Below are 57,671 nucleotides of genomic sequence, written 5' to 3' on the forward strand. Positions count from 1 at the left end.
ATCCTGCATTATTTCTTGGGGATTTTACAGGTGATGGCAGCTCTGATATTTTAATAAGCATTGCAACAGGCGGCAGTGGAGGGATAATGTACCACTATATTTATTCTTTTATTAACAATACTGCAAAGCTTATTTTTGACTTTAATGTATATAATGAAAAGTACACATATGATGTTACTTATAAAGACTTCTACAAGGTTCAGCTGCTTAGTAAGGAAAACAGGCAAAGCTACATTATAGATATATCACAAAGAGATTCCCAGTATTTAAATGAAATATATGATGAAAACGGAAAGCTGAAAAGCCCAATAAGTGGTTTTGTTAATCCTTTAAGTGGTTTATATCCAGTGGATTTTGACTACAATGGAGTGTATGAGCTTTTGGCGTATCAAAAAATAGCTGGAAGGTATGATGCTGATGGCCTTGGCTATGTTTTAAATACTTTAAAATGGAAAAATGATATGTTTGTACTGGATAATCAGAACGTGGCTATTTGGGGTTCTACAGTTAAGAGTTCAGAGTTAAAAGTTTTAAGTTAATGTGGTTTTGCCGGGGGCAAAACTTTAAACTTGGCCATGTTTTGCTAAAGCAAAACATGGCTAATTTATATGAAAGAATAATGTTGTAACGAAATAGGATTTTGATAGTCTTATATATGAAAGGTGGTGAGAAAGTGACGGAATTTGAAGAAATATACTCCGAATATTTTAAGGATGTATATAAATATGTGTTATGTCTTTCTAAAAATGAAAGTATTGCAGAGGATATAACACAAGAAACATTTTTTAAAGCGTTAAAAAATATTGACAGCTTTAAAGGAAATTGTAAGATGAGTGTGTGGCTATGTCAAATTGCTAAAAATTTATATTTTTCATATTTAAAGAAAGAACAAAATAATTTCGAAAGAGTCGAAGATATAGTCGATGTTTTTGACATTGGTTTTGAACAAATATTAATTGATGATGAAAGTGCATTTGAAATTCATAAATTACTCCATAATTTAGAAGAACCCTATAAAGAAGTATTTACATTGCGTTTTTTTGGAGATTTATCATTTTTAAAAATAGCTGAATTGTTTGGAAAGACAGAAAGCTGGGCAAGAGTCACTTATCATCGTGCAAGAATAAAATTAAAGGAGAGGTTGATATGAGATTATCATGTGAAGTTATTAGAGATTTGTTACCATTGTATTACGATAAAGTTTGCAGCAAAGAAAGTTCTTCATTAATTGAAGAGCATTTAGCAGAATGTCCAAAGTGCGCGAATGAATTGCAAAAACTTAAAATGAATCTAGAAAATCCAACTATTTCAGATGGGGAGATAAAAGTAATGAAAAATATTTCATCAAGATGGAAAAGGGATAAGAAGGTTTCATTTACAAAAGGTTCAATGTTAGTTTCGGCTTTAGCAGCTGTGATTTGTTTTATTGCCTATAATGTTATAGGTGCGAAAGTTTTGCCAGATGGAACATTGGTTGAGCCATTTGCACTTATACCAATGGGATATTTATTTGTTTTGGTGTTTATCATTTCATTAATATGCAACTTGGTATTTTCAAGGAAGTACAAAATTAAGACAAAATAAAAATTATTTATAAAAGAGATTTATTTTACTGTATGTATTTTGTTATAATTATGGTAAAAACAAAGGTAGGTGTAGCAGTATGTATGCTAAGAATATACATTATACAGAAGATGATTTTGAAAATATTCAGGCAAATTATAATGGTAAAGCTGAATATAGTAACGGATATGTTGTATTATCATCTAATACATCCATTAAACATAATAAAATAATATCAAGATTAAATTTTAAATTAATGACCTTTCTTGATAAAAGCAACTGTGATGTATATACAGAATCCATTGAAGTGATTTTTAGAAATAATGAAGAAGTGTATAAGTATAAACCAGATGTATTTGTAATGTGTGAAAAATCTACAAGGCAAGGTGAAAGCTTTACATCAGCTCCAAAAATTGTATTTGAGGTTATTTCTAAAAGCACCGCAGCTCATGATTATATAACAAAGTTAGATGTTTACCAAAGATTTGGTGTTCTTGAATATAATATAGTTGAACAAGAAGGATACATAGTACAATATTCATTAATAGATAATCAGTATAAAATAACAAATGTTTTTAAGAATAATGATAACTATATAAGCACGGCTTTTCCAGATATGTCTATAAATCTAGAAGATATATTTAAGTTCTAGGATTGATTCTTTGCTTCAAAATAGTAATTTGTAAAGGAAAACAATATGCATAAAAGTGTAATTCACATATACGGAGCATCAGGTTCAGGAACGTCTACATTAGGTATATTTATATCAGAACAACTTGGATATACTTTTATGGATACAGATGATTATTTCTGGTTGCCAACGAATCCAAAATACACAAAAAAAAGAGAAAGAACAGAGCGGCTTCAAATGATGAAGAAAGATATTTTACATTCAGATAAAGTTGTTATTTCTGGTTCACTTGTGGATTGGGGAGATGATTTAAAATATAATTTAGAACTTATAAAAAATGCCCTTATGTCAAAGTAATAAGATTTCAATTTAAGGTTGAGTATAATAAATGGTAATTTGAAAGGGATACATTATGGATAAAAATCAGCAATGATTACAGTGGGCCATAGAATTACAAAGTCTTGCACAGGCAGGTCTTACATATTCTGTAATGAAAGCGGATACCAGACACCGAAACTTGATACTCGTGCATCTATTTTTGAAAATGGAAAGATTCTTCTTGTTCGAGAGAATAATGGAAAATGGTCACTTCCAGGTGGTTGGTGTGATGTAAATGTGTCAGTTGGCGAAAATACAGTAAAAGAGGTAAAGGAAGAATCGGGTTTGGATGTGGTTGCAGACAGAATATTGAAACAACAGAATATGGTTATTTCGAAGAGGATAATCTACCAGAGCTTGCAACAGAGAAGAATAATGAGGAACAAATTAAAATGTGTTTTGATGCATACCATACAGATGAATGGAAAACGTTATTTGATTAACAAATTGAAATTTGAAATGGAGAATAGTTTAAAGGAATTAAAGGACAACTTTAATTCACTGATGCAAAAGGCTTTTAAAGAAGAATTATTTAATTAAGGATGGTGATTTTATGAAATGGGAAGAGGTTAGAAAAATATATCCTAATAAATTTGTAAAACTTCAAATATTAAAGTTTCATTTAAAAGGTAATATTAAAATTATAGATGATATGGCTGTAATTAAGGTTATTGATGATAATAAAAGTGCAACAAAGGAACTTGTAAATTCTAAGGAAGGTACAATTGTCTATCATACAGCAAATGAAAATATAAGCATTGAAGTTAAAAATATAAGGGCATATAGAGGTAGAATATAATGAAACTGGAGTATAAAGAGGGATTATTATTTACATCAATAGGAATTTCATATAAAGGAAGATCTAAAATAATTAATAATGTAGTTGTTGATACAGGTGCATCAGGATCTATTATTTCGCCTGATGCGGTAGATGACATTGGAATATATGCTGAATTAAATGACAAAATTATGGAGTATTATGGTGTTGGAGGTAGTACACATAATGCATTCGTTAAAAACATAGAAGAAATAAAAATTGGAAATGAAAGTATAAATGGTATACAAATAGATTTTGGATTAATAGATCAAAGTGGAAAGATAAATGGATTAATAGGATTAGATGTGCTTATTGAGATTGGAGCTGTCATTGATTTGGGTAATTTCTCTTAAGCCCCTTAATTGATTTGGACAATCTACGAACCTTTAGCTAAAATAATATTAGAAGCTTAAGGAGGAAGAATTAATGAAAGGTAGCTGTTATTCAAAAGAGATTAAGGAGCAGGTGTTAAAAGAAGTAGGCGAAACGGGTAACATGACGTTGGTTGCAAGAAATCATAATATACCATCTACAACCATTAATACATGGGTAAAAAAGAAAAAGGATGCTGCTAAAGCTGGCTTTGCCAGGGGCCCAAAATCAAGTAACTTTAATTCAATTAATTCTAATAAAGAAATGGAAAAAGAAAATGATTTATTGAAAAAAACGCTTGGTGAAAAAGACCTTGAAATAGCAATTTTAAAGGACTTATTAAAAAAAAAGAGCTTTCTATAGATGATAGATTTCAGGTAGCCAGGCATTATATAAGGCAAGGTTATAAAATAACGTTAGTGCTGAAATACGCTGGTTTAAGCCGATCTACATATTACTATCATGTCTCAAGTGAAAATAAAGTTAAGGTGAAGCCAGAGAATGTTGGAAGACCTATTGTAGGATATTCTATTACAACAAGTGGTAAAAAGATATGTGATGAAGAGATTAAAGACAACATTATGGAGCTAATCCAAGGTGATGCTTTCTTCTATGGCTATCATAAAATTACCCACGATTTGATGAAAGAATACAACCTGATTATTAATCACAAGAAGGTGTACAGGCTGTGTAAAGAACTCAATATACTCAAGAAACAAAGAGTTATCAAGCCTCATGTTAAAAGCTCAATATCAGTCAATAGGATAGTTAAAAAGTCAAACGAACTCTGGGAGGCAGACATCAAATATGGTTATATTATTGGTGAAGATAAGTTTTTCTTTGTATTGTCAGTAATAGATGTTTTTGATAGATCCATAATCGATTATTACATGGGCTATAGATGTACAGGCTCAGATGCAGCAAGCTTAATAAGACGCTGCCTGATTAGGAGAGATCTGCTTGACAGTGAAGGCAAGCCAGTCATTAGGACTGATAATGGCCCACAGTTTATCAGTAATATATTTGAAGAAAGCTGTAAAGATATAAACATTTATCATGAAAGGATTCCGAGCAGAACTCCCAATAAAAATGCTCATATTGAGTCTTTCCACAGGATCTTTGAAGATGAATGCATAGGTATATATGAATTTGATAGTTACAAGGATGCATATGCAGAAGTAGCAAGGTTTATGAAAAGATACAACACTAGGAGGCTTCACTCAAGCCTTAAATACAAAACTCCAAATGAGTTTTATATACAGAATATGGGGAAAGAAATTGAAAGTATGGCAATTCATTTATAGTCGGATGGAAGTTTTGATAAATAATTTTAAAATATTAAGATATTCGTAGCTTTGGTAAGATTTTGTCCAAAATAAAGGGGCCAATCCGGATTTGGGTAATTTAACTATAGAAATTAATAATATAAAATAAATAAACATTTTACCCACGGGGGCGATGTCATTTAATAACAAGTTTGACATGAAGCTAAAGCCATGTGAATTGAAGAGGTGAAAATGGATATAAAATGATAAGAAAAGCAGAAATAAAAGATTGCATTTACAGTTAGATGGTATAAGTGGTAAAGGTAGTAATTTGTTAGAGGAATTATATATAATGTAAGGAGAAAGAAAATGACTGAAATACAAATGTGGAATGAATATATTAAAATTAATAAGAATGCTAAAAATTACGAAGCATGGTCATTTGGTGGAAATACACCTGACATGCCAGATTTATTGGCTGAATTAGTATTAAGGGGGATTAAAACTGCAACAGCTAGTGCGTATCCTTGTTATGTTGCGGAAAATGCTCCATTACCACCAGTTGGAGGATATAATTTGATATTAAATACAAAAGGTGAAGCTGTTTGTATAACGGAAACGATAAAAGTATATACAATACCTTTCAACCAAGTGAAGGAGGAACATGCATATAAAGAAGGTGAGTTTGATCGCACGCTTACATCTTGGAGAAAATGTCATTCTGAAATTTTTACTATGGAACTAAAAGAGATTGGTCAAGAGTTTACAGAAGATATGCTTGTGGTTTGTGAAGAATTTAAGGTTGTATATCCAATAATATGAGTATAACTAGTAGTTTTTAGTTTCAATTTATCGGGGGGATAGATCTGATTAGACTTACAGAACCAAGTAAAAAATACTTGAAATCATATATTGAAGCATATGATGAATATAAGGATAACCACGTCACAACATATGCATTTGATGATGCAAGGGCCTATGATATATTTGTGAAATATGTTAATTACAAAAATGAGCGTAATCTGCGACCCAATAGGGTTGGTGCGGATTATTTTTGGTTAGTTGATGATAACAAAGACTTCTTTATAGGCGAAATCAGCATTAGACATAATCTCACAGATGCACTGCTGCGATATGGTGGTCATATATGATACGGTATTCGCTATTCTGAATGGAATAAAGGCTATGGAGCTTTTATGCTTAAACTAGCATTAGAAAAAGCAAGGGAAATGGGTATTTCAAAAGTTCTAATCACTTGTGATGATGATAACCTTGCTTCTGCTAAAGTAATGGAAAAGAATGATATGGTACTCCAAGATAAAGTAGAAAACATTATAGATGGACAAAAAATAATAACAAGAAGATATTGGAAGACCTTGTAGGCAGCACAAATAGGGAATTTTAGCGCTGAGGTAACATAATTTTATCTCCAGTCATGTGGTATCTTTCTCATACTGCGCCATAGCGGTAGAAAAAATACGAAATAATGATTAGTTATATTATAAGAATTAAGGAGGGTATTATGGACTATAATGACAAGAAGCAATGCAAACATAAGTACATCGTAGGTTATTCATTCAGATTACCTCAACCATTTTTTCGCAGCCTGCCTTGTGATAACTGCGGCTGCAGTATAAGGCTAAGTCTGCTTTGGCGGATTGTTTATTGGTGTGTAGATATTATTGGTTATATATTTGCTTTTGGAATATCAACATCCATTCATATAAAATTTCTTGGAAATACATTTTTTATTTCGCTCTTTGTCTTTTTATTACTCATTTGGATTGTTCACCTTATGATTAGACTCATTTTCAAGTATGGCAGATGGGTTGAAGTGTACAAAAAATAACCTTTAATTATAAACATAAGCGAGGGAAAGTTTTAAATTGGGACATAAAGCAATTTATTCATCAGATCAATTTAACTGCTGTTGAATGGTACTTTAAATGTGAATATGACGGAGAAATTAGCGAATTTGATGGGGTATCATTAATTGAATTTAATAACGATAACTACATTATAAATTTAAAAGAATTTCAATCCAAAATACCACATTACTGCCCATACAAATAAAATAAGATATTATAATTAATTCGTTGAAAGGGGAACATTATGGATAAAAATGAGCAATGGTTACAGTGGGCGATAGAATTACAAAGTCTTGCACAAGCAGGTCTTACATATGGGAAGGATGTTTATGATAAGGAACGGTATGAGCGTATTAGAGAAATATCAGCAGAAATTGTATCTCATATGTCGGATATTCCTTTAAGAACGGTAAAAGACATTTTCTGTAATGAAAGTGGATACCAGACACCGAAACTTGATACTCGTGCATCTATTTTTGAAAATGGAAAGATTCTTCTTGTTCGAGAGAATAATGGAAAATGGTCACTTCCAGGTGGTTGGTGTGATGTAAATGTGTCAGTTGGCGAAAATACAGTAAAAGAGGTAAGAGAAGAATCGGGTTTGGATGTGGTTGCAGACAGAATTATTGCAGTTCAGGATAGAGCAAAGCACAATCTTCCTGTCTATGCATATGGTATTTGCAAAGTATTTGTGCAATGTTCTGTAATTGGCGGACAGTTTGAACAGAATATTGAAACAACAGAATATGGTTATTTCGAAGAGGATAATCTACCAGAGCTTGCAACAGAGAAGAATAATGAGGAACAAATTAAAATGTGTTTTGATGCATACCATACAGATGAATGGAAAACGCTATTTGATTAACAAACTTCCAATTTTTAGAGCTGAGGTAACATAATTTATCTTCAGTCATGTGGTATCTTTCTCATACTGCACCACAGTGGTAGGATTTTACGAACATTATTTAATCAAATAAGAGGAATTGCAATGAATAAACCCTAATATATATTGGGAATTTTAAGGTGGAAGAAGAATGAGAATATTTCAAACATGTTTTTTTATAATTGAAATAATATTCTATTTAATATTAGGACTTATAATCGCATTGGATTTTAATTTATTTTTTAATACTAAAAAAAGAACTACGAAAGGAAAGCTTGAATATATTCATTTAGAAAATATCTCTGAAAGAAAAAGATTGAAAGTAAGAAATGTTAGTCCATGGAAAGTTATCTGGTTTGTAATTGTTATGGGTATAACAATTTATTTTATTAAACCGTATTTTCTTGATATTCCACAATTAGTAACTGGAAAATTAAATTATGTAACTGGGAAAGTACAAGAAACAAAACATTATAGCAAAGACCCAATAGAGTATGTTTTTCTATCTACTGGAGAAGAAGTTGAATTTTTCTTTTCATCAGGAGTTAGCAAAAATAATTTTTATAAAATTGGATACCTAACTCATACTAAGAGAGCGATTTATTGCGGGCAATTCAGTATAACCAGTAGTAATAATAAGGTTGTAGGTTTTCCTTTTAAAGATATATTAGGATTCTTGGCTATACTTGGTGCAATATTCTTTTTAATATTTATTTCACCATATGTGAAATGGAAATTGTTCATACCAGTAAATATAATTTCCATTCCGACATTTATATATTACTTTATAAAATATAGGGTTGATAATGGTATTTGGTTTTCAGTTAAAAATAATGGATTTTTGGGCTTGATGTTTTGTTTAGTATTTATATTATTAACATTTTTTATGCATTTTATTGAAAAGAGGAGATCTGATGATTTCTATAGAACTTATGTCTTTGCCCAATTATTTTCAATTTGCGAGTTAGGCTTTCTTATATGTTTAGTATTTAATTTGGATTAAATTTTAATTGTTTTGAACTATTCTTATTTTGCGTTACAATCGTAATTCAGTACGGCATATGAAGGATGTAAAACAACTCAATAATAGTAATTTATGGAGGAGACTTACAAAGAGAATATCTATAAATAACAGATGGTCCTTTTAAAAGTTAGGAGGGTTTATGAAAACTGTAGTTTATTTTGTTAGACATGCTGAACCAGATTATTCTATTCACGATGATGCTATTAGACCTTTAACAGATAGGGGTAAAAAGGATGCATTAAAAGTTGCAGCTTATTTTAAGGATAAAGGCATAGAAGCTGCATTGTCAAGTCCATACAAAAGAGCAATAGATACAATAAAACCATTTATTGACACAAATAATATGAATGTTGAATTAGTTGAGGATTTTAGAGAAAGAAAAGTTGATAGCTGCTGGATAGACGATTTTCATGAATTTTCTCAAAAGCAGTGGGAGGACTTTAATTACAAACTATCAGATGGAGAATGCTTACATGAGGTGCAAGAACGAAATGTAAAAGCATTGGAAAAGGTTTTAAGGAAGTTTTATGGGAAAAATATAGTTATAGGAACACATGGAACTGCACTGAGTACAATTATAAATTATTATGAATCCTCCTATGGATATAAAGATTTTGATGAAATAAGGTCACTTATGCCATGGATAGTAAAGCTTACCTTTGATGAAATGATATGTGTTAAAATTGAGAAGATAAATATATTACAAATATAATAATATAGTTGTACAAGCCCCAAATTAAGGTTAAGTATTATATTTCACAGAAACTAAATGGAGGGTTGATTATGTACCATGAACATGCTAGAAACTTTATTTATAAGAATGCTAGACCACTTGATATAGGAAGATGGAAATACCTGTTTGAAAATGGGAGCAAGGAAGATATTCTGACAGCATTAATTGCATACCAAAATGAGGATGGAGGCTTTGGAAATGCACTTGAGCCAGATTGTTGGAATCCTAATTCATCTCCAGTGCAAACGTGGGTTGCCACGGAAATCATTAAAGAGATAAATCTGAAGGATAAAAACCATCCAATTATACAAGGAATACTGAATTACTTGTCTTCGGGAAAGGATTTTGATGGACATACATGGTTAAATACAGTGACTGCTAATAATGATTATCCTCATGCACCATGGTGGAATTTCGAGCCTTCTCAGGAAACATCATATAATCCTACAGCATGCCTTATTGGTTTTATATTGAAATTTGAAGATAAAAATAGCAAATTTTTTGAATTGGCCTGTGTCCTTGCTAAAGAAGCATACAGTTATTTTAAGTTGCATTTTCCTATGGAATCTATGCACACTGTTTCTTGCTTTGTTGAATTGTATGAGTATATAAAAGAAAGCTCAATGAATGATCTTTTGGATATAAAGGAATTCAGTGCTTTACTACACGAGCAGATTAAACATGTTATTACATACGACACATCAAAGTGGACAATTGATTACGTATGTAAACCATCTTTATTCATAGGCACTAAAACAAGTGATTTCTATATGGATAATAAAGAAATCTGTGATTATGAATGTGAGTTTATTTTAAATACTCAAGAATCAGATGGTACATGGGGCATTACATGGTCATGGACAGATTATCCTGAACAATGGAACATTAGCAAGAATTGGTGGAAATCAGATTTGATTATAAAAAATCTACGATATATTAAAGCAATCAACAGCTAAATTACAATTTTTAGAGCTGAGGTAACATAATTTTATCTTCAATCATGTCATATCTTTCTCAATTTGCGACGGATTGGTTAGAAGTGGCAAATTAAAGATTATTATATTTTAAATGGGTGATACAATGGAAATTCAAGAATTATTAGATAAAATGGTTGGGTATAGTTGTCATATTTTTGAGAATAATCTTGTAGGGATATATCTACATGGGTCAATGGCTATGAGATGTTTTAATCCTACAAAAAGTGATATAGATATCTTAGTTGTAGTAGAAAATGAAATTACGAACCTACAAAAGAAAATGTTTATGGATGTTATTGTGGCTTTGAATGATAATGCACCATCCAAAGGAATAGAAATGAGTGTAGTCAGAAGTAAGCATTGTAAAAACTTTGTTTATCCAACACCGTTTGATTTACATTTTTCAAATATGCACTTAACTTGGTATAAGAGCAATCCTATTGAATATGTTAAAAAAATGAATGGAATTGACCGTGATTTAGCAGCTCATTTTGTTATTATTAAGAATCGGGGCATTGTATTATATGGAAAAGAAATTAGTAATGTTTTTGGAGATATACCATCAGAAACATATTTGGATAGCATTAAGAATGATATTATAAACTCAGAAGATGAAGTAATAGATAGTAACTATTCAGCTATTAAAATAATTTAAATTTACTGTTATTATTAATTTATTGAAAAAAAGCCTTCCATTTATCATTATTTTTTGGTATCATAAAGCCTGTCTTGCAAAAACTAATGATAAGGTGGTGACACATCGTGAGTGAAGGCCAAATCATCGAGATTTACAATCAAGGTGTATCTCAGGTTATAGGTGTTATTAAAGAATTATCAAATCAAATTAAAGAACTACAATCTCAAGTAGAAACACTTTCTAAAGAGAATAAGGCTCTAAACGAGCGTGTAAAATCATTAGAAAGCCAAGTCAACAAAAACAGTAGTAATAGCAGTAAACCTCCATCGTCAGATGGCTTTAAAAAGAAGACTAAAAGTTTAAGAACAAAATCAGGTAAAAAACCTGGCGGTCAAAGGGGTCATGAGGGAACAACATTGTGTTTACATGATACTCCTGATGAAATTGAAATTCACAATGTTGAATTCTGTACTGAATGCGGAGCATCCCTAAAGGATGTACCTCCTGAAAGATATATTGTTCGTCAAATTATAGATATACCAGATGTAAAAGTTAAAATTGTAGAGCATAGAGCAGAAGTTAAAATATGTCCTCATTGTAAAAGTAAAAATACAGCTGCTTTCCCAGAAGAAATAAAGAATACAGTTCAATATGGAGAACGCCTAAAAGCGATAGCTGTTTACTTAACTCAATATCAGTTGATTCCGTATAAACGTGCTGTTGAACTCATTGAGGATTTATTTAACCATCATTTAAGTCAAGGTAGTATGGTAACCTTCAATCAAGACTGTCATGATAATTTACAAGCTATAACAAATAGGATTAGAAATAGCCTTACCTCATCTACAGGAGCAGTTCATTTTGATGAAACTGGTATTTATATAGATAAAAAACGCCAGTGGCTTCATGTTGCTTCTAATAAAAATCTTACATATTATGAATGCCATGAAAAGCGTGGTAAAAAGGCTATTGATGATATTACAATACTTCCAAACTTTACTGGGACGGCAGTCCATGATGGTTTTAAAACTTATTTTAAGTATACTAACTGCAATCATGCTCTATGTAATGCTCATATATTAAGAGAACTTAATGGTATAACTGAATTACAAGGTCAAAACTGGGCAAAGCCAATGAAAAATCTATTGTTAGATATAAAAAAAGAAGTAGATTTAGCTAATAACAAACAAAATGCTTTACCTTTAGATAAAATTCAGGATTTTGAATCTAAGTATGATAAAATACTTAAAGCTGGCATTGACGAAGACTATGCTAAAAACATTGAATTATATTCTAAAAAGAAGGTAAAGAAAAGTGCCAGTCTTAATTTACTCAATAGATTAAATGGCTATAAGGAACAAATACTTGCTTTCATGTATGACTTTGATATACCTTTTGATAATAACTTAGCAGAACGTGATTTACGTATGGCTAAAGTTAAGCAAAAGATTTCAGGCACCTTTAGAAGTTCTGCTGGAGCTAACGCTTTTACTAGAATCCGTGGATATGTATCTACTGTAAGAAAACAAGGCAAAAATGCCTTGGATTGCATAAAATCAACATTTACAGTGAATCAATTTGATCCAACTTTGACGTAAAAGCTCCGCTTAAAAAGGAACGAAGTACCTCTTTTTGGTGAACCTAAAATTAATATTAACACCTTACTGTCAGATGCATAAGAATTTGAAAGTAAGGTGCTTTTTTATATACTTTTTAGGGTAACTGAATAGTTACAATAGATAATGCTACTTATATTATTTTGAACTTATGTAGAGTTTTGGCATATGTGCAAGATGGACTGGTACTTTCTAAAAAGGAAGGTGGAGAATGGGGTCTAAAAAATATTCATAGGAAATATCAGGGGTTAATAAAAGAAGCACTTGTGTGCTATACCTCGGACCAAAATATGATACCGAATGCTTCACTTGCAGTGGAATACTGTAAATATATGAAAAACAACATAGGATTATAAGAATAATTACAAGGATAATTTATTTCGCAATCTTCAAATAAAGCGTTGCATCAGTATGAAATTGTGAACTAAAACTGTATGAAGGTGAGAATATGAAAGAAGAAATAAAGGAAATAATTAAACCATATAAAGAAAGCTATATACGGGAGATGAGAAAGAATATAGGACATGATCCTCTGATGACTACTGCTTGTGGGGTTATAATTGAAAATTCAAAGGGTGAAATTTTATTGCAACAAAGGAAAGATAATGGGAAGTGGGGCCTTCCTGGGGGTGCTATGGAGATAGGAGAGAAATACATTGATGCTGCTAAAAGGGAAGTATTTGAAGAAGTAGGTATTGAAGTAGAAAATTTATACCTTTTTGGGATATATTCTGGCGAAGATAGAATAATTGTTTATCCCAATAATGATATTTGCTGTGTTACAAGCATCATATTTAAAACAACTGAATATAAGGGTAAGATTCTACAAGAAACAGATGAAACCTTAAGGCATATTTTCTTTAATCGGGATACTTTACCTGATGAAATTAATGAATTTGATAAGAGGTATATTAAAGATTGGAAAAGAAACATTGCAGAAATAATTATAGGCTAATGTGAAGTCAAGTTAATTCGCATCATTCTTATTGTGACATATGAAATGTGTTAAAAAATTTTCTAAACTGCAGAAATTAAGATTTCCAGGGAAATGGGATTAATTTTAGCCTTCTTATCCTGCAAAACTGAGTAATAACGTTAATTTTATCTTATCCAAATAAAGGAATATGAGAGCACATGTAGAATATATGTAATAATATTTTGTTTCATACTTATGGTTAAAAACAGTTTGTATTCAAGGGGGGAAGTTATGAATAAGAAGAAAAATATATTATACGGAATTTTAGGGGGCCTTTTATTATTTTTTATGACAATTTTTAAGGCTGATGAAATATTTGAAACTTCTGGTTTTACTTGGTTTATATCTCATGGTGTATTTATGCTTTTATCAGCAATAGGAATAATCGCTGTGGTAATTTTCAGCTTGTATTATATTTTTACTGCATTTAAAGAATTAATCTCTAAAGATGATTAAAAAAGAACCTTTAAAAAAATAACAGTAACTACGCTCATATCTCTATAAAGTCTATTTTCTGCTTTTATTCAATATACTTTACATAAAGGTTTATTGAATGAGGATGTGGTTCATTGAAATTTGTATTTCTAAATAAAAAATGGGTAATTAGGTTTCTAATTGGTCTTTCAGTGATATTGCTATTGCTGCTGCTTTTACAAAAGTATCCTGGACATTTATATACTACCAAAATGGTTATGGGTGGACAGTTTTCTAAACAACCTATTGAAAGTGATGGAAGCAAGACTGCTGGCGTTGAAATTGATGCAGAAAAGTATTTTCGCCCATCCAAGTTACCGGTTCTTAATAATAGAGACTTCAGTATGAATTTCTTTAATTCATTTTGGAAAAAGGAGCTTTCCGGAATTGTTTTACCTGATTATTTATTAAAAACTCCAGATGATACAATTATTAATTATTTTAGTATTTTACGACAGGCTGCCAACCCTCAAAAGGGAAAGAAAGCTGGGTGTGGAACATTAGGCTATCAAGGCGCGCCGTATCCAGTTGCATATAATTTTTTATCTTCTGCATATCAGAAAAAGCTGAATTATAATCAGTATCTAAAATCCTTTGAAAACATACTTCATATAAACTTAATAAAACTGAAAAGAATTGCTGAAGATGAAAAGCATCCAAATAGCATGAAATATTTTGTAGAAATTGAAGCAATAGAAGGTTCTGAGAAGGATATAGCCTATTTTGCCTACTATTATGGGTATGTATATGTAATAAGACAAGGAATACAATACAAAATATCAGATTTACAATTTTATGGTGAAAATTATCTATGTGCACCTTATCATGGATGGAGATATATGGCAGAAGCTGTAGTGGATATTAAATATGGCGACTGGTGCTCTTTGGTCAAAGAGAGATACCCAACACAGCAGGATGGGTTTGTAAAAAGAATTTATTTTAAAGGCACAGATGGAAACAATTATATGATAGAATTTTTTCAATTAACTAATGATACTGATATAGAGATAGCACAATATAAACAGATACAAAGTGGGAAATAGGAATTGATAAAACTTGATCCAAATAAATGCATAGAGAAGAATAGAAATTAACTTACGACTTTATTGCTACGTGGAACTTCAGTAAAATTTTATGGATTATAAGGGGATAGAGATAAATGAACACATATAATGATACTATTGCCTTTTGGGATAATATATTTACTAAACAAAAAGCAAAGAAGCATATAGAATCTTTAAAAATACATAAAGATTTAGAAGATGCAATTTGTTGGCTTTCAAATGAATCAAAAACCATTTTGGATTATGGCTGTGGCAGTGGAACTATGCTTTTTAAATGTGCAAACTATGAAAATGCATGTATGTGTGTAGGAATTGACATTTCACAAAAAGCTGTAGAGTTAGGAAGAGAAACAGCACTATTAAATAATTTAGAAGGAAAGGTAGAATTTTCTTGTGGGGGAATAATGTCTTTAGAGAAAATTGAGGAAAATTCATTTGATAGTGCAATATTATCTAATATCATTGATAATGTTATACCTAGCGATACTATTAGTATTATCAGAAATATTAGTAGAATTGTAATTCCTAATGGGAAAATATTAATAAAGCTAAATCCTTATTTGAAACAAGAGCAATTAGATGAATATGGATTAAAGCTGATAACTAATAACCTTTATCTTGAAAATGAAGGGACTTATTTAAGAAATTTATCTACATCTCAGTGGGAAGAAATTATTAAACAGTTCTTTATTATTAAAGAATATAAAGAAATTTTTTTCGAAGAATTTAGGCAGTATAATAGGATCTTTCTTTTAGTCAACAATAAATAGTTATATCATATTATCAAAATCTAACTGTACATCTAATTAATGTATTTAAAAGGGGGTAACCATGAATAAAGAAGAAATTTTAGAAAAAAGTAGACAAATACATCAGGATGAGGGAATGGAGCATGCTGAAAATCAAGGGAGAAAAATTGGGTTTATCGCTTTTTCTATTTTATATCTATTTCTTGTCATATTTAATTTTTTTTATGGGGAAATTGCTACATTCGATGCTATTTCTTCTCTGTTTTGGGCGTTCATTGCTGGAGAATCATATGGAAAGTATAGTTTTGCAAAAACAAAGCTGTATCTTATATCTGCTATAGCTGGAAGTATTGCATCTATTCTCTCAGTTGCAAACTATATAATAATCACACTTAGGTAATGGGCATATCCTCTAATATACAAGAGTAGGATAATAGGAATTTATATAGGGGGAATTGAATATGGAGTGGCTTACAAAGGAAAGTGATAATTATATATTTAATTATCATGTGGGCTCTGTTGCAGAAAAAGAAATAGAAAAGGTAATAAACTTGCAGGAAACTTGTTATGATTTTGTTTGCAGTTGTTTAGATGTAAACATGGAAGTTAAAATCAAATATTATCTTTGTAATTCCCCTATAGAAGTAGGTGAATTGTATGGAGACAATGAACCATGTAATGGCTTTGCTAGAAAGCCAAATGAAATATATGCCGTATATAATGATAATGTGAAATGTGTAGGTTTCCATGAGGATGCTCATATAATTTCATATAATATAGCAGTTCCACCTCAAACATTTATGAGGGAAGGTCTTGCAATGTTTTTTGATAGGGTATCATTAAAAATACCTAATTATGCTTGGGTGAAATTTTTTATCGATAATAATATGTATATCAGCATTGAAGAATTGATAATTAATAAAAACTTTTATAAGTATAGTGATTTGATTACCTATCCTATTGCTGGAGAATTTACAGAATATCTAATTTCAACGTTTGGAATACATAAATTCAAAACATTCTATTCTTCACTAAAAGAAGATAATTTTCAGTCAAGTTTTATTGAGGTTTTTAAAACGCCAATATCAATTATTAATTCAAAATTTATTAAATATATTAACAGTATAGGAATTAATGATACTATTTTTAGCATTATAAAGAATGAGTTAGAAAAAAGAAATCTTTTAAAATAAATTTGAAGGTGTGGTTAGTTATATGGATGAGAGATTTTATTTACATGTTCCTTCTTTTGAAGAACTTGGTTATAGACAAAAAATATTAGCACAGCCTGATACAATGGCCTATAACAGGGGATACGAATTAGGATTTGAGAATTATGATAATGAAACAGGTTGTATTGACTTTAGAAAAGAATATTGGAAAGAATGGTTTTCCCGATGGGTAAATAATACACCCGATAAATATTATGCTTATATTATTAAAAGCGGTGAGAATATTCCTATTGGTGAAGTTGCTCTGCATTATGATGATAGTGAAAATGGGTACTGTGTTAATATAATTATAGAAGCTAAATATAGGGGTAATGGATATAGCGGGGAAGCATTACGATTGCTGATTGATGTAGGATTTCACAAATTGAATGCAAAGAGAATTTTTGATACATTTTCAAATGAACGGGTATCAGCAGAGAAAACCTTTAAAAAAGTAGGATTTAAAAGAATTTCAGATGATATGCTTGAATTAACCAGAGATTAAGTAGGGTAACTGTGATTTGCAAGAATTAGTAAGCATGAGAGATAACTATGGATATTGGAGATGGGAATATAATAAAATGAAGAATGAAATGGGTATAAGGAGAGTTATCAAATGTCAAATTATATAATGGATTTGAGGTCTATTGTAGGGCATCGAACTTTATTACAGGTAGGTGTAAGTGTAATTGTAGAAGATAATAAAGGAAGAATTCTATTGCAAAAAAGAGGCGATAACCATTGCTGGGGGTATGCAGGAGGTTCAGTTGAATTAGACAAAAAGGTTGAGGATGCTGCCAAAAGGGAATTATTTGAGGAAACTGGGTTGACTGCAAATAGTTTGGAACTGTTTGGTGTATTTTCTGGAGAAGATACCCATTATATATATCCAAATGGTGACGAGGTATCTAATGTTGATATTGTCTTTATATGTAAAGATTATTATGGCGAATTAATACGACAAGAGGATGAAGTTGAGCAATTAAAGTTTTTTGATATTGAAGAATTACCAAAACAAATATCTCCACCTATAAAGATAGCACTAAACAAGTTGATTGAGAAAAGGATAAGTCAATGCTAAATTACAATTTATGAATAAATAAGAGCTAAACGCGATAGTTGTGGTGAAAATTCAGTCTTGATGAATTTTGTATAAACTTTTACATTCTACCTATTAGTTCTTACTTCTTACTTAAAAAGGTTCTTACCTAAATAACAAAATATTTGGAAAGAGACTGGATTGTTTATGGCTTTTATTTATAAAAAATTATAATGTTAAGAGAGGAAAACCTTATGGGAATATTTGGACCAAGCAAAAAAGAAATTTGGCAGCAGCTGGCTGAGGAAATTCAGGATGATTATGTAAACAATGGCTTTTGGTCTGGAGACAGAGCAGAAGCACACGTATATAATTGGATTGTTGTATTGGATACTTATACAACATCCACAGGAAAATCGTCAATAACCTATACAAGAATGAGAGCTCCCTTTGTGAATCTTGATAACTTTTATTTTAAAATATATAAAGCTGGAATCCTCAGCGGGCTTGGTAAGGCGCTTGGTATGGAAGATATAAACATTGGCCATAAGGAGTTTGATGATAATTTCGTTATAAAAAGCAATAATGAAGAAAAGGTAAAGCAGTTGTTTTCAAATGCAGGCATTAGATCTTTGATACAAGCTCAGTCTCAGTTTAATCTTGAAATATCTGGATTAGTATTATAAATAAAAAAGCCTAAAGCAATTATAATGCTTATTGTTTTGCTCTATCTATTGGTCGGCTGCTCAAATACAAATACCAAGCCAAGTAGTATTTCTACCACCAAAAATAATGCTTCTTCTCAAAGTGTTTTAAAAACCAATCCAGATACTGATATTTTTATTATGAATTATACGGTTTATATGAATGCAGCAAGTATTGATTGGGTAACAAAACTGACACTTAAAGAAGGCAAAGTTCTTGGCAGGATTAATAAAACCGGGATAAAGAAGGGCTTTCAGAATTGGAATGCCACTAAATTTAAATTAGAGTAAGTAAAATATTTTTGGGCAAAAAATAAGGAAAGGCCACCAGCAAATACCATGCCGGTAGGCCTTTTATTCATATTAAAGACCTTATATAATTTATTTACCACAACAAATATAGAAGGGAGTTTTAATATGAATGATATAATTTTAGACGAATTGAAGTTGAATTTCAATGATATAGAGAAAGAAATTTTTGGGATAGTCTGCGAAGCAGGTTTAGCAGCTATTAAAAGTATGTTGGAAAAATTAGACGAAGTGTTATCTGAAAGTAGAGATAAGAAAAGATATAGGTATAAATTTAAAACAGAAAAAACAATTCAAACAACAATGGGAGATTTAACTTTTAGTAGAAGATATTATATTGATAGGTATGCTCAAAAGGGAGTTTTTCTTTTGGACAAAGTCTTAGATTTAAATTTAGTAGGAAGGACTAGTGAAAATCTTATTGAAAGAATGATTGATAGTGCAGTTGATAGTTCTTATAGAAAAAGTGCAGCTAAGATTGAGAAATCAACTTTAAGTAAAATAAGCCATCAAACTATTAAGAATAAAGTAGATTATTTAGGTGATTTAATACGTAAGATTGAGAATGAAAGAGTTGCAAAGTATATAAAAGGAAAACTTAAAGGTAAAAAAGAAGTAGATATACTCTTTGAAGAAAAAGACGGAGCCTACTTGAGAATACAGGGAAAGAAGCACAAACAGGAGATTAAAGTAGCTAAGGTTTATGAAGGTTGGGTTAAAGATAGCGGTAGCTATCGAACAACAGGAACTATATACTTTTCAGGATATGAAGAAGGAGAGATCTTCGATAACATAGTTAATAGCGGTATCGCTGAAATCTATAACGAAGATAAAATTCAATACACTATTCTTAACGGTGACGGAGCCTCTTGGATTAGTGCAGAAACGGAAAATAATATACAAAAGATATATCAGCTAGATTTATTTCATATATTTCAGAAGGCAAGTCGCAAGATAAAAAGTGATGAATCTAGAAAAATAATAAAAAAGCTTCTAAGGAAAAAAAGATATGATAAAGTTTTAGAAAAACTTAAAGAATTTATAGCTTCAGAAGAGGATGAAAAGAGGAAAAAAGAATTAGAAGAAGTATATAGTTACTACAATAATAATTTTGATGCACTCACAAGATATGAGGATAGAAAAGAAATTGTTTTGCCAGCGCCCCCTGACGGAGTCGAATATAAAGGATTAGGCACCATGGAAAGCAGCATAAGAAATGTTATAGCTTCAAGGATGAAAGATAATGGAACAGCATGGTCTATACAAGGAGCTAATAATATGAGTAAGATACTTTGTCTAAAGCATTCTGGCGATTTAAGAGCAAAACTTAAAGATATATTGAGAAATAGCAAAGTCGTAGACTTCATAAATATAAATAAAGTTATCAAAGAGCAGTTAAACGAGTCAAAAATAACTATAAATAATGAGGTTAAAGCTCTTCTAAAAGAACAGAAAAAAGCAGAAGTTTAGCACCTAAAAAAGTTTTAGGGCGCAGCCCGCTGATTTATATTGATTTGCTAGTATTTAATAAAAACATTGTAAAATCCGATTTCTACTGGAAATTATAAAAAAAATTTGCATAATAAAAGCATCCTTTTTATAATAGTTTTGCACAACACAATAGAAAGGATGCCTTAAGATGAATAAAAGTTATTTAAAACAAATGCTCACCTATATTAATAAAGTATACGATATAGGTGAAAAAATCAATACCTTAGAGGATAAAAAGATAAAATCTCTAGTAAAAATTTCAACAATCACCTTTGTAGTTTTGTTTGGATTTATGCTTCAAATAAGAAGTTTCAACAGGTTAGAGCATTGGCTTAAAAAAGGTAAATTTAAAAAAGTATTACCTAAAAACACTAAAATGATTCACATTGATGCCGTTAGGCGCTGCTTAAGTGATTTTGATTTGAATGGTTTGAAAAATATTCATGATAGTATAATTAGAACTACGATAAAAAATAAGATATTTAGAAATGGTACCATAGATGGCTTAAAGGTAGTTGCTGTAGATGGTGTAGAATTATTTGAAAGTGCTAAAAAATTTTGTGACAAATGTCTTTCACGAAAGAATAAGGATGGCACTACTCGTCATTTCCACAGATCTGTAGTTTGTACTACCGTAGGTTCGGATCCCCATGTTATTTTAGGACAAGAAATGCTTGAACCTAAGAAAGATAGTTCGAATAAAGATGAAGGTGAAATCACCGGAGGTATAAGATTAATAAAAAAATTATATCGTAAATATCACCATTTTGCCGATATTATAGTAGCTGATGCTTTATATTGTAAATCTACTTGGATAAAAGAAGTCCTTTCAATAGGAATGAATGCAGTAGTAAGAGTTAAAGATGAGCGTCTTCTCATTGTAAAGGATGCATTAGCTCTATTTAAGCGCCGTGAGGCTGATAAGAAATGGATTGTAAAGCAGGGAAGTAAAGACTATACCAAAATTAAAGCTTGGGATGAAGATAATTTTGAAATATCAGATCCGACTATCAAAGTTAGATTTATAAGGTTTATAGAAGAAATTCATACTGGAGATAAGGTAGAAATTAAAGAAGGCTGGATTATAACAACAGACAAATTTGCCTCAGTAGAAACCTTGTGGAAGATAATGCACAAGAGGTGGGATATAGAAAATAATGCCTTTCATCAGCTTAAAACAGAATGGCATTTAGATCATTGCTTTCTTCATAGCCCTACGGGCGTAGAGACAGTACTGATGTTTATAATTATAGCGTTTAATCTGATGCAGTTATATTTTTTTAGATGTATCAGAGGTTTTAGAAAGAAACGGATGCTTCAAATAGATATTATTGAAGATATAAAAGATGAAAGATTTACTATAGATGACAACTGGAATAATCCAATATTTAAAAAGACTTAATATAAAAATAAAATTGGAAATCGATTATTAAAATTTCTTAGGGTAAGGGTAATTATAACTATTTTTTCGACATATCGGTCTGTTGATTTACCAGCCATGTAAGAAAGTACAATAAAATACAATTCCAGTAAAAGTAAATCTTTTACTGGAATTTAGATGCGAAATCTCTGAGAAAAAAGCTAGAAAGTATAATGAAAGTATGCAAAGCAGTATAATATATGGACAAGGGAAAAAGACTAGAACAAGTTATATATTAAATGGTCTATCGACCTTTGATTTTTTTGCCGAAATACTGTAGTTATGTAATTATGGAAAATGAATCCAAAAAGTAACGGGCAAGTTTACCCAAAACAAGAAAGGTATAATATTACTAAATAACCAATGGCTGCGCCATATAAATTTTTACTGTGACTTTAGATTAACATATGTTTCAAATTTAAATTTTATGGTATATAATTAATATAAAATATTATTTATTTGGAGGGGTCAATATGGCAGTTAAAAAAAGTATATTATATGACATGTTTTTGAATTATTCATACAATGACTTAAAAAATTTGTTTAAGAATTCAAAAACAAAAGAAGAAAGAGATTTTTATATGACACTTTCAAATATAGTATTGCAAAGAGAGCAGGAAAGGATAATTGGTAAACAATAATGCCTACTTATACTATATTTGCAGGTGTTAATGGAGCTGGTAAAACATCAATATATCAATCAATTTATTATAATGATAACAAGTGTGAAAAAAGAATAAATACTGATGAGATGGTAGCTAGAATAGGATCATGGCAAGATAATAACTTACAGATAAAATGTGCTAGAGAAGCCGTAATGCTAATTAAAAGCTATATTAAGGAAGGCATATCATTTAATCAAGAAACTACATTGTCAGGTAAAAGTATTATTAAAAATATCAAACTTGCGAAAAACAATGGATTTTATGTTGTAATGAACTATGTTGGTGTGGATAGTCCTGAAATTGCAAAATACAGGGTTAGACTAAGAGTAGGAAAAGGTGGTCATGGTATACAGGAAGATGTTATTGATAGAAGATTTTACGATTCACTAAAAAACTTAAATGAATCTTTATCAATGTGTGATGAGGTAAATATATATGATAATACTGTAAAGTTTAGAGAGGTAATTTATATTAATAAAGGCAATTTGTTTTGGAAAGATAGGAATTTACCTATGTGGACAAATAATATATTAATAAAATAATCACAAATATTATAATAAAATTTAATATAAGTCACTAAATATCAAGAGTTAGGGTAGAGAGTTAGCTCATTGACCCTATACCAGCCTGCTGAAAAGTAAGGTGGTTCTGCTAACAGCGATAAGAAGTTAAATATTATGGATGGATGATGTCTTCTTATCTTTAGGTAAGGAGATTTTTTATTTATTAAATCAAGTAATAATAAAAGGTATAAAAACTTAATTGGAGGTGAATAATTTTGACAATGGCTTTTAATAAAATTTATGTGATAAATGGTGATATTACTAAGGAAAGTACGGATGCTATTGTAAATGCTGCAAACAGCGGCCTCATGGGAGGAGGCGGAGTAGATGGAGCAATTCATTCAGCTGGCGGCAGTCAGATACTTGAACAATGTATGGCTATTGTAAGAAAAATAGGAAGGCTCAGCACTGGAGAAGCGGTTATTACAACAGGAGGAAAGCTTAAGGCAAAGTATGTTATTCATACAGTAGGCCCTGTGTGGCATGGAGGAAATAACAATGAGGGAACTCTGCTGTCAAATGCTTATAGAAACAGCTTGAAACTGGCTTTTGACAATAATATAAAAACTATTGCATTTCCTAATATAAGCACGGGAATTTATGGATATCCAAAGGGACTGGCGGCAAAAACAGCTTTCAGTACAGTGGCTGAATGCCTGAAAATTTATAAAGAAATAGAACAGGTTAGATTTGTATGTTTTGATGATTATAATTATAATTTATATTTACAGCTGAAAAATAATGCAGATATGATAAAGTAAAATGATAATAATTAATATTGAATTGCAGAGATAAAAATGTCATAATTTTAACTGCTTCTATGTTATACTTATAATGTTTATATATTTGTGGAATTTGATTTAAGGTTTTTTGGAGAAGGTAATAGGTACTATGAAGAGAATAAATGAAATTTTTAGTGATTATGAGGCTCAGGGCAGCATAAATACTGCCTTTGTGGAATCGGTAGTATTGAAGAAAAAAACAAAAACTCTGGAAATGAAGATCAGCTCTGACAAATACATAGAAATAAAGGAGCTGGAGTATCTTAATAATTTTATAAAAAAAAGATTTGCCCTTAAAGATTCTCTGATCACTGTTAAATATGCTGAAGGAACAGATAAAAAACCCATTGAGGGAGAGCTTAAAAATATAATATATTCTGCCTCACATAAATATCCTGTATTAAAAACTGTGGTTTTAAATAATAGCGAAGTTAAGGTGGATAAGAACATCATAAATTTTAGCTTTAAAATTGCTGTATCAGACTTTTTAAAATCCCTTAATTATGATAAAAAAATTCATGATGTAATTAAAAGTACCTATGGGTCATCATATAAAATTAATTTTATTGATAATGTAAGCAGTGAAGATTTAATAAAGATGCAGGAGGATGCTCGTGCAAGGGAAAATATGCTTATTCAGAGGGAAGTAAAAAGCGCTGCAGCAATCAGTACTTCTAGGCTTCCAAAAGAAGTTGTATTTAAAAAACAGGAAATTAAAGGAGAAGCTGAAGGTAAAAGCGGAGGAGATTCATTGCTGATACTTGGAAGAAATCCTAGAATTAAGGAGCCTGTAATAAAAATTACTGAAATCACACCTGATGAAGGAAGAGTTGCTATACAGGGTGAAATATCAAATATAGAGGCAAAGGAGCTGAAAAGCGGGAAAACATTAGTTTCCTTTGATTTATATGATGGCTCAAGCTCAATGACATGTAAGTCATTCCTTAAGCCAGGTGAAGACATTAAGGTTTTATCAAGACTTGAAAAGGCAAAGGGAGTGAGACTTGCCGGAAATGCAGGATACAGCAGGTTTACTGATGAAATTGAGATTATTGCTAATACCATAATAGAAACGGAAGGATTGAAAAAGACAATAAGGCAGGATAATGCAAAGGTTAAGAGAGTAGAACTTCATATGCATACACAAATGAGCCAGATGGATGCCATGACCAGTGCTTCTGATTTAATTAAAAGAGCCATGAGCTGGGGCATGAAATCCATTGCCATAACGGATCATGGAGTGGTGCAGTCATTTCCTGAGGCACATAAGCTGCTTGGAAGAGACAATCCTGATATGAAGATTATATATGGATTGGAGGCCTACCTGGCACCTGACAAAAAGCCATCTGTAATGAATGCTAAGGGGCAGAGCATTGATACAGTTTATTCTGTGCTGGATTTGGAAACCACAGGCTTTTCACCTGTTACCGAAAAAATAACTGAAATAGGAATAATGAAAATCAAAGATGGAAAGGTAATAGATGAATTCAGCTGCTTTGTAAATCCTGAAAAGCCAATTCCTGCAAGAGTTGTTCAGGTTACTCATATAACAGATGATATGGTAAGAGATGCCGAAACTATAGAAAAGGTGTTTCCTAAAATGCTGGAATTTATAAAGGGCACAGTTTTAGTTGCCCATAATGCTGAGTTTGATGTGGGATTTCTAAAGCATAATGCCAGAGTTTTAGGCTATGACTTTGATTTTACCTATGTAGATACCCTATCGCTGGCACAGGAGCTTTTTCCTAATTTTAAGACATATAAATTAGGAAGAATAGCCAAAAATCTTAATATAAAAGTGGATGTAGCACATAGAGCACTGGATGATGTTAATACAACTGTTAAGATATTTAATGTTATGATTGATAAACTTAAGGAAAGGGGAGCGGAAAACCTTAAGGATATAGACATATATGGTTCTGATGAGGAATCTAAAAAAGAGGAATTCAAAAAACTTAGAACATATCATGCAATTATACTGGCAAAGGATTATACAGGTTTAAAAAATTTATATAAACTTGTATCCTATTCACATTTAAATTATTTTTATAAAAAGCCTCGTATACTTAGAAGCATTTATAAAAAATATTCTGAAGGGTTAATAATTGGCAGTGCCTGCAGTGAGGGAGAGCTATATCAGGCTATACTTCTTGGAAAATCTGATGAAGAAATTGAATCTATTGCCAGGGAATATGATTATCTTGAAATACAGCCTCTTGGTAATAATGACTATTTGGTAAGGACAGAGCAGGTACCTGACAGAGAGTATTTAAAGGATATAAACAGAAAGATTATAAGGCTTGGAGAAAAATTAAATAAACTTGTGGTAGCCACAGGTGACGTTCACTTTATGGACCCTGAGGACGAGATATACAGGCGTATACTGGAGGCAGGCCAGGGCTTTAAGGATGCTGATAATCAGGCTCCGTTATATTTAAAAACAACAGAAGAGATGCTTGAGGAATTTTCTTATTTAGGAGAAGAAAAGGCCTATGAAGTAGTGGTTACAAATACAAACAAAATATCAGATATGTGTCAGCAGATAAGCCCTATTTCACCGGAAAAATGTCCACCTCATATAGATGGCTGCGAGCAGACTATTAAGGATATTGCCTATGGAAGGGCTCATGAGCTGTATGGAGACCCTTTGCCTGAAATTGTTCAGTCAAGACTTGATAGGGAGCTTGCTTCTATTATAAAAAATGGCTTTTCAGTAATGTATATTATTGCTCAAAAGCTGGTTTGGAAATCAAATGAAGACGGATATCTGGTAGGTTCCAGGGGTTCAGTGGGTTCGTCCTTTGTGGCTAATATGACTGGTATTACTGAAGTAAATTCTCTTCCTCCTCATTATAGGTGCCCTAAGTGCAGGTACTCGGACTTTTCCGATTATGGCGTTAAAAACGGCTTTGACCTGCCTGATAAGAATTGTCCTGTGTGCGGAGAGAAGTTGTGTAAGGATGGCATGGATATACCTTTTGAGACCTTCTTAGGCTTTAATGGTGATAAAGAACCAGATATAGATTTAAACTTTTCAGGAGAATATCAGGCAAAGGCACATAAATACACAGAGGTTATCTTTGGTAAAGGGACTACCTTTAAGGCTGGAACCATAGGTACCATTGCAGAGAAAACTGCTTTTGGCTATGTTAAAAAATATTATGAGGAAAAGCATATTCCTATAAATAAAGCAGAAATAACAAGACTGGCAGCGGGTTGCACAGGTATAAAGAGAACCACGGGGCAGCATCCTGGTGGAATTATAGTTGTGCCAAAGGGAAGAGAAATATTTGAATTCTGCCCTGTGCAGCATCCTGCAGATGATCCTACATCAGATATTATAACAACACATTTTGATTATCACTCTATTGACCAGAATTTATTGAAACTGGATATACTTGGCCACGATGATCCAACAGTTATAAGAATGCTTCAAGATATAACTGGAGTTAATCCTCATAAGATACCTCTGGATGATAAGGAGACCATGTCCATATTTTCATCCACTGAAGCTCTTGGAGTAACGCCGGATCAGATAAATTCCAAGGTAGGTACATTTGGAATCCCTGAATTTGGTACCAAATTTGTAAGGGGAATGCTTGTAGACACAATGCCAAAGACTTTTTCTGAATTGCTTTGTATATCTGGACTTTCCCATGGTACAGATGTGTGGCTTGGAAATGCCAAGGATCTTATTGATCAGGGAATAGTAACCTTAAGCGAGGCAATATGTACCAGAGATGATATTATGATTTATCTTATGAAAAAAGGTCTTCCACCAAATACCTCCTTTAAGATAATGGAGCTAGTGCGTAAGGGCAAGGTTATGAAGGAACCTGAAAAATGGGCTGAATATGTGGCTCAGATGAGGGAACATAATGTGCCCGAATGGTATATAGATTCCTGCAAAAAGATAAAATATATGTTCCCTAAGGCTCATGCTGCTGCTTATGTAATGATGGCCTTCAGAATAGCATGGTTCAAGGTGCACATACCAAAGGCCTATTATGCAGCATACTTTACCATAAGAGCAAAGGCCTTTGATGCAGAATTTATGATATTTGGAAAAGAAAAGGCAAAAGATAAGATGAAGGAAATTGAAACCATGGGCAATCAGGCAGGCCCAAAGGATAAGGATATGTATGATGATTTGGAGCTGGTTCTGGAAATGTACGAAAGGGGATTTAAGTTCCTTCCTATAGATTTATATAAATCCCATTCAACCAAATTCCAGGTAGAAGAAGAGGGCTTAAGACCTCCTATAAACAGCATATCCGGAATGGGTACTGTGGCTGCAGATGGAATATACAATGCAGCACATGAAAAAGAATTCAGTTCCATAGATGACTTAAAGAAACGTGCTAAGATTGGTAATTCTGCTGTAGATTTACTTAAAAAATTTGGATGTCTTAAGGGCATTCCTGAAAGTGATCAGATTTGTTTTTTTGATGCAATGTAATTTTACATGATGGGGGAATATTTATGGATTTATGGAGTATAGAACTAGATAATTATGATAAAAACCATAACGAAAAAAACGAAACTATTTTCACTCTTGCCAATGGTTACAGAGGCCTTAGAGGAGCGTTGGAATTTTCAAAGCTTGGAAACAGGGGTAATTTTATTGCAGGGGTTTTTGACAAAGCTCAGGGCCAGGTTTCAGAAATAGTAAATTGTCAGGATCCCCTTGGTTTTAATATATATATTGAAAATGAAATGGTGGATATGGAAAAATGCGCTGTGGAAGGTTTTAAAAGAACACTTAATATGAAAAAAGGTGTGCTTATTACAGAACTTACAGTTACTACATCTAAAGGAAGAACTCTTGGGATAAAATCTGAAAGATTTGTAAGCAGGAGCAATGTTCACAGATGGGCTTCGAAATATGAGGTAACAGCTAAAAATTTCAGTGGAAAGCTATTTATAGAAAATTATATTCAAGGAAGTGTAACCAACAGCTCATGGGATGTAATGAACAGGACAAAGCACCTGAAAGTCACAAGATGCACAGATATGAATCCAGGTATAGCATTGGAAGCTAACACATTAGATAAGGGAACAGAAATAATAGAGTGTACAAGGCTCATAGGCGAAAATGATCGTGATAATATTTTTAGAAAAAGAAGATACTGTGACTTTGGAGAAATAGTTTCAGAAGTTTATGAAACCTTTATTAAACAGGGAAGCACTTATACCATATATAAATATGGGGTTACTTATACCAGCAGAGATACTGAAAAAAACTTGTATTGTATAGCTTTAGAGGATATAAATGATTTTGCAGCTTTAGGCTATGAAGGCGAAAAAGAAAAGCACAGCCGTTCATGGAATAAAATATGGAATAATATTGATATTGAAATCCAGGGAGATGATAAAGCTCAAAGGGGAATAAGATATAATTTATTTCAGCTGGCATCCTCAGCTTATGAGGGGGACGGCAGAGTCAGCATAGCAGCAAAGGCTCTTCATGGTGAAGGATATAAAGGACATGTTTTTTGGGATACAGAAGTGTTTATGCTGCCATTTTTTATTTATGAGTGGCCGAGGGCTGCAAGATCACTATTAATGTACAGATATAACACATTAAAGGGAGCCAGGGAAAATGCAGAATTAAGCGGTTATAAAGGCGCAAGATTCCCATGGGAGTCAGCTGATGATGGAATAGAGACAACACCAAAATGGGGGCTTGATTATGAAGGCAATTGGGTAAGAATTTGGACAGGCGATGAGGAATTTCATATTAACTCTGATATAGTATTTGGAATAATAGAGTACTACAGAGCAACTGGAGATAAGGAGTTTCTTATTAATTACGGCATGGAAATGCTGCTGGATACAGCAAAGTTCTGGCAGAGCAGAGTTGAATATAATAAGGAAAAGGACAGATATGAAATAAACTCAGTTATAGGCCCTGACGAATTCCATGAGCATGTTAATAACAATGTTTTTACAAATTACCTTGCAAAGTGGAATATAGAAAAAGCTTTCTACTATAAGGAATGGCTCAGCAAGGAAGACGAACACAAATTGAGATTATTGTGTAATTCGCTTTGCATAAGCTCCAAGGATTTTCATGAATGGAAAAATATAGCCAGCAAGATATATATTCCAACAAATAAAGAGGGCACTATTATAGAGCAGTTTGAAGGATATTTTAATTTAAAGCATATAGAAATAAAAGAATATGATGAAAACAGCATGCCTGTATGGCCTAAAGAAGTGAAACTGGACAGGCTCGGTGAAACTCAGCTTATAAAGCAGGCAGATGTTGTACAGCTTATGCTTATGCTGCCTGAGGAATTTTCAAATGAAATTAAAAAGGTTAATTACCAGTACTATGAAAAGAGAACTATGCATAAATCATCATTAAGTCCATCCATGTATTCAATACTTGGACTTTCTGTCGGAGATACAAGCAATGCATATAAATATTTCATGAAAACTGTGTACACGGATTTAGAGGATAATCAGGGAAATACAGATTCCGGCCTTCATGGTGCTTCCACAGGCGGGTCATGGCAGAGTGTGGTTTTTGGCTTTGCGGGATTATCTGTTTTGAAAGATGGAACTTTAAAACTAAAACCATGGATACCTAAACATTGGAAAATGCTTAAGTTTAAACTTAACTGGCATGAATCGAGAATTACAGTTTCAATTTATCAGAATCATTTTGAAATAGCATCTGATAAAGAAATTAAAATAGAAATTAATAATAAAATCTATGAAACAGGAAAAAATTCAAAAAGGTAAGCAGTAAGGTGAAATCTTACTTTACACTATGTCTGGTGTGTCCATATGAAAATTTTAAAGTATTTTAAAGATATTGCTAGCATGGACAATATAATTTCATGTATAGATAAAAAATGCTAGGTTATAATATTCCTGTAAGTGATAAGATAACAACTGTCGCTGATGAGCGGCAAAGAAAAAACAAAGTTATTTAATATAATATCGCGGGGTGGAGCAGTTGGTAGCTCGTCGGGCTCATAACCCGAAGGCCATAGGTTCAAGTCCTATCCCCGCAACCAAAATTTTTAAAAAATGGATGTGTGATATTATATGAATTCTGTTGAGAATTAAATAATATAAAAGAATTTGTAAAAAGTTCTGTCAAGCATTTTTGAAAATGTCCCAAAATATTTAAAACATTAGCACCAGTTTTCTGGTGCTTTTTAGTTAGGTTTTACTTCTAAAATAAATAATGAGGCTTTCCTGGATTTTGGGTATGCTTAATAAGCCTTCTGAGTTTTATACTTAAAAGGAGGAATAGTAATATTATGGCATTTACTTTTATGCTATATTTTCCTGCCTATGTTTCTGCTTTTTAAGATAACGTTCAAAAGAAGCTTGTTTCCAAGGATGACTCATTGGAGGAATATAACGTTTTTTTGGTTGCCCCGCAGGAGCTGCAAGGTCAAAGCTTTTTGATGTAAGTTCATGTTCTGGTAATAGATCTAGAGCATATACCTTTTCATCAACACAAAAGAACATTCCACCATCAAAGGCTTGAATTACCATACCTGAAGTACCTTTTCGGTAATGTACAGCATATCCATTACAATCCATAGGGAGGTAATAACTTTTCTTGAATTTGATGCAGCTTCCGTTATCAACCTTCCTACTGGTTAATACGGCAAGTGTTAAATTTATTTTTTCAATATCTAGTTGTTTTTCAAAGACAGATTTGATATTATCAACTGGTAAAGCAAACTGGGCATTGAATTCTTTTATGTATGAGTTTAAGAATTCATTTGCTTGCTCAATTGTGCTGATACAAGCTAGCCTCATTTCTAAAGGGAGGCGTGATTGTAACGTCTGAAACATTCTTTCTACGCGCCCTTTAGCTTGGGCAACACTGCTTGTCTTAATTCCTATGCCTAACTGTTTACAGGCATAGCTAAACTGAGTGAAAGTATCCTCTTCAACTGAAGGGGACTTTTTCTTTTTGTATTCAAATACAGTACGTCTATCTGTAAATAACATATAAGGGATACCGTGTTCCGTGAGTACCTGGTGTAACACATGGTAATACCCGTTTAGGGTCTCTTGTGAGTCAAAATAAGCTCCCATAATAGCACCTGTAGCATCATCTACAGCAATGTGTAATTGGGTTTTATTCTTACCGAACCAAAGATGCTGTGAAGCATCCATCTGGAGCATCTCACCTATGTAAGCACATCTAGGGCGCCTCGGGTGTGCATCTTCAGCTGCAATAATTGCATTCTGAATGTTAGAAACCTCTTTTGGAGATTTGGCTACATTCTTCAATTCCTCTAATTGAGCTTTAACCTTTTTCCTTGTAGCACGCTTAGCCTTAGGAGACAGGATGAATTCCTGCATAAGGATTGAACGGATGGTGCTAATGGATACTTTGATATGCTCATGCTTCTCTAATAACTCAGAATAGTGGGTGAGATTAGCATCAGAGTATTTGGTACGATAAAGGTCAATAATTAATTGTCTTGTCTCATCATCAAGTGTATGGACTGGTTTTCTCCCATGATTACCATGAATAAAATAAGCCTTTCCCTGTTCCTGATATCCTTTGATCATTCTATTAATATGTCTAATAGAGCAGCTTAGATAAAGGGATGCCCTCTTCTTGTTTCCATTTGTTTCGACCAATTTCTTTATAGTTGTATATTTATCATTTTCTTTCATAGTTAAATTTACCTTTCTCATTATGTCCACCTCAATTCTCTTGAGGTATCATTATACTATATTTTTTGCATTTGGGACATAATCATATGTGGTATATTAAGACATTATCATAAATCAATCATATAATATAAAAGAATTTGTAAAAAGTTCTTGACAGATTTAAATAATGATGATAAACTAAGTAAGTTGTCGAAAGATGACAGATATGATCTTTGAAAATTAAACAGAGAAGATAACAGGTAAAAACTTGTTAAATAAACCAGCAATTCTTTTATAGAGTATAAAGTAATGAGCAATCAAACTTTTAAATTGAGAGTTTGATCCTGGCTCAGGACGAACGCTGGCGGCGTGCTTAACACATGCAAGTCGAGCGATGAAGCCTCTTCGGGGACGGATTAGCGGCGGACGGGTGAGTAACACGTGGGTAACCTGCCTCAAAGAGGGGGATAGCCTCCCGAAAGGGAGATTAATACCGCATAACATTAGAGCATCACATGATGTTCTAATCAAAGGAGTAATCCGCTTTGAGATGGGCCCGCGGCGCATTAGCTAGTTGGTGAGGTAACGGCTCACCAAGGCAACGATGCGTAGCCGACCTGAGAGGGTGATCGGCCACATTGGAACTGAGACACGGTCCAGACTCCTACGGGAGGCAGCAGTGGGGAATATTGCACAATGGGGGAAACCCTGATGCAGCAACGCCGCGTGAGTGATGAAGGTCTTCGGATTGTAAAGCTCTGTCTTTTGGGACGATAGTGACGGTACCAAAGGAGGAAGCCACGGCTAACTACGTGCCAGCAGCCGCGGTAATACGTAGGTGGCAAGCGTTGTCCGGATTTACTGGGCGTAAAGGGTGCGTAGGCGGATGTTTAAGTGAGATGTGAAATACCCGGGCTTAACTTGGGTACTGCATTTCAAACTGGATATCTAGAGTGCAGGAGAGGAGAATGGAATTCCTAGTGTAGCGGTGAAATGCGTAGAGATTAGGAAGAACACCAGTGGCGAAGGCGATTCTCTGGACTGTAACTGACGCTGAGGCACGAAAGCGTGGGTAGCAAACAGGATTAGATACCCTGGTAGTCCACGCCGTAAACGATGAATACTAGGTGTAGGAGGTATCGACCCCTTCTGTGCCGCAGTTAACACAATAAGTATTCCGCCTGGGGAGTACGATCGCAAGATTAAAACTCAAAGGAATTGACGGGGGCCCGCACAAGCAGCGGAGCATGTGGTTTAATTCGAAGCAACGCGAAGAACCTTACCTGGACTTGACATCCCCTGAATAACCTAGAGATAGGCGAAGCCCTTCGGGGCAGGGAGACAGGTGGTGCATGGTTGTCGTCAGCTCGTGTCGTGAGATGTTAGGTTAAGTCCTGCAACGAGCGCAACCCTTATCATTAGTTGCTACCATTAAGTTGAGCACTCTAGTGAGACTGCCCGGGTTAACCGGGAGGAAGGTGGGGATGACGTCAAATCATCATGCCCCTTATGTCCAGGGCAACACACGTGCTACAATGGTGGGTACAGAGAGATGCAATACCGCGAGGTGGAGCCAAACTCTAAAACCCATCCCAGTTCGGATTGTAGGCTGAAACTCGCCTACATGAAGCTGGAGTTGCTAGTAATCGCGAATCAGAATGTCGCGGTGAATACGTTCCCGGGCCTTGTACACACCGCCCGTCACACCATGAGAGCTGGTAACACCCGAAGTCCGTGAGATAACCGTAAGGAGTCAGCGGCCGAAGGTGGGATTAGTAATTGGGGTGAAGTCGTAACAAGGTAGCCGTAGGAGAACCTGCGGCTGGATCACCTCCTTTCTAAGGAGTCGACATGTAAGGATAACTTATATGAAAGCTTGGTTTATTTCTCTGTTTAATTTTGAGAGATCAAAAAACCTAAACGGTTTTTGATTAGTCTCTTTTGTTCTTTGAAAATTGCACAGTATAAAAAAGTTTACATTAAAGTTAAGGTATACAAAATACCTTTGTATTAAGATTACTTTATTTAAAGGAAAATTGCTAGAAGCGAGCAATACAAGGAAGCAACTGAACGAGGAGCGGAGTTTACTCAAGGTAAATGAGCACCGCAGTGAAGGCAGCTGACGCAGTAGTGCGAAGCTTATAGAGATTTTAAAGGTCAAGCTACAAAGGGCGCATGGTGAATGCCTTGGCACCAGTAGGCGAAGAAGGACGCGATAAGCTGCGATAAGCTTCGGGTAGGCGCAAATAGCCTGTGATCCGGAGATTTCCAAATGGGGAAACCCACATACCTAACGGTATGTACTATAAACTGAATTCATAGGTTTATAGGGCTAGACCCGGGGAACTGAAACATCTAAGTACCCGGAGGAAGAGAAAGAAAAATCGATTTTCTGAGTAGCGGCGAGCGAAAGGGAAAGAGCCCAAACCAGGAACTTGTTCCTGGGGTTGTGGATAGATTATTACTTAAGACAGGATTTAACTGAAGGTTCTGGAAAGGACTGCCACAGAAGGTAACAGCCCTGTAAGTGAAAAAGGAAGTCTTAAAGATCTATTCCAGAGTACCACGAGACACGTGAAACCTTGTGGGAAGCAGGGAGGACCACCTCCTAAGGCTAAATACTAACTGGTGACCGATAGTGAAGAAGTACCGTGAGGGAAAGGTGAAAAGAACCCCGGAAGGGGAGTGAAATAGAATCTGAAACCGTGTGCCTACAACCGGTCATAGCACTTTAACGTGTGATGACGTGCTTTTTGTAGAACGAGCCAGCGAGTTACGGTATGTAGCAAGGTTAAGTACTTAAGGTACGGAGCCGAAGGGAAACCGAGTCTGAATAGGGCGACTAGTTGCATGCTGTAGACCCGAAACCGGGTGACCTATCCATGGACAGGTTGAAGCGGAAGTAAAATTCCGTGGAGGACCGAACCACATTGGTGTTGAAAAATCATGGGATGAGCTGTGGATAGCGGAGAAATTCCAATCGAACTCGGAGATAGCTGGTTCTCCTCGAAATAGCTTTAGGGCTAGCGTTGAGAATGAGTAGTGGAGGTAGAGCACTGAATGGGCTAGGGGCTGACAACAGTTACTGAACCCTATCAAACTCCGAATGCTATATACTTGAATCTCAGCAGTCAGACTACGAGTGATAAGATCCGTGGTCAAAAGGGAAACAGCCCAGATCATCAGCTAAGGTCCCAAAGTGTAAGTTAAGTGGAAAAGGATGTGGGATTTCTAAGACAACTAGGATGTTGGCTTAGAAGCAGCCACTCATTTAAAGAGTGCGTAATAGCTCACTAGTCGAGAGGTCCTGCGCCGAAGATGTCCGGGGCTAAAACTTACCACCGAAGCTATGGATGTACACTACGTGTACGTGGTAGAGGAGCTTCCTGTATGGGCTGAAGTCGTACCGAAAGGAGCGGTGGACTGTACAGGAGTGAGTATGCTGGCATAAGTAGCGAGAAATAAGTGAGAATCTTATTGGTCGAAAACCTAAGGTTTCCTGAGGAAGGTTCGTCCGCTCAGGGTTAGTCGGGACCTAAGCCGAGGCCGAAAGGCGTAGGTGATGGACAATCGGTTGATATTCCGATACCGCCAACTGACGTTATTACAAATGGGATGACGCAGGAGGATAGGATGTGCGCACTATTGGATGTGCGTCTAAGCACTTAGTCAGGTCAGGCAGGCAAATCCGTCTGATCAATGATGAGGTGTCATGGGGAGCGAAATTATCGTCGCGAAGTATCCGATTCCACGCTGCCGAGAAAAGTCTCTATGGAGGAAGTTGGTGCCCGTACCGCAAACCGACACAGGTAGGTGAGGAGAGAATCCTAAGACCATCGGAAGAATTGTTGTCAAGGAACTCGGCAAATTGACCCCGTAACTTCGGGAGAAGGGGTGCCTCGCAAGAGGTCGCAGAGAATAGGCCCAAGCAACTGTTTAGCAAAAACACAGGTCTCTGCTAAAGCGAAAGCTGAAGTATAGGGGCTGACGCCTGCCCGGTGCTGGAAGGTTAAGGGGATCCGTTAACGCAAGTGAAGCGGTGAACTTAAGCCCCAGTAAACGGCGGCCGTAACTATAACGGTCCTAAGGTAGCGAAATTCCTTGTCGGGTAAGTTCCGACCCGCACGAATGGCGTAATGACTTGGGCACTGTCTCGACAACAAATCCGGCGAAATTGTAGTGCAAGTGAAGATGCTTGCTACCCGCGATTGGACGGAAAGACCCCGTAGAGCTTTACTGTAGCTTAGCATTGAGTTTCGGTATTGTCTGTACAGGATAGGTGGGAGACTGCGAAGCAGGGGCGTCAGCTTCTGTGGAGTCACCCTTGGGATACCACCCTGACAGTACTGAGATTCTAACCGGTGGCCATGAAACTGGTCACGGGACATTGTTAGGTGGGCAGTTTGACTGGGGCGGTCGCCTCCTAAAATGTAACGGAGGCGCCCAAAAGTTCCCTCAGTGCGGTTGGAAATCGCGCGAAGAGTGCAAAGGCAGAAGGGAGCTTGACTGCGACACATACAAGTGGAGCAGGGACGAAAGTCGGGCTTAGTGATCCGGTGGTTCCTCGTGGGAGGGCCATCGCTCAACGGATAAAAGCTACCTCGGGGATAACAGGCTGATCTCCCCCAAGAGTCCACATCGACGGGGAGGTTTGGCACCTCGATGTCGGCTCGTCGCATCCTGGGGCTGAAGTAGGTCCCAAGGGTTGGGCTGTTCGCCCATTAAAGCGGCACGCGAGCTGGGTTCAGAACGTCGTGAGACAGTTCGGTCCCTATCCGTCGCGGGCGTAGGAAATTTGAGAGGAGCTGTCCTTAGTACGAGAGGACCGGGATGGACTGACCTCTGGTGTACCAGTTGTTCCGCCAGGAGCATGGCTGGGTAGCTATGTCGGGACGGGATAAACGCTGAAAGCATCTAAGCGTGAAACCCACCTCAAGATTAGATTTCCCATAGCGTAAGCTAGTAAGGCCCCTAGAAGAACACTAGGTTGATAGGTTAGAGGTGTAAGCATGGCAACATGTTCAGCTGACTAATACTAATAGGTCGAGGGCTTGACCAAATAATTATACTGTGCAATTTTGAAAGAACAAGATTCTTTCTTTAATTTAAATCTGGTGACAATGGCGTGGATGTAACACCCGTTCCCATTCCGAACACGAAGGTTAAGCTTCATTGCGCCCATGGTACTGTAGGGGAGGCTCTGTGGGAGAGTAGGTAGTTGCCAGGTGAGTAAAAAATGCGGATTCGTAGGAGTCCGTATTTTTGTTTATCTAAAATAATATTTAAATTTATTAGAATAAGAAGGAATATAAGTTAAAGTGTGGAATATATAATTTAGAGCAAATATTTTAAGGAGGATTGGAAAAAATGCCTGATAAGGGGAAAAGTAAAAGCGGATCTACTAAAAAGGGCGATAAGAACAAAGACAAGGGAAAAAAGAAATAAATCAGTAAAGGCACAAAAGGCATCAGAATGCTTAGTTCTGATGCCCTTTGTATAGAGGTTAAATATGTGGAAATAAGCAATAAATTGATTTACAATATAAATACCATAAAACAAATGGAATGCTATATGAATAAACATACAAAATGAAGGAGGTAACATATAAATGTCAGATATTAAATTTGAAATTAAGGAGCATGCAGGTACTCTTTCAGAGTCAGCAAAGGGTTGGAAAAAGGAATTAAATATGGTTTCCTGGAATGAGAAGGAGCCAAAATTCGATTTAAGAGATTGGGATAGCCAGCATAAAAAAATGGGTAAAGGTATCACATTAACTATTGATGAATTGAAAAAACTTAAAGAAATCCTAGATGGCATGAGCTTGTAATCATTGTCGAATGTAACCAGGCAGCACCCGATAATTGTCGAACACCCTATTAAAGGGGTAAAATTTTTCTACTTGTGCTATAATCTCGTTTTCGACACTTAAGTAAAAATTAAGAGAAGGAACCTGGATAAATAGAGGCTTTCCTTCTCTTTTCTTATTTTAAAAATGTTGTATGAAAACATCAACTTAGAAATTTTTTTATTTTCTTATTCAGTTCTTTAGGAAGATAATATTTTTTATCTAAGCCTAAATTAAATAGGCCATTTAACGCTGTACATACTTGGCTTCCTGTATATGTTGCTGTATAAAAAGCATCCTGTGTATTCATGACATTCATATTACGTAGCGTTTCAAGAATATCATCTGCTGTAAAATGTGTTCCTTGCAGGTCTAGCTTGTTTTCAAGCAAACGATAAATTAGTAAAGACGTATAACAAATCATGAAGTGTGCAATAATCCTGTTGCGATTTCTGTGATAAACTGGTCTTGCATTAAAATTGCTTTTTAGTATCCGAAAACAATCCTCGATTTTATAACGGTTTGAATTTATAGTAAGTATTGATTTAGCATCATCATCCAAATTTGTGGCAACTGCGTAATACCCATCATATTTTTCTTCTCTATCAATGATAGATTGATCAATTTCATAGTGATCAGAGGCTTTTTCACCATTATTACCTTTTGATGTCCTTTTGATGAAACGTGTAACATCATGAGGTCCCTTTTTTATATTATCTATATTTTGATTGTTGAGTAAGTTCTTAGCCCGTTCAATCTGCGCATTTCTGATATGCCTTTGATATTCCATCATTTTTCTTGAAAATGTAATTATGATTTTTTGCTTTAGAAATGCTTTTGATTTTACAATTCTGGACTTACCGTTTTTATATGTTCTCTTTTCATATAGGCCAACATCCATGGCGCTGTCTGCATCTATGATTTTGTAAACAGTATCGTTATAAATGGGTAAATTCTTTTTATCAAATCTATCGAATCCCTTCATAAAACTGATAGTAATAGGAGAATCATCAGAAATCCGACGATAATCAAAATCATTAAAAACAGCTTCCTTTAGTTTGTCTGAAAGTTTTTTTACAGACTGGGTTACAATAAAGGCTCTTCCACCCATGGAGTTAAATTTTCTTATATTAAATGAGCCAAGTCCTGCATCAGCACAGTAAATGAATTGTTTATTTTTAAACATTTTTGTGATTTTCTGTTCCAGTGGAACTGCACATTTCTGCTCATTGTCAGAACCAGAGTTAATGCACATTGATATAGGGATTCCATCTCCGTCCATAAATAGGCCCATCTGCACAATTGGATTGGGACGGTGTTCTTTTGAAAGGCCGTATCTGCGAAGACCTTTGAGAATCTCGCCAGTGGCTTCATCTACGTATTCATCGTCCTCATCTTCTGATTCAAAATAATAATTTGTACAGTCGAAATAACATATGGAAGTGTTTCTTTTTATGATGTTATTACTATTAATGAATAAATGTTCCAAATATTCGTCGTAGTTATCCTCTAACAAATCCATGAAGCGTAAAATATGCTGGTATTCAAAGTATGGTTTTTCGTAATAGGAATCAAGTTTGTCAAATGTCCCTAGTTTTGATGTTGGTTCTAAAATCCTTGCAAAGGTAAGGAAACGGTTGATTGTATTACAATCAAAGGTAATCTTTGAATTACTGTTGATATCATGAAAAAAATCTGAAAGTTTGAGGTCGTGATATATATGTTGCAGAATAAAATAACCGACATTAAGTAGCGCGGATTTGGATGCGATATTTTTTGTAGGTGAAAGCTTTTCGCTAAAGTCAACCTTTAAGTTTATGTCGATTTTCCCTTCCTTATATTCTTTATTGAATTCCTCAACCTGCTTTTTTGCATATTCAAGAGGATCAGTGGTAATTGCTAGCAGCTCAGAATATTTTCCAATTCGTTTTACATTTTTTGTAGTGGTCTTCTTACCATTTCTGATTCCCATCTGAATGAAGTAAGTAGGATCTTTAGATTTTTTATCGTAATTCAATTTCATATAATATCACACCTCCATTCCTATTATAACATATAATACAACACCATACAACATATAAAACGCAAAATTTGACAAGAAAAAAATCAGGAAAGCCTTGTATTTAAAGCATTTTCTGACCATATAAGTTCATTATGTATTGGAGTAAGTGTTGAAAACCCGAAAAAACTTAAAGAAATCCTAGATGGCATGAGCTTGTAATCATTGTCGAATGTAACCAGGCAGCACCCGATAATTGTCGAACACCCCAGAAGTTTAGCACCTAAAAAAGTTTTAGGGCGCAGCCCGCTGATTTATATTGATTTGCTAGTATTTAATAAAAACATTGTAAAATCCGATTTCTACTGGAAATTATAAAAAAAATTTGCATAATAAAAGCATCCTTTTTATAATAGTTTTGCACAACACAATAGAAAGGATGCCTTAAGATGAATAAAAGTTATTTAAAACAAATGCTCACCTATATTAATAAAGTATACGATATAGGTGAAAAAATCAATACCTTAGAGGATAAAAAGATAAAATCTCTAGTAAAAATTTCAACAATCACCTTTGTAGTTTTGTTTGGATTTATGCTTCAAATAAGAAGTTTCAACAGGTTAGAGCATTGGCTTAAAAAAGGTAAATTTAAAAAAGTATTACCTAAAAACACTAAAATGATTCACATTGATGCCGTTAGGCGCTGCTTAAGTGATTTTGATTTGAATGGTTTGAAAAATATTCATGATAGTATAATTAGAACTACGATAAAAAATAAGATATTTAGAAATGGTACCATAGATGGCTTAAAGGTAGTTGCTGTAGATGGTGTAGAATTATTTGAAAGTGCTAAAAAATTTTGTGACAAATGTCTTTCACGAAAGAATAAGGATGGCACTACTCGTCATTTCCACAGATCTGTAGTTTGTACTACCGTAGGTTCGGATCCCCATGTTATTTTAGGACAAGAAATGCTTGAACCTAAGAAAGATAGTTCGAATAAAGATGAAGGTGAAATCACCGGAGGTATAAGATTAATAAAAAAATTATATCGTAAATATCACCATTTTGCCGATATTATAGTAGCTGATGCTTTATATTGTAAATCTACTTGGATAAAAGAAGTCCTTTCAATAGGAATGAATGCAGTAGTAAGAGTTAAAGATGAGCGTCTTCTCATTGTAAAGGATGCATTAGCTCTATTTAAGCGCCGTGAGGCTGATAAGAAATGGATTGTAAAGCAGGGAAGTAAAGACTATACCAAAATTAAAGCTTGGGATGAAGATAATTTTGAAATATCAGATCCGACTATCAAAGTTAGATTTATAAGGTTTATAGAAGAAATTCATACTGGAGATAAGGTAGAAATTAAAGAAGGCTGGATTATAACAACAGACAAATTTGCCTCAGTAGAAACCTTGTGGAAGATAATGCACAAGAGGTGGGATATAGAAAATAATGCCTTTCATCAGCTTAAAACAGAATGGCATTTAGATCATTGCTTTCTTCATAGCCCTACGGGCGTAGAGACAGTACTGATGTTTATAATTATAGCGTTTAATCTGATGCAGTTATATTTTTTTAGATGTATCAGAGGTTTTAGAAAGAAACGGATGCTTCAAATAGATATTATTGAAGATATAAAAGATGAAAGATTTACTATAGATGACAACTGGAATAATCCAATATTTAAAAAGACTTAATATAAAAATAAAATTGGAAATCGATTATTAAAATTTCTTAGGGTAAGGGTAATTATAACTATTTTTTCGACATATCGGTCTGTTGATTTACCAGCCATGTAAGAAAGTACAATAAAATACAATTCCAGTAAAAGTAAATCTTTTACTGGAATTTAGATGCGAAATCTCTGCGAACACCCTATTAAAGGGGTAAAATTTTTCTACTTGTGCTATAATATAAGTGTATTTTACATCACTAATGCTACCTTAAAGTTTAGTCCAAATTTCACTAAAAGTTATTATTGGTAACACCATGCGTATGCAGAATAATAAATAATGGCTTTGTAGGCCAGAAGGAGTGATTATTTTGGAAGGAATTATTTTGAATGCATTTGAAAGGACTACAGGCAACAAAAAATTCAAAGAAAATGGTTTTATACCAGGAGTAATATACGGAGATACTGTGAAAAAATCAGAACCTGTGAAATTTGAAGAAGTACCATTAAAGAGGGTTCTTGAAAAGCATGGTCCTAATGCTAAAATGTGGATTCAGTATGGTAATGAAAAAAAATATGGGTTCATAAAGGAAATTCAAAGACATCCTGTATCGGATAAGATTATTCATGTGGATGTACAGCTTGTTTCCAGAAAGCATGAAATTAAAATGCAGCTGCCAATCATATTTAAGGGTGAGGACAGACTTACCTCAAATGTGCTTCAGCTTCAAATTCATAAGCCTGAAATTGACGTTTACGGAAGAATGGATTTAATGCCTGATGCTGTTACAGTTGATGTATCCAAAAAAGAACTCGGAGATACAATTACAGTAAATGACTTTAATTTGGACAAGGAAATAAAAGTTAATGACATGGAAGGAGAAATTTACGCAACTGTTGCAAAGTTAAAGGAAAAGGATGAGCTGGGGGACACTGCTGAAGAAATCACTGAATAATTAAAATTAAAACATAATATTTTTATTTTAAAAGGATGAATGTTAATTTTCGTCCTTTTTCTATAATTAATAAATCAGAAAATGTGAACAATATACATATAAAATAATTATGGCTAAATTAAATCAATTATAAGAAGAAAAGCGGTGATTGCCATGTGCGGACGTTTTTACATTGAAAATAATATAGAAGATGTTATATCAGGTTATGGTATAACAGATGTAAAAAAACTCAATTTTTCAAAGGGAGAAATATTTCCTGGAACCAATATACCTGTAATTATAAAGAAAGATGAAAGAATACTGGATTTTTTTAAATGGGGATATAAGATTTATGGCATAAACAGTGAAGTTATCAATATCAGGATTGAAACAGCTGCGGAAAAGCCCAGCTTTAGGAATGCCTTTTTACAGAGCAGGTGTCTTATTCCTGCAAATGCTTTTTTTGAGTGGAAAAGTGAAGGAAAGTGCAAGACAAAATATAAAACTTCATTGGAGGAAGTTAAGCTTTTCTCATTAGCAGGAATATATAAGGAGTTTAAAGATAAAAATAACACATCATATTTTGGCGCTGCAATACTAACCAGAGCAGCTAATGAACAAATGAGTAAAATTCATAACCGAATGCCGGTTATTATAAAAAAAGAAGATGAAGAACAATGGCTGGCAGATTCAGACACAGGTATTTTAAAGCTTAGAGAAAAACTGGAGAAGGATAACTGGTTTAGATTAAAAATAGATTCAGCATCAGGAAGTCAGCAGATTTCAATATATGACTTATTGTAGACTAAAAAGGTTACCCGGGAATAATTATCTATTCCAGGATAACCTTTTATTTATAATTTTTGTACATTTACTGCCATAGGACCCTTTGGACCATCTGTAATATCAAAAATGACACTTTCACCTTCATGGAGGTCCTTATCATTTCCCTTTTCTTTAATTTGAAGGTGATTTACATAAACATCTTTTCCCTGATTGCAGGATATAAATCCATATCCTTTATCCTGATCATACCACTTAACTACACCAGTTACACTAGCCAACAAAAAGCCCCCTTATTATTATTTTTTATGTCTACAAATATAGTATTGTTATAAAAATGAGTATTATTCATTATTTTGTCGAATGTAACCAGGTAGCACCCGACATTTGTCACATTTTACTTTCCATTGACCATCACATCATTGTCCTTTGTTTTATGATTATTCTTATTCTTAAATATACCCATAACATTTTCTGCAATATTTTTACTGGTGTTTCTAATCATTTCACCAGGAAGTTTTTTAAGCTTAAAACTATGAAATTCAAATATGGGTTCCAGTAAATTCATTGTATCGTCATAGCCTATCTTTATTCGATTACGTATACCTTCATTAGAAAAATCAAGTACACCTGAAAAAACCCCGCCCTGGTCTGTACTTGGGCTTATGCAGATTATTTTACACTTAGGAAATTTGCTTCTGTCAATTATATAATTTCTGTCTAAATTTATTACAAATAACATATCAAAGCCTAGATTGTAAAGCGGCCTAATTGGCAAATTATCAAATAAGCCTCCATCTAAATATTTTAAGTTTCCTATTTCTTCAGCGGAAAATACAGGAGGAATAGCTGCAGATGCACATAAAATTTTTTTAGCAGTATCAGAATCATAGTTATTTAATTTGAAATATCTCCCAACTAAATCAGGGAGTTCAGCACAAGTTATATAGATTGGCATTGGAGAGCATAGTGCTTCATTAAGATCCAGGCTGTCCAATATATCAGTTAAGCCCTGCCTTGAAACATTACCTTGCTCTAATAATCCAGGCAGATGTTTTTTTATGAAGTTAAGATTTTTAGTGCCTATAAATAATTTTAAACCTTTTGTAAAAAGATCTACATTGTCAGTTGGCAGTGCTTTTTCTCTTGTAAGGCTCATCCATATATCTTCCGCCAGATTATAATCATTTAAAGCAAAAAGTGCTGCATTTAAGGCACCAATTGATGTTCCTGAAACGCCTTGAATATATGTATCTATTTTTAATTCTCTAAGTGCCTTCCATACTCCAATTTGATAAGCTCCTTTGCACCCTCCACCGCTTAGAACTAAACCAATTTTCAAAGTAATCACCCCCTTAAATTAATTTTATCACAAAGTTTACAAATAGTGTTAAAGGACGAAATTATTAAAGCACATTTAAAAAAATATTAATAATTTTAAACGTTTTTATTTATACTATATATGCAAAGATTTTAATGGCAGCTGTTATTGTAAAAAGAATAAAACTGGATTATAATATTATTAAATTATAGGAACGGAGGGATCTTTTAGAAATGAAGATTAAATTTCGATTTGTATCTTTATGCCGCTAATTGAATAGTGCTTAAGAACTCTGCCTTGGGTGGAGTAGTCGAGATTGGTCTGCCTATTTTTAAAGGAACTCTTTAAAATTTATTTTGTTATGGAGAAAAAGGGTAGGACAAATTTACCCTTTTTTGTTTTGTTTAAAAATAGAATTACATTTATAAATAGATTATATCCACCTTAAATAGCACAATGGATAGAGTTTTACAGCGGCGGCAATTAGTAAAATTAATATTTATTGGAGGAATATTTTATGGAAGAAACAGCGGTTTTAGTAGGAGTTAACTTAAATAACCAGGAAGATTTTCAATATCTCATGGAGGAGTTAAGAAATTTAGCTGATGCTTGTGATTTGAAGGTGGCTGGAGAAGTAACACAGAAAATAAGTGAAGTAAATACGGGCTATTATATTGGCACAGGAAAGATTCAGGAGCTTTCTCATGTGATGGAGGAAACAGGAGCTGATGTAGCTGTTTTTAATGATGAGCTTACACCAACCCAGATTAGAAATTTAGAGGAAGAATTAAAGTGCAAAGTTATAGACAGAACTATGTTAATTTTGGATATTTTTGCACAAAGGGCTAAGACTAAGGAGGCAAAGCTTCAGGTTGAAATAGCTCAGCTTCAGTATACCCTGCCGCGTTTAATAGGCCTTAGAGAATCCTTAGGAAGACAAAGCGGAGGAGTGGGAACAAGAAATAAAGGCGCAGGAGAAAAAAAGCTGGAGCTGGATAGAAGAAAAATTGAAGAAAGAATAAACCTGTTAAACAAGGAATTAAAAGAATTAGTAGTTAATCGTGAAACTCAGAGAAGCAAACGCAGAAAAAATGAAATCCCAGTAGTATCATTAGTTGGGTACACAAATGCAGGAAAATCAACTCTTATGAATGCAATACTTGAAAGATATAATAAGGCAGAAGACAAGCAGGTATTTGTAAAGGATATGCTTTTTGCAACTTTAGATACTTCAGTGAGAAGCATAAAGCTTCCTGACAATAAGCAGTTCCTGTTAACTGATACTGTAGGCTTTGCAAGTAAATTGCCGCACAATCTTATAAAAGCCTTTAGATCAACACTGGAGGAGGCAGCAGAAGCGGACCTGCTGGTTCATGTTATAGATTATTCTAATCCTAATTATAAAGAACAAATACAGATTACAAATGCCGTATTAAAAGAAATTGGAGCTGAAAATATTCCAGTAATTTATGCTTACAATAAATCAGATTTGGCTGGATATAACAATGATAACAACCAGGAAAACAATGCTGTTTATATATCAGCAAAAGAAAAGTCTGGTTTAAGTGAGCTAATGGATATGATAATCAAAAAAATATTTAACAATTATGTTAAATGCCAAATGCTTATACCTTATGATAAAGGAGGCATAATTTCATATTTAAGTGAAAATGCAAATATCATAAATACAAGCTATGTTAAGGATGGAACTAAACTGGAATTAGAGTGCAAAGCAGCAGACTTTCAAAGATTTAAAAATTATTCTATAGTCCAAAAATAAATTAAAGTGAAAATTTGGGACAGCTGTTATTAAGCCAGGTAGCATTCGTAATTTGTCGAATGCTACCAGGCAGCACCCGATATTTGTCATTTAGTAAAATGATATTATCATACCGCCCTTTCCTGCATATGTGCTCATAGTTGCTCCCATGTCATTGATAATAATATCTTTAGGATGAAACCTGTTAATGATTTCATTTCTTATATATTCAACATCTGCAAGATTGTCCACATGAGTAATTCCAAAAACAGTATCTGAAAAATCTTTTTTTCTTTCACCTATCACGTTCAGCACTTTATTTAAAAACTTTTTCTTTCCTCGGGTTTTTCCAATTAGAACTACTTTGCCATGCACTCCCTGAAGTAGTATTTTTAAATTTAGTATTTTAGCTATGGAGCCTTGAAATCTGCTCAGCCTTCCACCCTTAACGATATTCTCAAGTGTATTAAGAAGTATAAGGATATTCATGCTTTTTAAACATGAATTAAGTTCATTTACAATTTCATTAACATTTAAACCTTTCAAAGCCAGTTCAGCGGCCTTAAGTATTAAAATACCATGTCCAAGTGATCCTGCCAGGGTATCAAAAACTGTTACAGATAAATCGCACATACCCTTACCCACACAAGCCGACTGATATGTACCGCTTAAGCCGGATGAAATGGTTAAGCAGAGTATTTCATCATCTTTTGAAAACTGTTTAAAAGCATTTGCAAAGGCTAATGGTGAGGGCTGTGAAGTCTTTGGAATTTCATCAGAAGAAAACATTTTATTAAAGAATTCTTTAGATGTAATATTTTTCCCCTCCTTAAATTCTTTGCCTTGTATATATATGTTCAAAGGAACCACTGCTATATGATATTTTTTAAGGAATTCCTCAGGTAAATCTGCAGAACTGTCAGTTACTAACCTTACCATGTTATTATTCTCCTCGTATAATAAGTTTATAGTCAGTTAAATGACTGCTATAAACTTATTTATTTTTATATTTTAGTATAGATAAGAAAGTATCTATGTTTTTCTGTGGGGATTCCCCCAATTCATTATTGCTATCTATTTTACATTCCTATCTATACAACTTACATTAACTATTTATAAAGGAATTTCCTAATGCTAAAATAGTCCTAACGGACTTTAGCGAAGGTTACTGCTGTATTCTCCTGCAAAACATATTGTTATTGCCTAGAAAGCTTGCAGCCTGACCAGAGTATCAAATTCTGCTTACACAAATGTTGCATCTCCATTCGTAGCCACCAGCAAGGTATTTCGCTTGGTTGAATGCTGATTACGCGAGGTTGCAGTCAGTACTCTGGATTAGGATAATTCCTTTTCTAATTTCCTCATTACTTTCGAAAGGTGGTGATTTCATGAAGAAAGTAGATTACTTATCAACTCTATTTGTTGGTATCGATATTGGTGCGAGACAAAATGTTGTCTCTGCAATTAACTTTGAACAGGAATTTTTTATTAAAATGAAACCTGTTCCTAATACACAATCTGGTGCAGAACAACTAGAATCCATGCTCGTCAAGATACTAGAAAATAATATATTTAAGGTTACTATTATTGGTCTTGAGTCTACTTCATTTTATGGCGTGCATATAGCTAATTTTTTATCTGCAAGTGAAAAACTTGTGCCATATAAACCCTACGTCTACTGTTTGAATCCTAAGGAAGTTGCTAACTACAAAGATTCCTTTAATGCTCTTAACAAAAATGATGGCATTGACTCTTTTGTTATTGCTGATTTTGCAAGAGTCGGCAGGATTCATACTGAGCCTTGGCGTGGTTCTCAATACCTTGCCCTACAAAGGCTTACAAGACACAGGCTTCATATAGTTGAATGCTTAACCAGGGAGAAGACATATATGCTATCAAATGTATTTCTCAAGTTTAGCGAATTTGCTTTGTTAGATGGTGAAGAACATCCTTTTTCTAATAAATATGGTGCCACTGCTTCCTCTATCCTGACGGATTTTTTATCTTCTGAAGACATTGCAAATGCTTCCATAGAAGAACTTGTTGAATTCATCAATACAAAGAGTCGAAAGAGAATTTCTGATCCACAGATGACTGCTAAAATTCTTCAACAAGCTGCTCGTAATTCATATCGCCTTGATAAATGTTTGTATGAGCCATTAACGACTTCAATTGCATGCTCTTTTAACTGTATTCAGGCTTTTGAAAAAGAACTGAGTACTATTAATAAAGCCATTGAGAAAGCGGTTATGGGAATGAATCCTGTGGAATATCAAATTCTCATGTCAATCCCTGGTTTTGGCCCTGTTTATTCCAGTGGTATTCTTGCCGAATTAGGCAGTGTGCATGCATTCCCTAATAATGATGCTATTGCTAAATATGCTGGCATCGTATGGAAAGAAAATCAATCTGGTGATTTCAAGGCTGAAAATACGCCAATGAACAAAGCAGGTAACCGTTATTTACGTTATTATCTGATAGAAGCCGCTGGTAGTGTCATAAGACACGTTCCTGAATATCAAGCTTTCTACCAGAAGAAATTTGCTGAAGTGACTACACATCAGCATAAACGAGCACTCGCGCTAACTTCTCGTAAATTAATCCGTTTGATTTTTGGATTGCTGGCTAAAAATCAACTCTACTCTTCAAATAGAGTAGATTAATTATATAAGACACACGAACATACATTCTGATTTGACTGTATGTTTATTAGGGTTACCCTTTTTTTGAAGAATCATTTCATTTTCTTTTTATTTTGTTCTTGACATATTACCAAATTGCTTTTTAACCATTGTAATGTGGCCTAGTAATTATTTGTATAATAAGAATTATAGCACATATAAAAAACTGAATAAAGAAATGTTGAAATTATCAGAGATTTCGCATCTAAATTCCAGTAAAAGATTTACTTTTACTGGAATTGTATTTTATTGTACTTTCTTACATGGCTGGTAAATCAACAGACCGATAGGTCGAAAAAATAGTTATAATTATCCTTACCCTAAGAAATTTTAATAATCGATTTCCAATTTTATTTTTATATTAAGTCTTTTTAAATATTGGATTATTCCAGTTGTCATCTATAGTAAATCTTTCATCTTTTATATCTTCAATAATATCTATTTGAAGCATCCGTTTCTTTCTAAAACCTCTGATACATCTAAAAAAATATAACTGCATCAGATTAAACGCTATAATTATAAACATCAGTACTGTCTCTACGCCCGTAGGGCTATGAAGAAAGCAATGATCTAAATGCCATTCTGTTTTAAGCTGATGAAAGGCATTATTTTCTATATCCCACCTCTTGTGCATTATCTTCCACAAGGTTTCTACTGAGGCAAATTTGTCTGTTGTTATAATCCAGCCTTCTTTAATTTCTACCTTATCTCCAGTATGAATTTCTTCTATAAACCTTATAAATCTAACTTTGATAGTCGGATCTGATATTTCAAAATTATCTTCATCCCAAGCTTTAATTTTGGTATAGTCTTTACTTCCCTGCTTTACAATCCATTTCTTATCAGCCTCACGGCGCTTAAATAGAGCTAATGCATCCTTTACAATGAGAAGACGCTCATCTTTAACTCTTACTACTGCATTCATTCCTATTGAAAGGACTTCTTTTATCCAAGTAGATTTACAATATAAAGCATCAGCTACTATAATATCGGCAAAATGGTGATATTTACGATATAATTTTTTTATTAATCTTATACCTCCGGTGATTTCACCTTCATCTTTATTCGAACTATCTTTCTTAGGTTCAAGCATTTCTTGTCCTAAAATAACATGGGGATCCGAACCTACGGTAGTACAAACTACAGATCTGTGGAAATGACGAGTAGTGCCATCCTTATTCTTTCGTGAAAGACATTTGTCACAAAATTTTTTAGCACTTTCAAATAATTCTACACCATCTACAGCAACTACCTTTAAGCCATCTATGGTACCATTTCTAAATATCTTATTTTTTATCGTAGTTCTAATTATACTATCATGAATATTTTTCAAACCATTCAAATCAAAATCACTTAAGCAGCGCCTAACGGCATCAATGTGAATCATTTTAGCGTTTTTAGGTAATACTTTTTTAAATTTACCTTTTTTAAGCCAATGCTCTAACCTGTTGAAACTTCTTATTTGAAGCATAAATCCAAACAAAACTACAAAGGTGATTGTTGAAATTTTTGCTGGAGATTTTATCTTTTTATCCTCTAAGGTATTGATTTTTTCACCTATATCGTATACTTTATTAATATAGGTGAGAATTTGTTTTAAATAACTTTTATTCATCTTAAGGCATCCTTTCTATTGTGTTGTGCAAAACTATTATAAAAAGGATGCTTTTATTATGCAAATTTTTTTTATAATTTCCAGTAGAAATCGGATTTTACAATGTTTTTATTAAATACTAGCAAATCAATATAAATCAGCGGGCTGCGCCCTAAAACTTTTTTAGGTGCTAAACTTCTGTTGAAATTATGATTTTGTCGAATGTAACCAGGCAGCATCCGATACTCGTCGAATGTAACCAGGCAGCACCCGATATTTGTCTATTCCAATCTGGTTTCACTTCTCAGCCTTATATATTGGGATGGAGTCATGCCGGCGTGTTTCTTGAAAAGTCTGCTGAAGTAATATGGATCGCTGATTCCTACAAGGTATCCTACTTCTGAAACTTTTATGGTGGTGGTATCAAATAATTCCTTTGCCTTATTAATTCTTAAGGTGTTCAAATAATTTAATATAGTGTACCCAGTTATTTTTTGAAACACTCTGTTTAAATAGTCATAATTTGATTCAAATAATTGCTCAATATCCTCACTGGTAATTTTATTTACAAATTCATTATTAAGATAATTTAACAGGTTTCTGCATTTAACAAAGGCTTTTGAAAAATGAGGCTGAGAGGTATCTATTTTTGTAGATGAGTAATCTCTGCTTATTTTTATTAATATCTCCAGCAGTTTAAGGGAAGACACCCTTTTATAACCCTCATATTTTTTATAAAAATCATTATCTGCATCCACAAGAAGTGCCATAAGTTCATTTTCATCCTCATAATGATAATATTTTGGCAGATATAATATATGAGATTTATCATTGTACTTATTAAAATGGTTGCTGGAAAGAGACTCTCTCCTTTGAATAATCAACTCTTTTGTAATCTGGTCATAGGATTTATCTGTAACCCTCTGAATTTTTTGGTGTTTAAAATGAAAGTAATAATAATGACATGTAGCCTCTTTAAATCCAGCGTGCTGAATATTAGGTTCAAGAATAAGCAAGTCACCTTTTTTCAGGGTATACTCAACATCACCCTCCCTTATATACAATTCTCCGCTTTTTACAATATATAATAAATATTCATCTATAGTTCTTTCAAAGTGCTTCCATGGTTTATTATAAGAAACATGCCCAATTAACCTAACTGATGGGACAATATCTGTGTCTATAGTAAATAAGTTCATTTTATCCTCCATTTGTGTTTTAAGTCGGAATTATACATCAAAAGTATGAATGATACATTTAATTTTATTTTAGTATAAATTATTATTAAATCAAGAAATAAATGATTAATAAATACAGGAGGCGAGTGAAATCGTTAGCATAAAGGATAAAAGCATCAGCATAATTACAGAAAATCAGCATAAGTCAGGTTCATATGCGGCAAGCCCTAATTTTAGCGTATACAATTACTGCTGGCTTAGAGATGGCAGCTTTACAGCTTATTCAATGGATCTTTGGAAAAGATTTGATTCTTCAGAAAGCTTCTTTGAATGGACAAGCAATGTTATATCTAATCAAAGCTCTAAGTTAAAGAAAATTATTCAAATGAAAAAGAAGGGTGAAATTTTAATTAATGATGATTATCTTCCAACCAGATTTAAACTGGATGGCAGTGAATGTGGTGATGAATGGCCTAGTTTCCAGCTGGATGGATATGGTACATGGCTTTGGGCGCTTTCACAGCACATAAAAATAACAAAAAATACAGCTTTGCTTAACAAGTACAATAAGAGTATAAAGATAGCCATTGATTATTTAACTGACTTTTGGATGGATCCAAGTTTTGACTGCTGGCAGGAAAATGGTGAAAGAATTCATACTTTGACATTAGCTGCAATATATGGAGGCTTAAAATCTATAAATGAATTTTTAAGTGATGAAAATGTAGAGAATACTAAATTCGCCATAAAACAGTATGTGATTAAAAATTGTATTGTAAATGGAAGACTGAAAAAATGTGTTGATATGGATAGCATTGATTCAAGCCTTATATGGGCAGCTGTTCCATATGAATTATTTGACATAAACAGTTCAGAATTTTTGAAAACAATTGAAGAAATAGAAAATTCATTAGTTCATAACTGCGGTGTTCATAGATATCCGGAAGATACATACTATGGCGGTGGAGAATGGATTATTTTATCAGCTTCACTTGGATTGTATTATTGTAAAGCAAAAAAAATTGAAAAAGCTGAATCCATGCTTAACTGGATAGAAAGCAAAGCTAATGAAAATGGAGAACTTCCTGAACAAAGTTTAGAAAATGTAAATAATGAAAATTACATTAATGTATGGGAAAGTTTATGGGGAAAGGTAGCTTCACCAGTACTCTGGTCACATGCTATGTATCTTATACTGCTCCATAATATTGAAAATTACATTAAAGATTAAGCTTAGCATAGGCAATGCTTTAAATTATAAATTTTAGGGGGAAAGAAAATGAAGAGTAAAAAAATAATGGCACTAATCATGACAGGTTTGATGGTGTGCGGAGTGTTAGCTGGCTGTGGAAACAAACAAGCCTCTGGAAATGACAACAGCAATGCAGCTGTTACAGATGAGACAAAATTAAAAGGTGAAATTGAAATGTGGAGTACATTCAATGACAACGAGAATAAAGTTTTAACAGAAAAAATAGTACCTGCATTTAATAAGAAGTATCCTGATATAAAAGTTAAGATTACTCCAATGCCAAGCGGAGATGATTACAAGAAGCAAATACTTCAGGCTGCTATGAGCGGCACTACACCAGATTTGGCAAGGACAGACATAACTGATGTTGCTCAGTATGCTTCTCAGGATTACTTAGCAGAAGTAGATGGAATGCAGGGCTTTGATGAAATAAAGAAGAACAGCTTTGAAGGACCTATGAGTACTAATTTGTATAATGGACACTATTATGGTGTACCACTGGACACAAATACCAAGATTGCCATATACAATAAATCAATGCTGGATAAAGCCGGCTTTAAAGAAGCACCAAAAACCATGGATGAACTTGAACAGCTGGCTGAAAAATTAAAGGCTGATAAAATCATGGGAATAGGCATTGCAAATCCAGAATCATGGGGTGTAGCTCCATACTTTATATCACTTGGCGGTAAATTCACAGATGAGAAAAACACAAAAGCCACAGGATATTTAAACGGTGATGCAAGTGTTAAGGCCCTTGAAAAAATAGTTGAATGGAATGATAAGGGATATGTTGGGAAATGTATTCTTGGTGGAGAAGGTTCATGGGAAGGATTTAATGCAGGTCATTATGCCATGATTGATGATGGACCATGGTGGTACCCAGCAAACAAAGATCAGAAGATAGTTAAAGACAATGTAGTTTATGCACCAATTCCTAAGGGTGATGGAGGCAGCGTTTCTATAGTGGGTGGAGAAGATACAGTAATATTTAAAGCTTCAAAAAATCAAAAACAAGCTTATGCCTTTGCTAAATACTTAGCATCAGACGAAGCACAAACTATATTTGCAACAGAACTTCAAATGATGCCTGTTAATAAAGCTACAGCTGAAAAGCCTGTAATTAAGGATAATAAAATGTTAAATGTATATGTTAATCAATTAAGTTCAACCTGGGCAAGAACACCAAGTCCAAAATGGGGAGATATTTCAAAGACAATGCAGGATGATTTTGAAGCAGCTTTAAGAAAGAAGTTAACTCCAAAGGCAGCATTAGACGATGCAGCTAAGAAAGTAGATGCACTGTTACAGCAAAAATAAGCTTAATATTTAAGGATTAAGGCATAACCTTAATCCTTAAATATAAAATAGAGAGGAGTGGAATAATTGGAAGCTGTTTCACAAACAAAAAATAAAAAAGGAAAATTTAATATAAAGTTAAGAAAAAAGCAGAAGGAATATTTAGAAGGATGGGCTTTTATAGGTATAGGTTTTTTGCTTTTTTTAGTTTTTGTAGCATATCCTCTTTTGAAGAATATAGCCATGGCATTCATGAATTACAGTGTTAATCCTAATAAACCAAGTACGTTTGTGGGGCTTGCAAATTTTAAAAAGGCATTTATAAGCGGAGGAGTAATAGATGAAAGTGCTAAGTTTTACCTGGCTTTAAGGAATACCTTGCTGGCAGCTGTTGTTACTGTTCCTTTTCAGTGGTTTATAGGCATGATGCTGGCAATAATGATAGAGTCTCTTACAAGAGGAAAGTTAATGTATAAGATTTTATTATATATACCTGTAATTTCTGACTGGATAGTGGTTTCTATATTATTTAAGTATATTTTCCAGGATACCAGTGGTTCATTAGTAAACTCTATATTACTCAGCCTTAATTTAATAAAAGAGCCTATAATGTGGCTTCACAATGAATGGACAGCTAATATAGTAATCTGGACCCTTTGCATTTGGAAAGGTATAGGATGGGTAATGATCATGTATACAGCAGCAATTCAGGATTTACCAAAGGACATATATGAAGCAGCAGCTGTGGATGGGGCAACTAAAAGGCAGCAGCTTTGGAAGATTACATTACCTCTTATTGCATCCAGGACTTATTTTATAGTAATCAGCCTGATAATAGGTGCCTTTAATATAATGCTGCAGGTAATGCTGATTACAGAAGGAGGACCTATGGGCACTACAGATGTACTGTTAAACTATATGTATAGTAAGGCATTTACAAGTTTTGATTTTGGTTATGCTGCTGCCATAAGTTTAATTATGGGTGCTATTTTAATTGCAGTATCTCTTATCCAGAGAAAAATAACTAAAAAAGTAGATATTGAATTTTAGGAGATGAATACATGATTAAGCATAAATATGGACAGATATTTATACATCTGGTTCTCATAGTGTTGGTGATATTTTCATTACTTCCATTTTTAAATATGATAACTGTATCAATGATACCTAACACTTATGTTTTGCCATCAAAACCGCAGATAATACCAAAACAATTTTATTTTGGAAACTATATTACTGCCTGGAAAGGTAATAATTTCTCAAGATACTTTTTGAATAGTTTATTTGTTACCTTAGTAACTACCTTTTTAACAATATTTGTAGCATCTCTTTCAGGCTATGGTTTTGCCAGGTTAAATTTTCCGGGGAAAAAAGTAATATTTAATATACAGAAGTTTAGCACCTAAAAAAGTTTTAGGGCGCAGCCCGCTGATTTATATTGATTTGCTAGTATTTAATAAAAACATTGTAAAATCCGATTTCTACTGGAAATTATAAAAAAAATTTGCATAATAAAAGCATCCTTTTTATAATAGTTTTGCACAACACAATAGAAAGGATGCCTTAAGATGAATAAAAGTTATTTAAAACAAATGCTCACCTATATTAATAAAGTATACGATATAGGTGAAAAAATCAATACCTTAGAGGATAAAAAGATAAAATCTCTAGTAAAAATTTCAACAATCACCTTTGTAGTTTTGTTTGGATTTATGCTTCAAATAAGAAGTTTCAACAGGTTAGAGCATTGGCTTAAAAAAGGTAAATTTAAAAAAGTATTACCTAAAAACACTAAAATGATTCACATTGATGCCGTTAGGCGCTGCTTAAGTGATTTTGATTTGAATGGTTTGAAAAATATTCATGATAGTATAATTAGAACTACGATAAAAAATAAGATATTTAGAAATGGTACCATAGATGGCTTAAAGGTAGTTGCTGTAGATGGTGTAGAATTATTTGAAAGTGCTAAAAAATTTTGTGACAAATGTCTTTCACGAAAGAATAAGGATGGCACTACTCGTCATTTCCACAGATCTGTAGTTTGTATTACCGTAGGTTCGGATCCCCATGTTATTTTAGGACAAGAAATGCTTGAACCTAAGAAAGATAGTTCGAATAAAGATGAAGGTGAAATCACCGGAGGTATAAGATTAATAAAAAAATTATATCGTAAATATCACCATTTTGCCGATATTATAGTAGCTGATGCTTTATATTGTAAATCTACTTGGATAAAAGAAGTCCTTTCAATAGGAATGAATGCAGTAGTAAGAGTTAAAGATGAGCGTCTTCTCATTGTAAAGGATGCATTAGCTCTATTTAAGCGCCGTGAGGCTGATAAGAAATGGATTGTAAAGCAGGGAAGTAAAGACTATACCAAAATTAAAGCTTGGGATGAAGATAATTTTGAAATATCAGATCCGACTATCAAAGTTAGATTTATAAGGTTTATAGAAGAAATTCATACTGGAGATAAGGTAGAAATTAAAG

General features: G+C 33.6%; 54 protein-coding genes, 1 tRNA gene, 3 rRNA genes and 1 pseudogene (2 of these 59 cut by a window edge). 52 read left to right on the forward strand and 7 right to left on the reverse strand.

Annotated elements, in window-relative coordinates; translation table 11 throughout:
• The 38 genes and pseudogenes from EQM05_RS06050 to EQM05_RS06235 form a co-directional block, all read left to right on the forward strand.
• Positions 1 to 539: the 3' portion of a VCBS repeat-containing protein gene (locus tag EQM05_RS06050; RefSeq protein WP_128749203.1), read on the forward strand. Its footprint begins 214 nt before the window's first position; only the last 539 of its 753 coding nucleotides appear in the window; its start codon lies beyond the left edge, outside the window; its stop codon occupies positions 537 to 539.
• A 134-nt stretch (positions 540 to 673) separates the two neighbouring features.
• A complete protein-coding gene (locus tag EQM05_RS06055; RefSeq protein ID WP_128749204.1) occupies positions 674 to 1,150 on the forward strand; it encodes a sigma-70 family RNA polymerase sigma factor in 477 nt (158 codons plus the stop codon).
• Positions 1,147 to 1,584 (forward strand): DUF3955 domain-containing protein, encoded by a 438-nt coding sequence (locus EQM05_RS06060; RefSeq protein ID WP_128749205.1) that lies wholly within the window; start codon positions 1,147 to 1,149, stop codon positions 1,582 to 1,584. Before EQM05_RS06055 ends, EQM05_RS06060 begins: the two co-directional genes overlap by 4 nt.
• 79 nt (positions 1,585 to 1,663) lie before the next feature.
• Entirely contained in the window at positions 1,664 to 2,215 is a 552-nt protein-coding gene (locus EQM05_RS06065; protein ID WP_128749206.1) for a Uma2 family endonuclease, read from the forward strand.
• Positions 2,216 to 2,260: 45 nt separating this feature from the next.
• Positions 2,261 to 2,551 carry a hypothetical protein gene (locus EQM05_RS06070; RefSeq protein ID WP_243108136.1) on the forward strand — a complete coding sequence of 97 codons (291 nt, stop codon included), beginning with the start codon at positions 2,261 to 2,263 and terminating at the stop codon, positions 2,549 to 2,551.
• Between the two features lie 88 nt (positions 2,552 to 2,639).
• Positions 2,640 to 3,015 (forward strand): annotated as a pseudogene (locus EQM05_RS06075) (NUDIX domain-containing protein).
• Between the two features lie 110 nt (positions 3,016 to 3,125).
• Complete coding sequence (locus EQM05_RS06080; protein ID WP_128749207.1) at positions 3,126 to 3,371, forward strand: hypothetical protein; 246 nt, start codon at positions 3,126 to 3,128, stop codon at positions 3,369 to 3,371.
• Positions 3,371 to 3,742: a retropepsin-like aspartic protease gene (locus tag EQM05_RS06085; RefSeq protein ID WP_128749208.1), complete on the forward strand. Its 372-nt coding sequence runs from the start codon at positions 3,371 to 3,373 to the stop codon at positions 3,740 to 3,742. Before EQM05_RS06080 ends, EQM05_RS06085 begins: the two co-directional genes overlap by 1 nt.
• Positions 3,743 to 3,815: 73 nt before the next feature.
• Complete coding sequence (locus tag EQM05_RS06090; protein ID WP_128749200.1) at positions 3,816 to 4,124, forward strand: transposase; 309 nt, start codon at positions 3,816 to 3,818, stop codon at positions 4,122 to 4,124.
• A gap of 47 nt (positions 4,125 to 4,171) precedes the next feature.
• Positions 4,172 to 5,065 (forward strand): IS3 family transposase, encoded by an 894-nt coding sequence (locus EQM05_RS06095; protein WP_243108165.1) that lies wholly within the window; start codon positions 4,172 to 4,174, stop codon positions 5,063 to 5,065.
• A 330-nt stretch (positions 5,066 to 5,395) separates the two neighbouring features.
• Entirely contained in the window at positions 5,396 to 5,848 is a 453-nt protein-coding gene (locus EQM05_RS06100; protein WP_128749209.1) for an ASCH domain-containing protein, read from the forward strand.
• A gap of 77 nt (positions 5,849 to 5,925) precedes the next feature.
• Positions 5,926 to 6,177 carry a hypothetical protein gene (locus EQM05_RS15960; RefSeq protein WP_205694175.1) on the forward strand — a complete coding sequence of 84 codons (252 nt, stop codon included), beginning with the start codon at positions 5,926 to 5,928 and terminating at the stop codon, positions 6,175 to 6,177.
• Between the two features lie 6 nt (positions 6,178 to 6,183).
• Entirely contained in the window at positions 6,184 to 6,408 is a 225-nt protein-coding gene (locus EQM05_RS15965; protein ID WP_279222131.1) for a GNAT family N-acetyltransferase, read from the forward strand.
• A 730-nt stretch (positions 6,409 to 7,138) separates the two neighbouring features.
• Positions 7,139 to 7,759: an NUDIX hydrolase gene (locus tag EQM05_RS06120; RefSeq protein ID WP_128749211.1), complete on the forward strand. Its 621-nt coding sequence runs from the start codon at positions 7,139 to 7,141 to the stop codon at positions 7,757 to 7,759.
• Between the two features lie 169 nt (positions 7,760 to 7,928).
• Positions 7,929 to 8,780 carry a hypothetical protein gene (locus EQM05_RS06125; protein ID WP_128749212.1) on the forward strand — a complete coding sequence of 284 codons (852 nt, stop codon included), beginning with the start codon at positions 7,929 to 7,931 and terminating at the stop codon, positions 8,778 to 8,780.
• A gap of 160 nt (positions 8,781 to 8,940) precedes the next feature.
• On the forward strand, positions 8,941 to 9,513 hold the full coding sequence (locus EQM05_RS06130; RefSeq protein ID WP_128749213.1) for a histidine phosphatase family protein: 573 nt from the start codon (positions 8,941 to 8,943) through the stop codon (positions 9,511 to 9,513).
• A gap of 71 nt (positions 9,514 to 9,584) precedes the next feature.
• Positions 9,585 to 10,490 carry a hypothetical protein gene (locus EQM05_RS06135; RefSeq protein WP_128749214.1) on the forward strand — a complete coding sequence of 302 codons (906 nt, stop codon included), beginning with the start codon at positions 9,585 to 9,587 and terminating at the stop codon, positions 10,488 to 10,490.
• 112 nt (positions 10,491 to 10,602) lie between these two features.
• Positions 10,603 to 11,166, forward strand: coding sequence for a nucleotidyltransferase domain-containing protein (locus tag EQM05_RS06140; RefSeq protein WP_128749215.1), 564 nt, complete (start codon positions 10,603 to 10,605; stop codon positions 11,164 to 11,166).
• 107 nt (positions 11,167 to 11,273) lie between these two features.
• Positions 11,274 to 12,746 (forward strand): IS66 family transposase, encoded by a 1,473-nt coding sequence (locus EQM05_RS06145; protein ID WP_128748030.1) that lies wholly within the window; start codon positions 11,274 to 11,276, stop codon positions 12,744 to 12,746.
• A 137-nt stretch (positions 12,747 to 12,883) separates the two neighbouring features.
• The gene (locus EQM05_RS06150) at positions 12,884 to 13,120 is read left to right on the forward strand and encodes an aminoglycoside adenylyltransferase domain-containing protein (protein ID WP_279222132.1); all 237 of its coding nucleotides are present in this window, start codon (positions 12,884 to 12,886) and stop codon (positions 13,118 to 13,120) included.
• A 92-nt stretch (positions 13,121 to 13,212) separates the two neighbouring features.
• Positions 13,213 to 13,719, forward strand: coding sequence for an NUDIX hydrolase (locus tag EQM05_RS06155; RefSeq protein WP_128749217.1), 507 nt, complete (start codon positions 13,213 to 13,215; stop codon positions 13,717 to 13,719).
• Positions 13,720 to 13,971: 252 nt separating this feature from the next.
• The gene (locus tag EQM05_RS06160) at positions 13,972 to 14,196 is read left to right on the forward strand and encodes a hypothetical protein (protein WP_128749218.1); all 225 of its coding nucleotides are present in this window, start codon (positions 13,972 to 13,974) and stop codon (positions 14,194 to 14,196) included.
• Positions 14,197 to 14,309: 113 nt separating this feature from the next.
• Positions 14,310 to 15,257, forward strand: a complete 948-nt coding sequence (locus EQM05_RS06165; RefSeq protein WP_128749219.1) for a hypothetical protein — start codon at positions 14,310 to 14,312, stop codon at positions 15,255 to 15,257.
• Between the two features lie 116 nt (positions 15,258 to 15,373).
• Positions 15,374 to 16,048, forward strand: a complete 675-nt coding sequence (locus EQM05_RS06170) for a class I SAM-dependent methyltransferase (protein ID WP_128749220.1) — start codon at positions 15,374 to 15,376, stop codon at positions 16,046 to 16,048.
• Positions 16,049 to 16,109: 61 nt separating this feature from the next.
• The gene (locus EQM05_RS06175) at positions 16,110 to 16,427 is read left to right on the forward strand and encodes a DUF6442 family protein (RefSeq protein ID WP_128749221.1); all 318 of its coding nucleotides are present in this window, start codon (positions 16,110 to 16,112) and stop codon (positions 16,425 to 16,427) included.
• A 61-nt stretch (positions 16,428 to 16,488) separates the two neighbouring features.
• Positions 16,489 to 17,220 (forward strand): hypothetical protein, encoded by a 732-nt coding sequence (locus tag EQM05_RS06180; RefSeq protein WP_128749222.1) that lies wholly within the window; start codon positions 16,489 to 16,491, stop codon positions 17,218 to 17,220.
• A 22-nt stretch (positions 17,221 to 17,242) separates the two neighbouring features.
• Entirely contained in the window at positions 17,243 to 17,743 is a 501-nt protein-coding gene (locus tag EQM05_RS06185) for a GNAT family N-acetyltransferase (RefSeq protein ID WP_128749223.1), read from the forward strand.
• 111 nt (positions 17,744 to 17,854) lie between these two features.
• Positions 17,855 to 18,319, forward strand: coding sequence for an NUDIX hydrolase (locus EQM05_RS06190; protein WP_128749224.1), 465 nt, complete (start codon positions 17,855 to 17,857; stop codon positions 18,317 to 18,319).
• Between the two features lie 212 nt (positions 18,320 to 18,531).
• Positions 18,532 to 18,963, forward strand: a complete 432-nt coding sequence (locus tag EQM05_RS06195) for a hypothetical protein (protein ID WP_128749225.1) — start codon at positions 18,532 to 18,534, stop codon at positions 18,961 to 18,963.
• 24 nt (positions 18,964 to 18,987) lie between these two features.
• A complete protein-coding gene (locus EQM05_RS06200; protein WP_128749226.1) occupies positions 18,988 to 19,272 on the forward strand; it encodes a hypothetical protein in 285 nt (94 codons plus the stop codon).
• 126 nt (positions 19,273 to 19,398) lie between these two features.
• A complete protein-coding gene (locus EQM05_RS06205; protein ID WP_164917221.1) occupies positions 19,399 to 20,760 on the forward strand; it encodes an ISLre2 family transposase in 1,362 nt (453 codons plus the stop codon).
• 169 nt (positions 20,761 to 20,929) lie between these two features.
• Complete coding sequence (locus EQM05_RS16140; RefSeq protein WP_128748581.1) at positions 20,930 to 22,183, forward strand: transposase; 1,254 nt, start codon at positions 20,930 to 20,932, stop codon at positions 22,181 to 22,183.
• Positions 22,184 to 22,674: 491 nt separating this feature from the next.
• Positions 22,675 to 22,842, forward strand: a complete 168-nt coding sequence (locus EQM05_RS15720; protein WP_164917222.1) for a hypothetical protein — start codon at positions 22,675 to 22,677, stop codon at positions 22,840 to 22,842.
• On the forward strand, positions 22,842 to 23,408 hold the full coding sequence (locus tag EQM05_RS06215) for a zeta toxin family protein (RefSeq protein ID WP_128749228.1): 567 nt from the start codon (positions 22,842 to 22,844) through the stop codon (positions 23,406 to 23,408). The genes EQM05_RS15720 and EQM05_RS06215 overlap by 1 nt, the downstream gene beginning before the upstream one ends.
• Positions 23,409 to 23,644: 236 nt before the next feature.
• The gene (locus tag EQM05_RS06220) at positions 23,645 to 24,190 is read left to right on the forward strand and encodes an O-acetyl-ADP-ribose deacetylase (RefSeq protein WP_128749229.1); all 546 of its coding nucleotides are present in this window, start codon (positions 23,645 to 23,647) and stop codon (positions 24,188 to 24,190) included.
• 130 nt (positions 24,191 to 24,320) lie between these two features.
• On the forward strand, positions 24,321 to 28,670 hold the full coding sequence (polC, locus tag EQM05_RS06225) for a DNA polymerase III subunit alpha (protein ID WP_128749230.1): 4,350 nt from the start codon (positions 24,321 to 24,323) through the stop codon (positions 28,668 to 28,670).
• 23 nt (positions 28,671 to 28,693) lie between these two features.
• On the forward strand, positions 28,694 to 30,961 hold the full coding sequence (locus tag EQM05_RS06230; protein ID WP_128749231.1) for a glycosyl hydrolase family 65 protein: 2,268 nt from the start codon (positions 28,694 to 28,696) through the stop codon (positions 30,959 to 30,961).
• Between the two features lie 202 nt (positions 30,962 to 31,163).
• Positions 31,164 to 31,239: transfer RNA gene (locus EQM05_RS06235), tRNA-Met, on the forward strand.
• 262 nt (positions 31,240 to 31,501) lie between these two features.
• Here EQM05_RS06235 and EQM05_RS06240 read toward each other — a convergent pair.
• Complete coding sequence (locus tag EQM05_RS06240; RefSeq protein WP_243108031.1) at positions 31,502 to 32,893, reverse strand: ISNCY family transposase; 1,392 nt, start codon at positions 32,891 to 32,893, stop codon at positions 31,502 to 31,504.
• Positions 32,894 to 33,177: 284 nt separating this feature from the next.
• On the opposite strand from EQM05_RS06240, the gene EQM05_RS06245 reads away from it, so the two are divergent.
• The 4 genes from EQM05_RS06245 to EQM05_RS06260 all read left to right on the forward strand — a co-directional run bounded on the left by EQM05_RS06245 (position 33,178) and on the right by EQM05_RS06260 (position 38,681).
• Positions 33,178 to 34,689: ribosomal RNA gene (locus EQM05_RS06245) — 16S ribosomal RNA — on the forward strand.
• A 317-nt stretch (positions 34,690 to 35,006) separates the two neighbouring features.
• A 23S ribosomal RNA gene (locus EQM05_RS06250) occupies positions 35,007 to 37,910 on the forward strand.
• Positions 37,911 to 37,961: 51 nt separating this feature from the next.
• Positions 37,962 to 38,078, forward strand: a 5S ribosomal RNA gene (gene rrf, locus EQM05_RS06255).
• Together the 16S, 23S and 5S rRNA genes form the textbook arrangement of a ribosomal RNA operon.
• 381 nt (positions 38,079 to 38,459) lie before the next feature.
• Positions 38,460 to 38,681 (forward strand): PC4/YdbC family ssDNA-binding protein, encoded by a 222-nt coding sequence (locus tag EQM05_RS06260; protein WP_128749232.1) that lies wholly within the window; start codon positions 38,460 to 38,462, stop codon positions 38,679 to 38,681.
• A gap of 181 nt (positions 38,682 to 38,862) precedes the next feature.
• Here the strand turns inward: EQM05_RS06260 and EQM05_RS06265 are convergent, their stop codons facing one another.
• Positions 38,863 to 40,722, reverse strand: coding sequence for an IS1634 family transposase (locus tag EQM05_RS06265; protein WP_128748972.1), 1,860 nt, complete (start codon positions 40,720 to 40,722; stop codon positions 38,863 to 38,865).
• Between the two features lie 425 nt (positions 40,723 to 41,147).
• On the opposite strand from EQM05_RS06265, the gene EQM05_RS16145 reads away from it, so the two are divergent.
• The 3 genes from EQM05_RS16145 to EQM05_RS06280 all read left to right on the forward strand — a co-directional run bounded on the left by EQM05_RS16145 (position 41,148) and on the right by EQM05_RS06280 (position 44,115).
• The gene (locus tag EQM05_RS16145) at positions 41,148 to 42,401 is read left to right on the forward strand and encodes a transposase (RefSeq protein WP_128748581.1); all 1,254 of its coding nucleotides are present in this window, start codon (positions 41,148 to 41,150) and stop codon (positions 42,399 to 42,401) included.
• A 346-nt stretch (positions 42,402 to 42,747) separates the two neighbouring features.
• Complete coding sequence (locus tag EQM05_RS06275; protein ID WP_128749233.1) at positions 42,748 to 43,332, forward strand: 50S ribosomal protein L25; 585 nt, start codon at positions 42,748 to 42,750, stop codon at positions 43,330 to 43,332.
• A gap of 153 nt (positions 43,333 to 43,485) precedes the next feature.
• Complete coding sequence (locus EQM05_RS06280; protein WP_128749234.1) at positions 43,486 to 44,115, forward strand: SOS response-associated peptidase; 630 nt, start codon at positions 43,486 to 43,488, stop codon at positions 44,113 to 44,115.
• A 50-nt stretch (positions 44,116 to 44,165) separates the two neighbouring features.
• Here EQM05_RS06280 and EQM05_RS06285 read toward each other — a convergent pair whose 3' ends face one another.
• Together EQM05_RS06285 and EQM05_RS06290 are read right to left on the reverse strand one after the other, a co-directional pair.
• On the reverse strand, positions 44,166 to 44,375 hold the full coding sequence (locus EQM05_RS06285; protein WP_128749235.1) for a cold shock domain-containing protein: 210 nt from the start codon (positions 44,373 to 44,375) through the stop codon (positions 44,166 to 44,168).
• 116 nt (positions 44,376 to 44,491) lie between these two features.
• Positions 44,492 to 45,436: a patatin-like phospholipase family protein gene (locus EQM05_RS06290; protein ID WP_164917223.1), complete on the reverse strand. Its 945-nt coding sequence runs from the start codon at positions 45,434 to 45,436 to the stop codon at positions 44,492 to 44,494.
• A 496-nt stretch (positions 45,437 to 45,932) separates the two neighbouring features.
• Between EQM05_RS06290 and hflX the strand changes: the two genes are divergently transcribed.
• Positions 45,933 to 47,195, forward strand: a complete 1,263-nt coding sequence (hflX, locus tag EQM05_RS06295; RefSeq protein ID WP_128749237.1) for a GTPase HflX — start codon at positions 45,933 to 45,935, stop codon at positions 47,193 to 47,195.
• A gap of 90 nt (positions 47,196 to 47,285) precedes the next feature.
• Here the strand turns inward: hflX and EQM05_RS06300 are convergent, their stop codons facing one another.
• Complete coding sequence (locus tag EQM05_RS06300; protein ID WP_128749238.1) at positions 47,286 to 48,113, reverse strand: DegV family protein; 828 nt, start codon at positions 48,111 to 48,113, stop codon at positions 47,286 to 47,288.
• A 449-nt stretch (positions 48,114 to 48,562) separates the two neighbouring features.
• Here EQM05_RS06300 and EQM05_RS06305 point away from each other — a divergent pair, with 449 nt between their 5' ends.
• Positions 48,563 to 49,837 carry an IS110 family transposase gene (locus tag EQM05_RS06305; protein WP_128748367.1) on the forward strand — a complete coding sequence of 425 codons (1,275 nt, stop codon included), beginning with the start codon at positions 48,563 to 48,565 and terminating at the stop codon, positions 49,835 to 49,837.
• Positions 49,838 to 50,216: 379 nt separating this feature from the next.
• Here EQM05_RS06305 and EQM05_RS16150 read toward each other — a convergent pair whose 3' ends face one another.
• Positions 50,217 to 51,470, reverse strand: a complete 1,254-nt coding sequence (locus EQM05_RS16150; RefSeq protein WP_128749239.1) for a transposase — start codon at positions 51,468 to 51,470, stop codon at positions 50,217 to 50,219.
• Positions 51,471 to 51,730: 260 nt separating this feature from the next.
• The gene (locus EQM05_RS06315; protein WP_128749240.1) at positions 51,731 to 52,648 is read right to left on the reverse strand and encodes an AraC family transcriptional regulator; all 918 of its coding nucleotides are present in this window, start codon (positions 52,646 to 52,648) and stop codon (positions 51,731 to 51,733) included.
• A gap of 163 nt (positions 52,649 to 52,811) precedes the next feature.
• Here EQM05_RS06315 and EQM05_RS06320 point away from each other — a divergent pair, with 163 nt between their 5' ends.
• From EQM05_RS06320 to EQM05_RS16155, 5 genes are all read left to right on the forward strand, one after another.
• Positions 52,812 to 53,858, forward strand: a complete 1,047-nt coding sequence (locus tag EQM05_RS06320; RefSeq protein ID WP_243108168.1) for a glycoside hydrolase family 15 protein — start codon at positions 52,812 to 52,814, stop codon at positions 53,856 to 53,858.
• A gap of 48 nt (positions 53,859 to 53,906) precedes the next feature.
• Positions 53,907 to 55,199 carry an extracellular solute-binding protein gene (locus EQM05_RS06325; RefSeq protein ID WP_128749242.1) on the forward strand — a complete coding sequence of 431 codons (1,293 nt, stop codon included), beginning with the start codon at positions 53,907 to 53,909 and terminating at the stop codon, positions 55,197 to 55,199.
• A 66-nt stretch (positions 55,200 to 55,265) separates the two neighbouring features.
• Positions 55,266 to 56,228, forward strand: a complete 963-nt coding sequence (locus EQM05_RS06330) for a sugar ABC transporter permease (RefSeq protein ID WP_128749243.1) — start codon at positions 55,266 to 55,268, stop codon at positions 56,226 to 56,228.
• An 11-nt stretch (positions 56,229 to 56,239) separates the two neighbouring features.
• The gene (locus EQM05_RS06335; protein WP_205694177.1) at positions 56,240 to 56,584 is read left to right on the forward strand and encodes a carbohydrate ABC transporter permease; all 345 of its coding nucleotides are present in this window, start codon (positions 56,240 to 56,242) and stop codon (positions 56,582 to 56,584) included.
• 162 nt (positions 56,585 to 56,746) lie between these two features.
• A protein-coding gene (locus tag EQM05_RS16155; RefSeq protein WP_128749244.1) for a transposase crosses the window boundary here: on the forward strand, positions 56,747 to 57,671 show its 5' portion. It continues 329 nt past the right edge of the window; only the first 925 of its 1,254 coding nucleotides appear in the window; the start codon lies at positions 56,747 to 56,749; the stop codon falls past the right edge of the window.

Source organism: Clostridium sp. JN-9 (genome assembly GCF_004103695.1).
Classification (GTDB): Bacteria; Bacillota; Clostridia; order Clostridiales; family Clostridiaceae; genus JN-9.

Coding starts and splice junctions, on each gene's coding strand:
- EQM05_RS06125 (WP_128749212.1), top strand. CDS start 7,929: ATGAGAATATTTCAAACATGTTTTTTTATAATTGAAATAATATTCTAT.
- EQM05_RS06205 (WP_164917221.1), top strand. CDS start 19,399: ATGAATGATATAATTTTAGACGAATTGAAGTTGAATTTCAATGATATA.
- EQM05_RS06180 (WP_128749222.1), top strand. CDS start 16,489: ATGGAGTGGCTTACAAAGGAAAGTGATAATTATATATTTAATTATCAT.
- EQM05_RS06265 (WP_128748972.1), bottom strand. CDS start 40,722: ATGAAATTGAATTACGATAAAAAATCTAAAGATCCTACTTACTTCATT.
- EQM05_RS06215 (WP_128749228.1), top strand. CDS start 22,842: ATGCCTACTTATACTATATTTGCAGGTGTTAATGGAGCTGGTAAAACA.
- EQM05_RS06335 (WP_205694177.1), top strand. CDS start 56,240: ATGATTAAGCATAAATATGGACAGATATTTATACATCTGGTTCTCATA.
- EQM05_RS06185 (WP_128749223.1), top strand. CDS start 17,243: ATGGATGAGAGATTTTATTTACATGTTCCTTCTTTTGAAGAACTTGGT.
- EQM05_RS06070 (WP_243108136.1), top strand. CDS start 2,261: ATGCATAAAAGTGTAATTCACATATACGGAGCATCAGGTTCAGGAACG.
- EQM05_RS06140 (WP_128749215.1), top strand. CDS start 10,603: ATGGGTGATACAATGGAAATTCAAGAATTATTAGATAAAATGGTTGGG.
- hflX (WP_128749237.1), top strand. CDS start 45,933: ATGGAAGAAACAGCGGTTTTAGTAGGAGTTAACTTAAATAACCAGGAA.
- EQM05_RS06060 (WP_128749205.1), top strand. CDS start 1,147: ATGAGATTATCATGTGAAGTTATTAGAGATTTGTTACCATTGTATTAC.
- EQM05_RS06300 (WP_128749238.1), bottom strand. CDS start 48,113: ATGGTAAGGTTAGTAACTGACAGTTCTGCAGATTTACCTGAGGAATTC.
- EQM05_RS06155 (WP_128749217.1), top strand. CDS start 13,213: ATGAAAGAAGAAATAAAGGAAATAATTAAACCATATAAAGAAAGCTAT.
- EQM05_RS06085 (WP_128749208.1), top strand. CDS start 3,371: ATGAAACTGGAGTATAAAGAGGGATTATTATTTACATCAATAGGAATT.
- polC (WP_128749230.1), top strand. CDS start 24,321: ATGAAGAGAATAAATGAAATTTTTAGTGATTATGAGGCTCAGGGCAGC.
- EQM05_RS06240 (WP_243108031.1), bottom strand. CDS start 32,893: ATGAGAAAGGTAAATTTAACTATGAAAGAAAATGATAAATATACAACT.
- EQM05_RS06080 (WP_128749207.1), top strand. CDS start 3,126: ATGAAATGGGAAGAGGTTAGAAAAATATATCCTAATAAATTTGTAAAA.
- EQM05_RS06090 (WP_128749200.1), top strand. CDS start 3,816: ATGAAAGGTAGCTGTTATTCAAAAGAGATTAAGGAGCAGGTGTTAAAA.
- EQM05_RS06325 (WP_128749242.1), top strand. CDS start 53,907: ATGAAGAGTAAAAAAATAATGGCACTAATCATGACAGGTTTGATGGTG.
- EQM05_RS16150 (WP_128749239.1), bottom strand. CDS start 51,470: ATGAATAAAAGTTATTTAAAACAAATTCTCACCTATATTAATAAAGTA.
- EQM05_RS06315 (WP_128749240.1), bottom strand. CDS start 52,648: ATGAACTTATTTACTATAGACACAGATATTGTCCCATCAGTTAGGTTA.
- EQM05_RS16140 (WP_128748581.1), top strand. CDS start 20,930: ATGAATAAAAGTTATTTAAAACAAATGCTCACCTATATTAATAAAGTA.
- EQM05_RS06135 (WP_128749214.1), top strand. CDS start 9,585: ATGTACCATGAACATGCTAGAAACTTTATTTATAAGAATGCTAGACCA.
- EQM05_RS06200 (WP_128749226.1), top strand. CDS start 18,988: ATGCTTATTGTTTTGCTCTATCTATTGGTCGGCTGCTCAAATACAAAT.
- EQM05_RS06130 (WP_128749213.1), top strand. CDS start 8,941: ATGAAAACTGTAGTTTATTTTGTTAGACATGCTGAACCAGATTATTCT.
- EQM05_RS06280 (WP_128749234.1), top strand. CDS start 43,486: ATGTGCGGACGTTTTTACATTGAAAATAATATAGAAGATGTTATATCA.
- EQM05_RS06260 (WP_128749232.1), top strand. CDS start 38,460: ATGTCAGATATTAAATTTGAAATTAAGGAGCATGCAGGTACTCTTTCA.
- EQM05_RS06190 (WP_128749224.1), top strand. CDS start 17,855: ATGTCAAATTATATAATGGATTTGAGGTCTATTGTAGGGCATCGAACT.
- EQM05_RS16145 (WP_128748581.1), top strand. CDS start 41,148: ATGAATAAAAGTTATTTAAAACAAATGCTCACCTATATTAATAAAGTA.
- EQM05_RS06195 (WP_128749225.1), top strand. CDS start 18,532: ATGGGAATATTTGGACCAAGCAAAAAAGAAATTTGGCAGCAGCTGGCT.
- EQM05_RS06120 (WP_128749211.1), top strand. CDS start 7,139: ATGGATAAAAATGAGCAATGGTTACAGTGGGCGATAGAATTACAAAGT.
- EQM05_RS06175 (WP_128749221.1), top strand. CDS start 16,110: ATGAATAAAGAAGAAATTTTAGAAAAAAGTAGACAAATACATCAGGAT.
- EQM05_RS15720 (WP_164917222.1), top strand. CDS start 22,675: ATGGCAGTTAAAAAAAGTATATTATATGACATGTTTTTGAATTATTCA.
- EQM05_RS06065 (WP_128749206.1), top strand. CDS start 1,664: ATGTATGCTAAGAATATACATTATACAGAAGATGATTTTGAAAATATT.
- EQM05_RS06170 (WP_128749220.1), top strand. CDS start 15,374: ATGAACACATATAATGATACTATTGCCTTTTGGGATAATATATTTACT.
- EQM05_RS06230 (WP_128749231.1), top strand. CDS start 28,694: ATGGATTTATGGAGTATAGAACTAGATAATTATGATAAAAACCATAAC.
- EQM05_RS06305 (WP_128748367.1), top strand. CDS start 48,563: ATGAAGAAAGTAGATTACTTATCAACTCTATTTGTTGGTATCGATATT.
- EQM05_RS06100 (WP_128749209.1), top strand. CDS start 5,396: ATGACTGAAATACAAATGTGGAATGAATATATTAAAATTAATAAGAAT.
- EQM05_RS06160 (WP_128749218.1), top strand. CDS start 13,972: ATGAATAAGAAGAAAAATATATTATACGGAATTTTAGGGGGCCTTTTA.